This window comes from Streptomyces sp. BBFR25, assembly GCF_044590125.1.
In the GTDB taxonomy this organism is placed as follows: domain Bacteria; phylum Actinomycetota; class Actinomycetes; order Streptomycetales; family Streptomycetaceae; genus Streptomyces; species Streptomyces canus_D.
The window spans coordinates 2,396,550-2,453,945 of the sequence record NZ_CP172447.1 but is presented as its reverse complement, the minus strand read 5'-3'; the positions used below and the strand labels follow the sequence as shown (position 1 = coordinate 2,453,945).

Here is a 57,396-nt window from a genome sequence, read left to right as displayed (position 1 = left end):
CCCCCGGACATCCGGACGTGCACCTCCGGGCTGGCGCCCACCAGCGTCCGGTCCCCGGTGTGCACCACGAACGTCCAGTACGCGCCCCGCTCGCCCTCCAGGAGCCGCCGGAACAGCGCCAGCGCGTCGGCCCGCCCGAACCCGGGGATCCGCCCCTCGTAGGTCCGCCGGATCACGAAGTTGGCGCCCTCGCCCCGCCCGATCTCCTCGTCCAGGACCCGCCCGACGATCCGCGCGTACTCCTCGTCGCCGACGTCGAACCCGCCGCCCTCGACCCGGACCTCGTGCGCGGGCAGCCGGTCCAGTGCCTCGGCGAGCGGGATGCCGTACCGCTCCTCGGGGGTGAGCATCAGCAGCGGGGTGCCGTCGTCGCGGACGTCGAAGCCGCGCTCGCGGATCTGCCGGAAGGGGACGAGCGCCAGCCCCTCGTCGGGCAGATCGGCGAGGCGGTCGTACTCCGTGACCGGGCCGACCAGCAGCTCCACCAGGTCGTGGTCGTGGCCGGGGGCGCGGCGGCGCAGCAGGGCGAAGGGGCGGGGGTCGGTCAGGAGGCTGTCGAGCGGTGTCATGGGTCCGGGTCCTTCTCGGTTCGTCGGAGAGGAGGAACGGACCCGGGCTCGAAAACGCCGAAGGCCGCCCCTCGGGCGGCCTTCGCGGAGTCTTGTGTCGCGCGCAGTCAGTGGGCCGCCGGATGAGCGGTCCACCACCAGTTCTGGATCGAGTGCGCGAACATGCCGTCGACCCTAGCGCATCCGCGCCCGGGCCGACGGCGTTCACCTCAGATGATCATGCCGTACGTGTTCCAGCCGCCGCCGACCCTGGCGCGGGCCTTGAACGGCGCCGAGGCGCTGCCGGTGCCCTGGTAGAACCAGAGCACGCCGTCCTTGTCGCGGGCGATCAGGTCCGGCACTCCGTCGCGGTTCAGGTCGCTCGGACCGTTCAGCACGTCGTAGGCCGACCAGCCGCCGCCGACCCTGCCGCGGCCCTCGAACGGCGCCGCGGCGTTGCCGGTGCCCTTGTAGAGCCACAGGACACCGCTCTTGTCGCGGGCGATCAGGTCCGCCCTGCCGTCACCCGTGAGGTCGCCGGTGTCGGTCAGCGCGTTGTAGACGGACCAGCCGCCGCCGACCCTGGACTTGGTCTCGAAGGGCGCGGAGGTGTTGCCGGTGCCCTTGTAGAGCCAGAGCACGCCGCTCTTGTCGCGGGCGATCAGGTCCGGCCTGCCGTCACCCGTGAGGTCCCGGGCGCCGGTGATCGTGTCGTAGGCGGACCAGCCGCCGCCGACCCGGGCGCGGGCCGCGAAGGGCTCCGTCAGGTCGCCGCTGCCCTTGTAGTACCAGAGCACGCCGCTCTTGTCGCGGGCCACCACGTCGCCGGTGCCGTCGGCGCGCAGCGCCGTCATGGTCGTCACCGCGTTGTAGGTGTTCCAGCCGCCGCCGACGCGGAAACGGCTGTAGAACGGCGAGGACGCGCTGCCGGTGCCCTGGTACTGCCACAGCACGCCCGACGCGTCCCGGCCGAGGACGTCGTACCGGTCGGTGCCCGGGTCGGGCGCGGTGCCCTTGGCCAGCTGGACGTCGGTCGTGCGGACGTAGCCGACGCGGTGGTTGAAGCGGATCGGGTAGTACGTGGTGTTGCCCACGACCACCGTGCGCGAGCCCGCGCCCGAGCCGTCGATGTTGCCGCTGTTGTAGTACGAGCCCTTCATGGCGCCACCGGCCAGCGCGTACTGCTGCCCGGCCAGGACGCCGTACTTGGTCAGCGACTCGTTGTTCTTGCTCTGGACCGGCACTCCGGTGCCCGTGTACGCGCTGTCCTCGGGGTAGGCGCGCCCGTACACCGGGATCGAGCTGGCTCCCGCCTTGGGCGCGACCACGTCCGGGGTGCCGACGGGGGTGGCGAACTGGCCGCCGGGGTTGTGGAACCACGCCTTCTTGCCGCCGTACCAGACGGCCGTCCAGTCCTGCCGCGCCTCGGCGACCACGTACTCGCCGCCGGCCAGGACCTTGTTGCCCCAGTTCCAGCCCTCGGTCGAGGTCTGGCTGCCCAGGTACGGGTCGGTGAGGGTGGCCGAGGAGGTGGACGGCGAGGAGTACAGGTAGGTGAAGTTCGCCGGCTGCTTGGGGACCGAGGAGCCGCCGTTGGTGATCTTCGGCTGGTTGGCCGTGGTGAACGGCGGGACGACGCGGATCACCTGGCCGGCCTTGTACGGGCCGCCCGGGCCCTCGGCGCCGGTGGGGGCGCCCAGCAGGCCCATGTAGTGGTTCCAGTCCCAGAACGGGCCCGGGTCCCAGTGCTGGGTCTTCACGTTGCCGTCCAGGACGCCCGGGACCTCGTCGTGGCCGATGATGTGCTCACGGTCCAGCGGGATCTTGTACTTCCCGGCCAGGTACTTCACCAGCGCGGCCGAGGACTCGTACTGCGGCTCGGTGTACCAGCTGCCGTCCTTGATCGCGTAGCCCTCGTGCTCGATGCCGATCGAGTGCATGTTGAGGGTCTTGTTGGCCGCGTGCCACGCCTCGTTCTTGTTCTCGACCATCTGGCTGACCAGACCGTCGGAGGCACGGATGAGGTAGTGGGCGCTGGCGTACGACAGGGAGTTCTGGAAGACGCCCAGGGCGCTGCTGTAGCTGCCCTCGGTGTCGTGGATCACGATCGAGGTGATCTCGTGGCCGGCCGTGGGGCGGCTCGCGACGTTGTAGTTGCCCCAGTCGTCGATGGCGCCGTTCTGCTTGTAGGCGGCGGGACGGAAGTCGCAGTTCAGGCCGGACGGGCACTCGGGGGCCGGGGCGGCGGAGGCGGCGGCCAGCTCCAGGTCCGTCGTCTTCTGCGGCTTGACCGCCGGGTCGGCCGGGAGGCTGAGCGACTGGCCGTCGGCGGTGACGCGGCGCTCACCGGTCTTGATCGACTCGAACACGCGCTGGGCGAAGAGCTGCGCGCCCTTGGTGTCCGGGGCCTGGCTGGCGCGGGCCACCGCCGGGTACCAGGCGCCGGGGTCGGCGGGGAGCGAACCGGTCGCGTCCTCCTGGTACTTGGCCAGCAGCGCGGCGCCCGCCCGGATGCTCTCGCCGGTGTCGCTCCGCACCTTCTCGGCCGACGCGTCGATGAGGCCGGCCGCCTCGTCCAGGGTGTGCAGCCGCGGGTCGTCGGTGTCGACGGGCTCCTCGTCGAGGCTCTTGAGCGCCTTGTCGGCGTCGAAGTGCTTCTCGACGACCGGGTCGCCGCTGCGGTTCATGTGCTCGAGCCGGTGCTCGCGCTCCTCGGCGGCGCCGTCGTTCTCCAGGCTGTCCGCGTCGACGTCCGTCAGGCCCATGACGTTGTAGGCGCCGGTGGTGCTCGGCAGCCCGTCGTGGTCCTCCCAGCGCGTCTGCCGGTACGAGACCGCCATCAGCACGCTCTGCGGGACGTCGAACTCCTCGGCGGCCTGCTCGAACTCGCTCTGCAGCCGGGCCCCCGGGGCCGCGGCGGCCTGCGCCTGGTCCGAGCCGAGCAGGCCCGGCGAGGCCAGGGCCAGGCCACCGGCCGTGGCGGCGACGGCCACCGCCGAGGCGACGCCGTAGACGAGCAGTCTCTTCTTCTTGCGGTCTCTGCGGTGATCCGCGCTCAAAACCCCACCCCGGTGTGCGCTCGATATGAATATGTACGTGAGTTGTCGGTGATCCGAACTCAGGAGGCGCGTGAGGTTACCAACCCGACAGCGACGGCCCGCACCGGGGTCCCGTCTCACCTGTCGAGCCAGGCGAAGGCCGCGTGGCGTGACCCCGTAGGGTTGAGGGGTGACCGTGAACGCTAAGACCAGCCCGAGCGCTGGCAACACCTGGCGAGACCTGCCCGCGGCGCAGCAGCCCGAGTACCCCGACACCGAGGCTCTGCGCGCAGTGATCGCGGACCTCGAGTCGTATCCGCCGCTCGTCTTCGCGGGCGAGTGCGACCAGCTGCGCGCCCGGATGGCGGCCGTCGCCAAGGGAGAGGCGTTCCTCCTCCAGGGCGGCGACTGCGCCGAGGCCTTCGACGCGGTGTCCGCGGACCACATCCGCAACAAACTGAAGACCCTCCTCCAGATGGGCGCCGTTCTCACCTACGCCGCCTCCGTGCCCGTGGTGAAGGTCGGCCGGATCGCCGGGCAGTACTCCAAGCCGCGTTCCAAGCCGACCGAGACCCGTGACGGCGTGACCCTGCCGACCTACCGCGGCGACTCCGTCAACGGCTTCGACTTCACCGAGGCGGCCCGGATCCCGGACCCCGAGCGGCTCAAGCGCATGTACCACGCCTCGGCGTCCACGCTGAACCTGGTGCGCGCCTTCACCACCGGCGGTTACGCCGACCTGAGGCAGGTGCACGCCTGGAACCAGGACTTCGTGAAGTCGTCCCCCTCCGGCCAGCGCTACGAGCAGCTCGCCCGGGAGATCGACAACGCGCTGAACTTCATGCGGGCCTGCGGCACGGACCCGGCCGAGTTCCAGACCGTCGAGTTCTTCTCCTCGCACGAGGCGCTGCTGCTCGACTACGAGTCGGCCCTCACCCGCGTCGACTCGCGCACCGGGCAGCTGTACGACGTCTCCGGGCACATGGTGTGGATCGGTGAGCGCACCCGGCAGCTGGACCACGCGCACATCGAGTTCGCCTCGCGGATCCGCAACCCGATCGGCATCAAGCTCGGCCCGACGACGACGGCCGAGGAGGCGCTGCAGTACATCGAGCGTCTCGACCCCGAGCGCGAGCCCGGGCGGCTCACCTTCATCGTCCGGATGGGCGCGGACAAGATCCGCGACAGGCTCCCGGAGCTGGTGGAGAAGGTCACCGCGTCCGGCGCCACCGTCGCCTGGATCACCGACCCGATGCACGGCAACACCTACGAGGCGGCCTCCGGTCACAAGACCCGCCGCTTCGACGACGTGCTCGACGAGGTCAAGGGCTTCTTCGAGGTGCACAAGTCGCTCGGCACCCACCCGGGCGGCATCCACGTCGAGCTGACCGGCGACGACGTCACCGAGTGCGTGGGCGGCGGCGACGAGATCTTCGTCGACGACCTGCACCAGCGCTACGAGACGGCCTGCGACCCGCGGCTGAACCGCAGCCAGTCGCTCGACCTGGCGTTCCTGGTGGCGGAGATGTACCGGGACCAGTGACGGCCCGCCCCGGACGGGCGGTGGAAGTGAATGGGGCGCGGGTCACACACGATCCGCGCCCCCTCCACTTTTGCCGACCTTGCGCGATGGGTAAGGTTAGGTTTGCCTCACCGATCAGTCGGGCCCTCCGGTCGTCGGTACGGCACGACCTTGTATCCCGCCCGGGAGGTGAACCGCGTGTTCGTCTGCAGTTGCTTCGGTGTCACCGAGGAACAGGTGAAGTCTCACGCGGAGGCCGGCGCGTGCACGCCCCGGCAGATCGCCTCCGCCTGCAAGGCGGGCACCGACTGCGGTGGCTGCGTACGGCGCATCCAGGCCCTGCTCGGGCGCGGGGCCTGCCCCCGCCGGCAGCTGGCCGACCAGGGCGCCCCGGTCCTCGCGGAGCTTCCCGAGGCGGCCTGAGACCCGTGTCGGGTCAGAGCGAGCCCGGTCCGGACGGGTCCGGCTGGGTCTGCTCGATCACCGTCGACAGGTAGAGCGACTCGCCCAGCTTCTCGATCAGGTCGAGCTGGGTCTCCAGGTAGTCGATGTGGTGCTCCTCGTCGGCGAGGATCGCCTCGAAGACGTTGGCCGACGTGATGTCGTGCTTGGCCCGCATCACCTCGATGCCCCGGCGCAGCCGGTCGATCGCCTCCAGCTCGATCTCCCGGTCGGCCTGGAACATCTCGGTCACGCTCTGGCCGACCCGCACGTGGAAGAGCCGCTGGTAGTTCGGCAGGCCGTCCAGGAGCAGGATGCGGTCGGTGAGCACCTCGGCGTGGCGCATCTCGTCGAAGGACTCCGCGCGCGTGTACTTCGCGAGCTTGGTCCAGCCCTTGTGGTCCTGCAGCTTCGCGTGCAGGAAGTACTGGTTGATCGCCGTCAGCTCGGCGGTCAGCTGCTCATTGAGGAACTCGATGACTTCCGGGTCGCCCTGCATCGCTTGAGGCTCCTTCGAACGGGAACAGGCGTGTTGCGCGGCATGATTGCACCGGCGTCGAAGATCGTCCAGTAAGTGTTGACTTAGTAAGTAAGTACAGGCTTAGTCGGTTTGGTCGGTCTTGCTACGGTTTGCCCGAATGTAAGAGAGGTGGGTCCGGGGCATCGGTCCGGGTCTGTCAGGATGGAGGCATGGGTCAGCCGGTGGAAGACGGATCGGGAGAAGACGGTTCGCAAGGAGCGTCGCGGTTCGAGCTCCCGCCCGGGCAGCGGCTGCAGCGCGGCTGGCCCGTCACGCACTACGGACCGGTCCCCAAGTTCCGCCCCGAGCGCTGGGAGTTCCGGGTCTTCGGCGCCACCACCGGCGACGAGAAGCACGGCTGGACCCACGACGAGTTCACCGCCCTGCCCTACACCACGGTCGTCGCCGACCTGCACTGCGTCACGAAGTTCAGCATGCTCGGCGCCGAGTGGGGCGGCGTCCCGGCCGCCACGATCCTCCGGCTCGCCCCGCCCGCGCCCGACGTCACCCATGTGATGGTGTGGGCCGAGTACGGCTTCAGCTCCAACCTCCGGCTGTCCGACTTCGCCGCCGAGCGCACCCTCTTCGCCACCCACAAGGACGGCGAGCTGCTCACCGCCGAGCACGGCTTCCCGCTGCGGCTGGTCGTCCCGCACCTGTACGCCTGGAAGGGGCCGAAGTGGGTGCGCGGCATCGAGTACATGACCGCCGACCGGCGCGGCTTCTGGGAGGAGCGGGGCTACCACAACATCGGCGACCCCTGGCGGGAGCAGCGCTACTCCTACCAGGAGGAGCCCGGGGACGGCCCGGAGCTGTGACCCGCCGGGGACCGCTCGGTGCTCAGCCGTCGCGCAGCTTCTTCAGCCGCGCCACGTCCGCCGCGTGCCCCTCCTTGCCGCCCGGCGTCTCGATGACCAGCGGCACGCCCTCGGTCGCCGGGTGGGTCATCAGCGCGCGGAACGGGTCCTCGCCGATGTGACCGGCGCCGATGTTCTCGTGCCGGTCCTTGTGGGCTCCGGCCACGTCCTTGGAGTCGTTGGCGTGGATCAGCTTCAGCCGGCCCTCGCCGACGGTGTCCACCAGCAGGTCGAGGGTCTGGTGCATGCCGGAAGGACCGGTCAGGTCGTGCCCCGCCGCGAAGATGTGGCAGGTGTCCAGGCACACGCCCAGCTTCGGGTGGGCGTCCAGGGCCTCGAAGTACGGCCCGAAGTCCCAGGTCCGCGAGCACAGGGAGGCGCCCTGGCCCGCCGTCGACTCCAGCAGCAGGTACGGGTCGTCGTCGTGGGTCAGCTCGTCGAGCAGCGGCAGCAGGTGCTCGCGCACCTGCTTCAGCGCCACCGACCTCTCCCGTCCGCCGGTCGCGCTGCCGGTGTGCACCACCACGCCGAGCGCGCCGATCGCCCGTCCGCGCCGCAGCGAGTGCCGCAGCGAGTCCACCGAACGCTCCACGGTCGCCTCGGTGTGCGAGCCGAAGTTGATCAGGTACGGGGCGTGCACGTACGCCGGGACCGACCCGGCCGCGCAGGCCTCCCGGAAGGCCTCGTCCTGCTTCGGGTTGCCGGCCGGGGTGGCCCAGCCGCGCGGATTGGCGACGAAGACCTGCACGGTCTCCGCCTCCAGCTCACGGGCGTAGGACAGGCCGACGGAGTGCAGCCCGCCGGCCACGGGGACGTGGCCGCCGACGGGGTTGCGCGGCAGGGGGGAGGAGGATGCGGATGCGGTGCTCATGTCCGCACCAAGGATGCCAGGACGTGTGGGCGGACCCCGGATCAGGGTACGACTGCACCAGCGCACCGGCGCTGCCGAGCCAGGGGAGGGTGCACATGGGGGACGTCGTCAGCTTCGCGCTGCCGGACGGCGGCCGGGTCCTGGTCGAACCGGTCGACGAGGACGTCTACGGACTGCAGGAGATCTCGGTCAACGGAAGCACGGTCGTCCGGCGGGCCCAGGAGGGCCTCGGCGAGGCCCTCGACGGCATCCGGCGCATGGTCGCCGAGGCGCACACCCGCATGACGTCCCTCGACGTCGCCCCGCAACGGCTGGAGCTGGAGTTCGGGGTGAAGCTCAGCGGGGAAGCGGGGGCCGTCGTGGCCAAGGCGACGGGAGAGGCCCACCTGATCGTGCGTGCCGTGTGGGAAAGCTAGGCGGCGGTATGCCCGGAGGGCCGGGTGTCCGGATCCGGCCGCGGGGGAGCGAGGCCCTCTCCCGCACCGCACCCCGATCCGCCTACCATGCACGGGCGGCGGTGTGCCGCGGCGCGGGGCCGGATGCCGGACGTCCCGGACGCAGGAGGGGGCCGAGGCGTGGAAGAGACCACGGGGGTCGAGTGCGGACTGCCGGACATCGCCGCATGCACCGTCGACGAACTGCGCGCGCTTCCCGGTTCCGTACTCGCGGTGGCCCTGGAGCGGCTGCAGACGGAGGCCGCCCAGTCCCATGACGACGAATACACCAGCTGGCAGGCGAGCGCCTGACCCACCCGCGGTCGACGTCGCGGCCCTCCTCGACGAGGGCTGGCGGCCGGTCCCGCTGCGCCAGTTCGTCCTCAAGACCCGCAGCCGGTGCAACCTCGCCTGCGACTACTGCATCATCTACGAGCACGGCGACCGCACCTGGCGCCGCCAGCCCCGCGCCATGAGCCCCGCCACCCTGCGCCGCACCGCCGAGCGGATCGCGGAGCACGCGCGGCGCCACGGGCTGCGGCAGGTCCGGGTCGTGCTGCACGGGGGCGAGCCCCTGCTGGCCGGTCCCGAAGGGGTCGCCGAGGCCGTGCGCACCGTCCGGGAGACCGTCCGGGAGGCGGGCACCGAGACCGAGTTCACCGTCCAGACCAACGGCACGCTGCTCGACACCCGCATGCTGGACACGCTGGCCGAGCACCGGGTGCGGGTCGGCGTCAGCGTGGACGGCGACCGGGAGGCGCACGACGCCCACCGCCGCACCCGCGGGGGCCGGGGCTCCTACGACGACGTGATGGCGGGCCTGCGGCTGCTGTCCGGCTCCTACCCGCAGCTGTACGCGGGGCTGCTGTGCACCGTGGACGCGGCCAGGGAACCGGTCGCCGTCTACGAGTCGCTGCTGGCGACCCGGCCGCCGCTGATCGACTTCCTGCTGCCGCACGGCCACTGGGGCGCCCCGCCCCCGGCACCGGCCGGGACGTACGGGCGCTGGCTGGCCGCCGTCTTCGACCGCTGGGCCGACGCGCCGCGCAAGGAGACCTCCGTGCGGATCCTCGACGAGCTGCTGCACACCGTGCTCGGCGGGCACAGCAGGCTCGACTGGGTCGGCGTCACCAGCAGCGTCTCCGTGTTCGTCGAGGCCGACGGGTCCATCCACCAGAACGACACGCTGCGCACCGGACCCGACGGCGCCTCCGAGAGCGGCCTCGACGTCTTCCGGAACTCCTTCGACGAGGCCCTGCTGCACCCGGGATTCGCCGCCCGGCAGGCCGGGGAACGCGCCCTGTCCGCGCAGTGCCTGCGCTGCCCGGAGCTGTCCGTGTGCGGCGGCGGCGAGTACGGGCACCGCTACCGGCCGGGCTCCGGCTACCGCGCGCCCACCGTGTACTGCGCGGACCTGCTGCTGCTCATCGGGCACATCAGACGCCGGCTCGCAGCCACGGCGGCGCCGACGTGATCGGCCCGTACGTCCTGCCGGACGACGTCTTCGACGCCCTGGCCGCGGGGGAGGGCGGCCGGCCCGCGGTGCTCCTGCTGCGGCGCGCCCGGCGCAGCCGCAACCTCCTGCTGCTGCGCCGCGCCCTGGACGGACCGTGCGGCGGGGCCGCCGAAGCGGCCGCGGGCCTGCTGGCGGGTGTCGAACGCGTCGCCCCCGAGGCGGCCCGGTCGGTGATCGACGGCCCCGCCTTCGGCGCCTGGGCAGCCCGGACCCTGCGGGACTGCCCGGCGCACGGCCGGGGCGGATGCGCCGGGCGGGACCTCGCCGCCCTCACGGTCCTCGCGGCGGTACGGGCGGCCCACCCGGCCCGGATCACCGTGCCGGTGCGGGAAGGGCGGCTGGCGCTGCCCGGCCTCGGCACGGTCACCGGGCTCGGCGAGGCGCCCGAGGCCCTGGTCGTCGTCGAGGCGACGGCGGGTGCCGAGGGGACGCCGGGCACCTCGGCCGGGAACTGCCGCGTCCGGGTCCGTGTCCTGACCGCCGCCGGGGAACGCGTCCTGCCGCGCGACCCGTCCCGCCCGGGACACGGCTGGCAGCCCGTCGCCGTGCTCGACGCCCGGCACCGGGGGCTGACGCTCCGGCTGCCGCTGGAGACCGCCACGCCGGAGCTGCCCGCGCTGGAGACGGCCAGCGCCGGTCCCGCCGCCTGGCGGGAACTCCTGCGGCAGGCCTGGGAGCTGCTCGTCGAGAACCATCCGCGCCGGGCCGAGGAACTCGCGGCCGGGCTGAACGGCATCGTGCCCCTGCCCGCCCCGGCACGCGGCGTGGCCTCCGCCACCTCGCGGCACGCCTTCGGCACCGTGCTCACCTCCTGGCCGGCCGACCCCGAGCGGCTGGCGCTGACCCTGCTGCACGAGTTCCAGCACAGCAAACTCAGCGCCCTGACCGACCTGGTGACCCTGTACGAGCCCGGCGGCAGGCCGCGGCTGTACGCGCCCTGGCGGCCCGACCCGCGGCCCCCCGGCGGCCTGCTCCAGGGCATCTACGCCCACCTCGGCGACCTGGCGTTCTGGCAGGACCGCAGCGGCAGGCGGCACGGGCCCGCGCGGGCCGACGCGGCCTGGCGCCTGGCGCAGACCCGGGCGCACGTCGAGCGCGGCCTGACGGAGGCGGCGGCCCACGTCCGCCTCACCGACCTCGGTGCCCGCTTCCTCGAACGGCTCGCGCGGACCGTGCGGGACGCGGAAGGGGACGGTGGCGGGTGCGGTGGTGCGCGGCTCGCGCGGGCCGTCGCCCGGGTGCAGGCGGGCGACGAGGCCGTCTGGCGGCTGCGCTGGGCGGCTGCCGACGACGCCGGAACCGACCGGCTGGCCGCGCGGTGGCGGTCCGGCCGCCCGGCCGGACCCCTGCCCCCGCAGGACGTACGGGCGGCCACCGGCGCCGTGGCCGGGCCGGGACCGGAGTTCGGGCGGTGGGCGGCCCGGCAGCGGGGCGCCGAACGGGCCCGGTCCGCCCGGGAGGCCGCCGACGCGGTGCTCGCCGCGCCGCACCGGGCGCAGGGGTGGGCGGAACTCGCCGCGTCGGCCGCCGAGGAGGGACGGCCGGGCGCGGATCTGTTGCGCGCCCGCACCGAACTCGTCCGCGACCTCGTCCTACGGCTCACCGCACACCAAACGGCGACACCGCCCGGCACTCCATCGCCCCACCCACCCGACCCCCTGGCCCTGGCAGCCTGGCTGGCGGACACCGACCCCGATCCGGGTCCGCCTCCCGGTGACGGACTCGCGGTCCCGGCGGGGCCCGGCTCCGCGGAGGTGCCCAAGGGTCCCGCCGCCGGGGCCGGGACTGCGGCAGGCGGGGAGTCCGGAGCAGGCGGGGAGTCCGGTCAGAACACCGGTGTCTCGATGTCGCAGAACGCGCGCTCGCCCCTGGCGAAGACCTCGGCGACCGGGTAGTCCCGTCCCAGGGTCCCGGAGAAACGGGTCAGGACGTCGGCGAGGAGGGCCTCGGCCTCCTCGCCCCGTCCCAGCGCGCGCAGATCGTGCGCCAGGTTGCCGCCGCAGACCAGGGTCACCGGGTGATCCGGCCCGACGGTGGCCCGCAGCGCCTCCAGATGCCGGCCGTCCGCCTGCGCCGCCTCCTCGTGGCGGCCCGCCGCGTGCAGGTCGTTGGCGAGGTTGACGCCGCAGCGCAGCGTGCAGTTGTGCTCCGGACCGAAACGGGCCGCCAGCTTCTCGTACGCCGTCAGGTTCAGGGACAGCGCCCGCTCGTGCTCGCCCAGCGCGCTGAGGACCAGGGCGTGGTTCGTCTCGGTCATCGGCAGATAGGGATGGTCCGCGCCGAACAACTGCTCGTACCCGGCGACGGTCTGCGCGGCCAGCCGCTCGGCGTCCTCCAGTTCGCCGCGCAGCAGCAGGTCGATGGCGTAGTTGCCCACCGCCGCCAGCGTGTTGAGGTCGCCCTCGCCGTACCGCGCCCGGTAGCGCTCCACCGTCCGCGACGACCGGTCGTACGCCTCCTCGTAGGCGCCCATCGCGCGCAGCGAGACCGCGAGGTTCTTCGCCACGTCCAGGGTGGACGGGTGCTCGCGGCCCTGCCGGTCCCTCAGCTTCGGGTACAGCGTCCGCAGCGACTCGGTGGAGCCCCGGTAGTCGCCCAGCTCCCGCTGGTCGCGGGCGTAGTTGGCCGCCACCACGAGCGTCACGGGGTCGTCGGGGCCGAAGATGCGCACCCGCCGCTGGTAGGTGTCCGCGTCCAGCTCCAGCGCCTCCTGGAAACGGCCGAGCAGCCGCAGGTCCAGCGCGTGGTTGGCGGCCGACATCAGCGCCAGCGGGTAGTCCCGGCCGAAGCTCCTCGTCAGCCGCTCCAGGGTGTCGGCGTCCCGCTCCGTGGCCTGCTCGAAGTCGCCCAGCACCCGCAGGTCGGCCGCGTTGCTGTTGGCGATGGCCAAGGTCTCCTCGTGGTCCTCGCCGAACACGCGGCGGGCCCGCACCAGCAGTTGGGCGTTCAGCTCCCGGGCCTCGTCGAAACGGCCGAAGTTGCGGATCAGCGTGGCGTAGGAGCGGGTGGTGCGCATCGTCTGCGGATGGTCGTCGCCCAGCCGCTGCTGCCACTCCTTGCGGGCGAATTCGGCCAGTTCCGTGCCGCCGGTGTAGTCGCCGTGCAGGTACAGGTAGCGGATCTCGTTGATGACCAGGTCCCGCACCTCCCGGTGGTCGCACTCGACGGCCCGGGTGGGCCGGATGTGCGGCCGCAGCTCGGAGTAGCGGCGCCAGTTGTCGTTGTCCTCCGGCTCCTGCGGGTCGGCGGCGGCCAGCAGCACGTGGGTCAGGTGGTAGGTGTCCTCCTGCTCCTGCTCCGACATCTGGTTGAAGAGCACCGCCTGCACCAGCCGGTGCATCTGGAGGCTGTTGCTGCGGTGGTCGATCCGGGCGAGGGCGAGCCGGCCGATCTCCCGGGTGGCCAGGCCCAGTTCGACGGGATCGCGCAGCGCCTCCGCGAGCGGCGAGGGCAGCGGGGCGAACGCGGCACTGCGCAGCATGGCCCAGCTGATCGGCTCCGGGGCCATGCAGGAACACAGCCGCAGCAGTTGCACGGCCGCGGGACTGCGCCGCTCCAGGCGCTCCATCGCCAGGTTCCAGGTCGCCACCACGGAGTGCGGGTACCCCGAGGGCACGGAGGTGTCCAGCAGCCGGTCCGCGTGCTCGCGCAGCAGCTCCAGGTACTCGTCGACCGACATCGCCGTCTCCGCGTGCCAGGCACCGGCCTGCTCCACCGCGAGCGGCAGGTCGCCCAGCGCCTCCGCGAGGCGGGAGGCGTCCTGCGCGGGCATACCGGGCACCCGGCGCTGCAGGAAGCGGACCGACTCCTCGCGGGAGAAGACGTCCACCGAGACGGGGTGCGCGTGACCGGCCCAGCTCTGGTTGCGGGACGTGATCAGGATGTGCCCCTCGCCGGAGGGGAAGTACTCCTCCAGGTCCTCGGGCCGGTCGGCGTTGTCGAAGACCAAGAGATACCTGCGGTAGGGAGAGCCCCGGCGCAGCGCGTCGAGGACGAGCGGAAGCGCCTCGTCACCGCTGGGCCCGGCCTCCAGGCCCAGGTGCGGTGCGAGAGCGGCGATGGCGGAGCGGACCAGGGCGGGGTCCTCGGCGTTGATCCACCAGATCAGCTGGTACTGGGACTGGTAGCGGTAGATGTACTCCACGGCCAGCTGGGTCTTGCCCACGCCGCCGAGGCCGAAGAAGGCCTGCGGCACGATGGCCGCGCGACGGTCGGCCAGCCGGTCGTGCAACTGGGTGATCAGCTCGCTGCGCCCGGTGAAGTTGTGGTTGCGCGGCGGGATGCGCCGGCCCCACACCTGCGGCACGGTCTCCTCGAAACGCATCGGACGGGTGAGCGTCGGAAGCGCGCCCGTCGGAGCCGGCGCGGTCTTCGGAGGGCCGTTGACGCCGACCGGGTGAGAGGCGGACTCGGCCACGGATGGATCCCTTCCCGCTGCGTGCCGTGACTGTTCCCCCGTCGGCGCGGACGTCCCCCCGGCCCGGGTGCCGGGCCCGGCCGGACGGGGGCGGCCGGCGCCCGTTTCGATGGCTCCGCTGGTCGATGTGGTGTCAGTCACACCGTCATCGTATGGCGACTTTGCGTCACCATCGCCCCCGGGCCGCTGCTGCCGGGAGATGAGGTCCCGCAGCTCGCGCGCGCGGGCGGCGAAGCCGCCGCCCAGGGCGTCGGCGACCGCCGCGTCGACCTTGGCGAAGGGCAGGCTCTCGACGCTGATCCGGGAGGGCAGCCCGCGCGAGGGATCGGTCAGCGTCGCGTCGAACCGGTACGGCGCCGAGGAGTGCTCCGCCAGGTACCCCGACACGGCCGTCAGGACCCGGCGGCTCTCCTGCCGGTGCAGCGAGCCCAGCAGCAGCGACCGCACGGTCTCGGGAAAGTCGAACTCGGTCTGCTCGGCCGGGCGGGGCTGCGCCGGCACCGGGTGCAGCAGGCCGGACAGGAAGACCTCCGCCAGGTGCGAGGGGGTGGTGCGCGGCGCCATGACCTGCTGCACCAGGCGCATCACCGGCAGGAACAGCGGGGCGGCGGCGAGATATCCGGCCAGTTCGAAGGCCTGCGGCGAGGCCTCCGCGCGGAACGCCAGCACCCGGTCGAGGGGCGACAGCCGCTCGTCCCGCACCGAAGGCCCCGGACCACCCGGACCGGGGCCCTGCCCCTGCCCCTGCCCCTGCCCCTGCCCCTGCTCCGGACGCGGGACGGCGTCGGCCCGCACCGCGTACCCCTGGAACGGCGAGGACTCCGGGCGCGCGACCAGCCGCGCCCACATCTGCAGCGCCGCCGGGGCGAGTTCGACCACCGGCACCAGCAGCCCCGGTCGGTCGGCGTCCGCACGCAGGTCCGCGTTGGGGGCGCCGGGCCGGGAAGCCTTGAGCGCGACGGGGAGCGGCCGCAGCCCGGTGCGGTGCCACAGCCGCCGGTCGAGCGGCTGCACCAGCGCCGTCGGGCCGCCGCGCGCCCAGCGGGCCAGCAGCCGGTGCGCCGCGCCCGAGGCCCAGCCGGGGCCGATCGCGTCACTGAGGACCAGGACCGCGCCGCGCGGGGAGTGGTGCAGCCGCCCGTCCGCACCGGCGGAGCGCGGAGCGCCGCCGTCCGGCCACGGCGGCGGGGTGGTGCGCACCGTCACGGAGCCGCCCGGCAGGTGCTCGAGCCAGCGCACGGTGATCGAGCGGAAGGCCCCCACCCGGCGCAGCACCGCGCGCAGTTCGGCCACCGCGCCGTCCCACAGCACCATCGACTCGCCGGTGTCCACCACCAGGACGAGGTCCAGCCAGGGCTCCTCCGCCGGGACCAGCACCGGCTCCCAGACGTCGGTCTGGGCCGCCCGGTCGGCCGTCGCCTCCTCGTCCAGCCGGTGCCGGACGCTGGACGCGGCACGCCGCCGCAACGGCCGCAGGGCCTTGGCCAGCTCCGCCGTCCCGGCCAGCGGCCGCACCCCCGGTGAGCGCACCGGCAGCGCCGGTACGGGGGCGCCCGTACGACCCTCCGGCGCGCCCGTGCTCCGTACGTGCAGCCGGGGCGCCCCGGTACCCGGCGCGGCCCCATCGGCCCAGGAGTCGTCCGGCGCCGGGCCGGGCGGGTCCGCCGCCGGACGGGCACCGGGCCGGCGGCGCGGTGCGCCCGGCTCCAGCTGGCCCGCGATCCCGGACAGCCGGGGGGTGCCCGCCGCCGGACGAGCGGGCTCCGGGTCCTGGGGGGCGTGGGCCAGCCGCGCCGCGAGCCACAGGACCTCGGCGATCTCCCGGGCGTCCGGAGCGGGGCGCTCCGGCGGTTCGTACGGCATCAGGGCCCCGTCTCCAGGTGCCGCCACAGCGTGCGCAGCAGGTCCTGCCACTGCTCCGGGTCCTCGTCGGCGCCCGCCCGCGCCAGCTGGATGGCGCTCAGCAACTGGTCCACGGCGACGCTCCCGTTGCTCTGCTCCGCGAGGAACGCCTCCACCAGGGGCGCCGCCTCCTCCAACGCGTCGGCGCCCAGGTGCGCGGCGACGATCGCCGCCAGCCGGTCGGGTCCCGGCTGCTCGATGTCGTAGCGCAGGCAGCGCCGGGCGAAGGCGGCGGGGAACTCCCGCTCCTCGTTGGAGGTGATCACCACGAACGGGAAGGCCCAGCACTCCACCTCGCCGTCCGTCACCGGTGCGCTCTGCCCGTCCGCCGTCCGCACCGGCACGGTGCGCTGCTCCGGCGGCAGCCGCAGCAGCTCCTCCACGGTGAACCGGCCCTCCTCGAACACGGTGAGCAGGTCGTTGGGCAGGTCGATGTCGCTCTTGTCCAGTTCGTCGACGAGCAGGACCCGCGGCCGGCGGCGGGGCAGCAGCGCCGTGCCCAGCGGGCCGAGCCGCAGGAAGCGGCCGATGTCGCCGGTGCCGCCCCCGGTCTCCAGACCGGCCCGGCGCAGGTTGGCCTCGTGCAGCCGGCCGATGGCGTCATAGGCGTACAGGCCGTCCCGCAGCGTGCTGCGCGAGGTCACCGGCCAGTGCAGGACGGGGCCGAGGCCCAGCTCGTAGGCGACCGCGTGCGCGAGGGTGGACTTGCCGGTGCCCGGGCGCCCGGTCAGCAGCAGCGGGCGGCGCAGCAGCAGGGCCGCGTTCACCGCGTCGACCAGTCCGTGGTCCACCTGGAAGACCCGGCCCCGCCGGGTGTCCGCGGGCTGCGGGGGCACGGGCTCGTCCTGCGGCGGCATGCCCTGCTGCAGCGGGCGCCAGCTCGGCGGGTCGGGCAGCCGTTCGATGCCGTTGTGCGGGACACCGTCACCGCGGTAGATCCACCACGCCGGCGGCTGCGGGGCTGCGGGCTCGGTCACGACGAGGCACCTCCGGGAGCGGGAGCTGGTGGGGTCAGGGGCGTGTGCGGGGGCAGCCGGTCGAAGGGGTCCCACAGGAAGCCGAGCCGCAGACCGCCCCCGACCCGCGGCCGGGCCGCACCCGGCCGGGACGACCACTCCCCGCGGCGGGCCCGCAGCACCTCCCCGGGCAGCGCGCGTGCCCCGGCGGCCCGCAGCCGGTCGGGCAGGTCGGCGGCGACGGACGGCCCGTCCTGCTCGTCGTGCGCCCACACCAGGGCGGGCACCCCCGCGTCCAGGGCCGCGTCGAACTCGGCGTCGGGGGCGCGTCTGCGGGGCACCCGCGGCGGGAACCCGAGGATCAGGGCCAGTGGTCCGTCGTCCGCGTACAGGGCGGAGAACAGGGCCTCGTAGGACGAACCGTCCTGGTTCCGGGCGGGGACCACTGCGACCACGCCATCTCCGGAGAGTGCGGACAATGCCTTCATCCTGTCCCACTTCCGGGACCAGTTATGCCCCCAGTCGACCCATTCCGACGCGTTCTGGCGCTCGAGGCTGCGCACGGCGACGGGGTGTACGACCCCCAGACGCACCTCTGCGCCGCTCGGCGTCGTGATCGGCAGGCCGTCGACCGGCCGCCCCAGCAGCTCGCGGGGCAGGACGAACTCCACGAACAGGTCGGGGGAGTCGATGGCCTTCTCCCGGCGCATCCGGATGATCTCGTCCACCACGAGCCGCTCCAGCCGCCCCAGCCGCATGGCCTCGGTGTACTGCTGCACCGCCTCCCGCGGGGCGCCCTCGTGCTGCCGGAAGACATCGAGCAGGTAGTGCCGGCTCGGCGACGCGGGAGTGACGCGGAAGGTGGCGTACGTCCACCGGGTGCCCGCCCCGCCGGGGCGCACCCGGCGCTCCAGCAGCGGACCGGGGTCGACCGCCGGGGTGCAGTGCCCCGCCCGCCCGCGCACCCAGCGCGCCAGTTCCTGTCCGCGGGGCCCGGGGACCCGGCGGGACAGCGCGGCGACGAAGGTCAGCAGCGGCGGCACCGGCCGGCCCGCCTGGGCGATGTGCCGCAGGTCGTGCACGATGCCGAGGATGTCCTCGGGGGAGCCCTGCCAGGGGCGGCGCACCGGCCCGAGCGCGTCGTCGCGCAGCCCCACCAGACCGGGCATCGCGAGCCGGCCGTCGAGCAGCAGCCGGTAGAGGTCGTCCATGGCCTCGTCGTCGAACGGGCCGTCGTCCGGGTCCGGCGGCCCCGGCGCGGGCCCCGGCGCCGGACGGTCGCCGGACAGCGCCAGCGCCGCCCGTAACGGGGGCCAGTCGCGGGCCAGCCGCTCCAGCGGGATCATCCACGTCACGCCCGCCTCGGGCGACTTGTCGCGGAGCACGGCGAGCCCGGCGACGCGGGAGGTCACGGCGTCCCGGACCCCGCAGCCGCTGTAGCCGCGGGCCACCCGGCGGCCGGTGTCCGGCGCGTCGTTCAGCTGGATCAGCGCCGACTCCGGGCCGCCCCGACCGGCCATCAGGCAGTCCGCCCACACTCCGTGCGGCTGGCCCTGCGGATAGCCGTACACCTGCATGGGCCGCTTGGCGGCGTAGACGCCGGTGGAGAGATGGGCGTGCGAGGTGGGGAACCGGCCGCCCGCCTGCCCCAGGTCGCCGTGCAGGGTGAGCACCGCGACGTCCTCGTGGTGGCTGCCGCCCGTGTAGCGGTGCCCGCCGCCCGGGGAGCCGGTCAGTTTCAGCCCGCTGCTGAGGGTCACCGTGACGGTGGCGTGCGGGTCGTCCTCCAGGCGTCCGCCCATGGCCGACGTCACGACGTGGGCGCAGGTCAGCACATAGCGGGGCGGGACGATGACACCGCCGCCGACCGGGTTCCCGGCCGGGCCGAGGATGCTCACCTGCCAGTCGTCGGTGACGGCCGTCCGCACGACCGGTTCCGTCGCCAAGACGCCCTCCCCCCCGTCCGCCACCGCAGGCCCCGACCGTCTGCGGAGCCGCCATAGTAGCGGTCCGCGCCGGGGGAAGCAGAGGGGGCAACAACCCTTTGCGTACGGCCGGTTGGCCAGGTGTTCGGCCTGTTCGGCCGGTTCGGACGGCTGCCGTCAGCGGATCGTGATGGTGACGCTCGAGCCCTCGGGAGCCGTGTCCCCGCCGTCCACGGACTGCTTCTTGACGGTGTCGCCGAACAGTCCGAGCAGACCGCGGTCCTCGTCCACCTCGAAGCCCGCGTCCTCCAGCTTCCGCTTGGCGTCGTCCACGCTGTCCCCGACCACGTCCGGGACCTCGATCATCCGGGGGCCCTTGGACACCGTGAGCGTCACCGTGTCCCCCTCGGCCGCCCGGCCGCCCGGCTCCGGCGTCTGCCTGGCCACCTGGCCGCTGTCGTACTCCGAGTTCACCCGCTCGGCGGCGACCTTCACCTCAAGACCGGCCCGGGTCAGCTCCTCCCGCGCGTCGGCCAGGTCGTCGCCGGTGACGTCCGGGACGTCGATCGGGCTGCCCTTGCTGACGACCAGGGCGACGGCGGAGCCCGCGCGCACCGTGGTGCCCGACCCGGGCTTGGTGGAGATCACGAAGCCCTTGGCCGCCTCGTCGCTGAACGCCCGGGTCACCATGCCCGGCTCCAGCCCCTCGTCCTCGAGCAGCGTCCGGGCCTTGTCCAGCTTGTAGCCCGTCACGTCCGGCAGCTTCACGGTGTCGGGGCCGTCGGAGACGGTGAGCGACACGGAGTCGTTCTTGCGGATGCGGTCGCCCACCCCCGGGTCGGTGCTGATGACCTTGCCGCGCTCCACGGTGTCGCTGTAGGCGTGCCGCACCTTGCCGACGTCGAGACCGGCGTCGTCCAGCCGGTCCCGGGCCTGTGCCTCGGTCTTGGACAGCAGCGGCGGCACCTTGGTGAACTGGCCGGAGTTGATGTACCAGACGCCCGTGCCGACCCCGAGCACCAGCAGGACGGCCACCACGATCGCCAGCGGCCCGCGGCGCAGCCGGAGCCGCCGGGACGGGGCGGGGTCCGGCGGGGGAGCGGCGAGCCGGCTGGTGTGGTTGTCCTCGTTGACGGGCAGCGGCCGGGGCATCGTCAGCGCGCGCGGGATCACGCTGGTGCGGTCCTCGCCGTTGTCGTGCTCCCCGGCGAGCGCCTGCGGCGGGACGGCGTCCAGCTGGTCCGCGCTCAGCGCCTCACGCGCCTCGCGGGCCCGCGCGAGCAGCGCCACGGCGTCGTGCGGCCGGATCTCCGGGTTGCGCGCGGTGGCCGCGGCGACCAGCTCGTCCAGCTCGTACGCAAGCTCCGGCACGGCCGCCGACGGCGGCGGCACGTCCTCGTGGAGGTGCTTGTAGAGCACCGCGGCGGGCGAGTCCCCGTCGTGCGGCTTGGCGCCGGTCAGCATCTCGTACAGGACGACACCGCACGCGTACACGTCGACCCTGGGGTCGGCGGTGCCCTGCTCGATCTGCTCGGGCGCCAGATAGGAGACGGTGCCGAGGACGGCACCGGTGGTGCTGGTGACGGTGTCCACGGCGCGGACCAGGCCGAAGTCGGCGACCTTGACCCGGCCGTCGTCGCCTATCAGCACGTTCTCCGGCTTCATGTCCCGGTGCACGAACCCCGCCCGGTGCGCGGCGCCCAGTGCGGCGAGGACCGGCTCCAGGATGTCCAGCGCGGCCCGCGGCCTGAGCGCCCCGCGCTCGCGCAGCACGTCCCGCAGGGTGCAGCCCGCGATGTACTCCATCGCCAGGTAGACGTACGCCCCCTCGGCACCCTGGTCGAAGACCTGGACGACATTGGGGTGGTCGAGCCGGGCCACCGACTTGGCCTCGCGGATGAACCGCTCGACGAAGGTGGCGTCGGTCGCGAGCGTCGGGTGCATCACCTTCAGCGCGAGCACGCGGTCCAGGCGGGTGTCCACGGCCCGGTAGACCGTGGCCATCCCGCCGACCGCGATCCGCGCCTCGACGCGGTACCGGCCGTCGAGCACCTGCCCGACGAGGGGGTCCAGAAGGGTCGTGTCCACGCAGGTGAGTCTACGAGCCACCACAGACACCCCGCGTCGCCGACCGGAATCGGGGCGGGACTGTGACGCACTTAGCTGCGGGCAATCGTGCCGCTGGGGCGGCACGGGTGGGCGCAGCGGCATCCCGTCACGCCGGGCTGCGCCCTCCCGCCCAGCCTCAGCGCCGCTCCGCTAGAAAGCGGGCCGCTCCGGATCCAGTACCGCCAAGCCCTCCGCAGGAGACGACGCCTCGGCGAAGTGCCGCCGCGGAATCCGCCCGGCCCGCCGGGCCAGCCGCCCCGCCTCCACCGCGGAGCGCATCGCGGCAGCCATCAGCACCGGCTCCTGCGCCCGCGTCACCGCCGAGGCGAGCATCACACCCGCACACCCCAGCTCCATCGCCAGCGCCACGTCCGACGCCGTACCGGCCCCCGCGTCCAGGATCACCGGCACGCGCGCGTGCTCCACGATCAGCTGGAAGTTGTGCGGGTTGCGGATCCCGAGCCCGGACCCGATCGGCGAGCCCAGCGGCATGATCGCCGCGCACCCGACGTCCTCCAGCTTCCGCGCGAGCACCGGGTCGTCGTTGGTGTACGGCAGGACGGTGAAACCGTCGTCGACCAGCGTCTCCGCCGCGTCCAGCAGCTCGATCGGGTCCGGCAGCAGGGTGCGCTCGTCGGCGATGACCTCCAGCTTGACCAGGTCCGTGCCGAGCGCCTCGCGCGCCAGACGGGCGGTGAGCACCGCCTCCCCGGCGGTGAAGCAGCCGGCCGTGTTCGGCAGCACCCGGATGCCGAGCCGCTCCAGCACGGACAGCACCGAGCCGTGCACCGAGGCGTCCACCCGCCGCATCGCGACGGTCGTCAGCTCCGTACCGGAGGCCACCAGCGCGCGCTCCAGGACGTCCGGGCTGGGCGCCCCGCCCGTACCCATGATCAGGCGGGACGCGTACGTCGTGCCGCCGAGGACAAAGGGATCGTCGGCCATGGTCAGCCTCCTTGGACGGCGGTGAGGACCTCGACACGGTCGCCCTCGGACAGCGCGGTGGCGGACCACCGCGCGCGCGGGACGACGGTCTCGTTCAGGGCGGCGGCCACTCCGGACGGCGCCCGGGTGAGCGTGCCCACCAGCGCGTCCAGGGCGGTGCCGGGAGCCACCTCGCGCGGCTCGCCGTTGACGGAGATGTTCATGCGGGCTGCTCCGAGAGTGCGGGGGCGGTGGCGAAGCGCCGGGGGCTGAAGGGGCGGGCCTCCTCGGGCAGCTCCCCGCCGGTCAGGGCGTCCGCCATGACGTCGCCGGTGACGGGGGTGAGCAGGACGCCGTTGCGGTAGTGACCGGTGGCGAGCAGCAGGCCGTCCAGCGCGGTCGGGCCGAGCAGCGGGGCGTTGTCCGGTGAGCCGGGGCGCAGACCCGCGCGGGTCTCCGTCAGGGGCAGCTCAGTGATGCCGGGGACCAGCTCGTGCGCGTCGCGCAGCAGCTCGTAGACGCCGCCCGCGGTGACCGTCGTGTCCCAGCCCAGCTCCTCGCTGGTGGCGCCGACGACCAGCTCGCCGCTCTCCCGGGGCACCAGGTAGACGTGGTTGCCGCGCACCACGGCACGCACGGTCCGGTTCAGCAGCGGCCCCGGCGTCCGCGGCATGGCCAGCCGCAGCACCTGCCCCTTCACGGGCCGCACCGGCGGCAGTACGGCCTCCGGCACGCCCGTGAGCCGCCCGCTCAGGCTGCCCCCGGCCAGCACCACCTGTCCGGCCTCCAGCGCGGTGCCGTCGGCGGTGACGACGCCCGTGGCGCGGTCGCCGGGCCCGACGGTGAGCCGCTCGGCCCACACCCGGTGGAAGGCCACGCCCGCGTGTGCGCAGGCGGCCACCAGCGCCCGGGCGAGGCGGCGGGGATCGATCTGGTGGTCGCCGTCCACCCGGAGCCCTCCGCGCACGCCCGGCGCGAGCATCGGCTCCAGACGTCGGCACTCGCGCCCCGACAGCCACTCCGACTCCAGGCCGGAGCGCTGCTGGAGCGCGTGCAGTTCGCGCAGGTGGGCACGGTCGTCGGCGTCCAGCGCGACGGCGAGCGTGCCGCAGCGGCGGTAACCGAGGTCCTGGCCGGTCAGCTCGGTCAGCTCGGCCGCGAACTGAGGGTAACGGCGGGCCGAGGCGAGGTTCAGCGCGAGCAGCCTCTCCTCGCCGTAGTGCAGCTCCGTGACGGCGGCCAGCATCCCGGCCGCCACCTGGGCCGCCCCGCCGCCCGGCTCGGGGTCCACGAGGGCCGTGACCAGCCCGCGCTGCGCGGCCCGCCAGGCGGTGACGAGCCCGATGATCCCGCCGCCGAGGACGAGGACGTCGGGGGTACGTGACGTACGAGGCGTGTGTGGTGGAGACGACATGGGCGTCCAGCCCCTCCCTTCGCCGGCATGACCCGGATCAGGTTCGTACGGTCGGAGGCCGCCAGCCTCCCTCTCAGCCCGGTGCGTCCGGGCTCCCGCGAGTGCCTTACGTTGGCCACCCTAGCCCGCAGCGCAACTCACGTGTAAGGGAGCCTCCACCCGTGGCGCGTTCACTCGACGGCCTCGTCCTCGCCCCCGTCGCCGACCAGGCCCCCGGCCAGGTGGGCACCCGGACCCGGTTCACCTACCACGAGCAGGACGGCGCCGTGTGGGCCGAGTACGCGGGCGGTGACGTGGTCCGCGGGCACCTGGTGGGCACCAGGGAGGGCGACCGCCTCGACTTCCGGTACGTGCAGCTCAAGACCGACGGCAGCACGTCGTCGGGGCACTGCGTGTCCACCGTCGTCGAACTGCCGGACGGGCGCGTGCGACTGGACGAGAGCTGGGAGTGGGAGTCGCAGCCGGGCAGCGGGACCAGCGTGGTGGAGCAGCTCACCGCGCACGGGCACTGACCGGCCACACGCCGGGTGTCTATGGTGATCAGGTGAGCGAGCAGACGCGGGAACGGGGACAGGGACCGGCGGCGGACGCGGAGCGGCGCGCGGTCGTCGTGGGCGCCGGGATGGCGGGCGTGCAGACCGCGGTGGCCCTGCGCGAACAGGGCTTCACCGGCCCGGTGACCCTGATCGGCGCGGAACCGCACCAACCGTACGACCGCCCCCCGCTGTCCAAGGCCGTCCTGCTCGGCACCGCGGAGGGCTCCGCCTTCGACGTCGACTTCGAGGCGCTCGGCATTACCCTGCGGCTGGGCTGCGAGGCCCTGGGCGTCCGCCCCGGCGAGCACGTCCTGGACACCTCCGAGGGGCCCGTGCCCTACGACGTCCTCGTCCTGGCGACCGGCGCCGAACCGGTCCACCTCCCGGGCGCCGAGGGCGTGCCCGGCGTGCACCTGCTGCGCACCCTGGACGACGCCGAGCGGCTGCGGCCGGTGCTCACCCGGCAGCACGACATCGTGGTGGTCGGCGCGGGCTGGATCGGCGCCGAGTTCGCCACCGCCGCGCGCGAGGCGGGTTGCGCGGTGACCGTGGTGGAGGCCGCCGACCGCCCGCTGGCCGACGCGCTGCCCGCCGAGGTCGCCGCGCCGATGACCGCCTGGTACGCCGACGCGGGCGCCGAACTGCGCACCCGCGCGCGCGTGGAGCGCGTCGAGCCGGGCGGCCCCGGTGAGCCCGGCCGGGTCGTCCTCGACGACGGCACCCGGCTGGCCGCCGGCGCGGTCGTCGTCGGCATCGGCGCCCGCCCCGCCACCGGCTGGCTGGCCGGCTCCGGCATCGCCCTCGGCGCGCACGGCGAGGTCCTGGCCGACGACCGTCTGCGCACCTCCGCGCCGGACGTCCACGCGGTCGGCGACTGCGCCTCCTTCCCGTCCGCCCGCTACGGCGAGCGGCTCCTGGTGCACCACTGGGACAACGCCCTCCAGGGCCCGCGCACGGTCGCCGCCGACATCGTCGGCGCCCCGGCCGGTGAGACCCCGGCGGCCTACGACCCGGTGCCGTACTTCTGGTCCGAGCAGTTCGGCCGCTTCGTCCAGTACGCCGGTCATCACACGGCCGCCGACACCACCCTGTGGCGCGGCGACCCGGCGAGCCCGGCGTGGACGGTCTGCTGGCTGCGCGAGGGCCGCCTGGTCGCCCTGCTGGCGGTGGGCCGCCCCCGCGACCTGGCGCAGGGCAAGCGCCTGATCCAGGCGGGCACGCCGATGGACCCGGAGCTGCTGACCGACCCGGCGAAGCCGCTGAAGGCGGCGACGGCGGCGACGGCGTAGTCGGGTTTCCGACTGTCAGTGCCAGGTGGCAGGCTGGAGGCGTGACCGAGATTGACGCAAAGACCGATGCTCTCGTACCCGCCTGGCTCACCGTTCCCGACATCGCCGAGATGCTCGGTGTCGAGGTGACCCGGGTGCGCCAGCTGATCAGGGAAGGCCAGCTCATCGCCGTACGCCGCGGTGAGAACCGCGCGCTGCACATCCCCGCGGCCTTCATCGACGAGGACAAGGTCGTCAAGGGCCTGGCCGGGACCCTGACGCTGCTGCGGGACGACGGCTTCACGGCCGAGGAGATGCTCGAGTGGCTCTTCACGCCCGACCCGAGCCTGCCCGGCACCCCCGCCCAGGCCCTGACCGAGAATCGCGGTACGGAGGTGAAGCGCCGCGCCCAGGCGCTCGCCGTCTGACCGACCCCCCGCCGATCCGCCACACCGCCCGGCGTGCGGGCTCCGCACGCCGGGCGCCCGTGCCCGTACGCCACCATCGCGCGGCCCTTCACGGGCCCACGCCACCTGACCGGGGGGACACCCGCATGCCCGACACCGCCGCCACCACCGCCCGCGCCCGGCTCGCCGACGCCCGGCTCTACCTGTGCACGGACGCCCGCCGGAGCCAGGGCGACCTGCCCGAGTTCCTGGACGCCGTGCTCGCCGGCGGCGTCGACATCGTGCAGCTGCGGGACAAGGGCATGGAGGCGGCCGAGGAGCTGGAGCACCTGGAGGTCTTCGCCGACGCCTGCGCCCGCCACGGCAAGCTCCTCGCCGTCAACGACCGCGCGGACGTCGCCCACGCCGCCCGCGCCGACGTGCTGCACCTCGGCCAGGGCGACCTGCCGGTGCCCGCCGCCCGGGCGATCCTGGGCGCCGACGTCCTCGTCGGCCGCTCCACGCACGCCGAGTCCGAGGCCGCCGCAGCCGCCGCCCAGGAGGGCGTGGACTACTTCTGCACCGGTCCCTGCTGGCCGACCCCCACGAAGCCCGGCCGCCACGCACCCGGCCTCGACCTGGTCCGCCGCACGGCGGCGCTGGGCACCGACCGTCCCTGGTTCGCGATCGGCGGCATCGACCTCGGCAACCTCGACGAGGTGCTGGACGCGGGCGCCCGGCGCGTGGTCGTCGTCCGCGCGATCACCGCCGCCGACGACCCGGGCGCGGCGGCGGCCGAGTTCGCGAAGCGGCTGCGGCAGGCGGCCCCGGCCCCGGCGTAGCCGCACGCCGTCGCGGCGCGTCGTCCCTGACGGGCAGGTGTCCAAAGGGTGGACAGCAACTCGACAATGCGGACAAATATCCCGCATCCGGTTGGGTGACCGCCGCACCCTGGCTAACCTGCCCATATGGCCCTCGGAACCGCAAGCACGAGGACTGATCGCGCCCGCACGGTGCGTGACATCCTCGCCACCGGCAAGACGACGTACTCGTTCGAGTTCTCGGCGCCGAAGACGCCCAAGGGCGAGAAGAACCTGTGGAGCGCGCTGAGGCGGGTCGAGGCCGTGGCCCCGGACTTCGTCTCCGTGACCTACGGTGCCGGCGGCTCCACGCGCGCGGGCACGGTCCGCGAGACCCAGCAGATCGTCGCCGACACCACGCTGACCCCGGTGGCCCACCTCACCGCCGTCGACCACTCCATCGCCGAGCTGCGCAACATCATCGGCCAGTACGCCGACGCCGGGATCCGCAACATGCTGGCCGTGCGCGGCGACCCGCCCGGCGACCCCGGCGCCGACTGGATCGCGCACCCCGAAGGCCTGACGTACGCGGCCGAACTGGTCAGACTCATCAAGGAGTCGGGCGACTTCTGCGTCGGTGTCGCCGCCTTCCCGGAGATGCACCCGCGCTCCGCCGACTGGGACACGGACGTGGCGCACTTCGTCGACAAGTGCCGGGCCGGCGCCGACTACGCCATCACCCAGATGTTCTTCCAGCCCGAGTCCTACCTGCGGCTGCGCGACCGGGTCGCCGCGGCGGGCTGCGCGACCCCGGTCATCCCCGAGGTCATGCCGGTGACCAGTGTGAAGATGCTGGAGAGGTTGCCGAAGCTCAGCAACGCCTCGTTCCCGCCGGAGCTGAAAGAGCGGATCCTCACAGCCAAGGACGATCCGGCGGCTGTACGCTCGATCGGCATCGAGTTCGCCACGGAGTTCTGCGCGCGGCTGCTGGCCGAAGGTGTGCCCGGACTGCACTTCATCACGCTCAACAACTCCACGGCGACCCTGGAAATCTACGAGAACCTGGGCCTGCACCACCCACCGCGGGCCTAGACCGGCCGCACGTATTTGCGACACACTGCGTAACGGTCACTGGGAGAGGGGCGTACATGGGCTGGACGGTCCTCTACATCGCGTTCGGCGTCGTCGCGCTGTGGCTGCTCGGCGAGGTGCTGCTGCAGTACAAGGCGCGGCTGCGCTGGCGGTTGCTCGCCTTCGGCGGCTTCGTCGGCGTCGTCGCCGGCGTGCTGATGTCGAACGTGCTCGTCATCGGTCTGGGTGCCGCCGCCTTCGCGGTCGGCCAGACCTACGTCACGCTGTCGTTCCGCCGCGGCTTCGAGGCGGGCTGGGCGGTCAACGCCCCGGCGAGCCTCGTCGGCAAGCGCGGGCGTCCCGAACGGGGCCGCCAGGAGCCGACGTCGGAGGTCTCCGGGCTCGGACCCGCCGAGGGCGACCGGGGCCCCCACGACGGCTACGACGAGCGCGCCCAGGCGCACGCCCAGGGTCAGGGTCAGGACGTCCCGCCGTACGGGCACGACGACTACGACCGCGACGACGTCTTCACCCCGGCCCGGCCCACCGCCGATCCCTCGGCCGCGGAGACCACCGCCGTCTACGAACCGCAGCCCATGCCGGACGACACCAACTCGTACGGCGTGTACACCGACGCCGGTTACGGCACCGGCCAGCAGCAGGCGGCCACCGCGCCGGGCGCCGACCAGGCCTACGCCTACGACTACTCCGGCTACGGCCAGCAGCAGGACTACGGCTACGACACCGGCGCCCAGCAGCAGTACGCCGCCTACTCCGACCCGTACATCGGCACCCCCACCTACGGCGGCGGGACGTACGACACCGGCGGCTACGACACGACCGGTGCGCAGAACTACGGCCAGCAGGGCTACGGGCAGGACCAGTACGCCACCGGCACGCCCGGCGGCTACGGCGGCGAGACCCCGGCCGGCGGGGTGTGGGTGCCGCAGCAGCGCAGCACCGACGAGCCCTACGGCGGCGAACTCCCGCCCGAGCAGCAGCCGTACCCCTACCAGGGCGACGGCCAGCCGCAGGGGCAGGGCCAGGGCTACGACGAGCAGTACCGCTACTGAGGAGCCTTCCTGAGGTCCCGGTCCGCCGCCGGGGCCTTCGGCGCCCGGTGACCGGCCCGGCGGCCGCTCACTGGGAGCCGCGGAACTCCGGCCCCTCCACCACGAGTCCGGCCACCAGCGCGCCCGACATCCCCGCGTGCGGCAGACCGCCGCCGGGGTGCGACCAGCCGCCGACGGTGAACAGGCCCTCCGTGCGCGTGCCGTTCGCCGGGTGCAGCAGCCGTCCGCCGGCGCCCGCGAGCGCGGGCGCCGGAACCGCGCCGTCCGCCACGCCGGTGTCCGCCGCGACCTCGGCCGGGGTGCGCACCTCGTGCCACAGGAGGCGGTCGCGCAGGTCCGGCACCGCCCGCGCGGCGACGTCGATCAGGCGCTCGGCCTGATGGCCGAACACCTCCCTGGTGGCCCGGTCCGACTCGCCGCCCAGGGCGGGCACCGTCGCGCTGAGCGTCACCGCCTCGTGGTCCGCGTCCGGGACCAACGCCGGGTCGTCGGGCCGCAGGACGGTGACGGTGGGCCGCGCGGCCATCGCGGGAGCGGCGCCGAACAGGCAGTCCAACTCGGCCTCACGGTCCGCCGCGTGCACCACCGTCCGGTGCGCCGTGCCCCCGGGGCGGCAGCCCCGCAGCGCCAGCAGCACCGTCAGCCGGCTCGACCCGCCGCGCCGCGCCGGCACGTCGTCCTCGCCGCGCACCGTCGATCCGCCGCACAGGCGGTCCAGTACCTCCGGCGCCACGCCGGAGACCACGAACTCGGCCTCCGCCAAAGCCCCTTCGGCCAGCTCCACGCCCGCCACCCGGCCGTCCTTCTCGACGATCCCGGTGACCTCCGCCTCGAAGCGGAACTCGACCCGGCGGGCCAGACACCGCTCGTACACCGCCCGGGCCAGCTCCCGCAGCCCGCCGCCGCGCACGTACCAGACGCCGAACGCGTACTCCATGTACGGCAGGACCGCGGCGTTCGCCGGGGCGGTGCGCGGGTCCAGGCCGTGGGCGAGCGCGTGGCCCTCCAGCAGGGCGGCGAGCCGGGCGTCGCGCAGCTCCCAGGCACCGACCTCGGCGAGCGTGCCCGCCCGCCGGGTGCGCAGCAGCCGCTTGTGCGGGACCGCCGGATAGGGCTCGCGCTCGGCCAGCACCCGCCAGTTCGGCCACAGCGGCTCTTCCAGCAGGGGGCGGCGCGTGCGGTCCCAGGTCTCCCTGGCCCGCACCAGGAAGTCGCCCCAGCGCCGCCCGGCGTCCGCACCGAGTGCCGCGTCCAGGGCGGCGACGACACCCGCGCGGGAGGCGTTCGGCAGCGAGACCTCCGTGCCGTCGGCGAACACGTGCCGGGACGACGGGTCGACCTGGACCAGCTCGACGCACGACTCCAGCGGCTCCTTGCCGGTCTTCACGAACAGATCGCGCCAGACCGCGGGCAGCGGGAGCAGACCGGGGCCGGTGTCGAAGGAGAACCCGTCCCGCTCGAACCGGCCCAGGGCCCCGCCGTACGTCCGTGTCCGCTCGTACACCACCACCCGGTGGCCCGCGACGGCCAGCCGGGCGGCCGCCGCCATGGCGCCCATCCCGGCGCCGATCACCGCAATCCGTGCCATGCCAGGGACTTTATCCGCCGCCACCGACACCGCCGTGCGAGGGCTGAGTACCGGAACGGGCGTCCAGATGACCGGTCGGCGGCGCCGCGCCGTGGGGCGGGGTGCCCAGGGCTGAGTAGCTGTACCTAGTACGGCAGATGAGTACGCGGGCGGATGGGCTGCGACCAGCGGGAACGAGAGAGTGGAGACACGGAGAGGGGCACGGCTCCGGAACCGGCGGCACGGGGCGCCGGAACGGAGCCGGGCCCGCGATCCGCTCCTTCCGCCGACCGTGGTCGGCGGGAGCGAGGCACGGGGGAGCCCGGAGGGACGACCGGCGACGGGAGCTCCGACGGGGGGACGTACGGGGGAGCAGGAGAAGGCGCCGGTCCGACGGCGGCCCGCGGGGGACGCGGCCACCACGGACCGGCGTTCTTCGTGCGCGGCCCGCGCGACCCGCGCGGGCCCGCCCCTTCCCGGTCAGCCCCGGCCGCTCACGCGCCCCTGGAGCAGCCGCGACAGCGCGGCGTGCACGTCGTCCAGGGAGCGCTCCGGCTGGAACGCCTTCCAGTCCAGCGCGGCCACCAGGACCATGCCGACGAGCGCGGCCGCGGTCAGCGGCACGTCGATCTCCTCGCTGAACTCACCGCTCGCCACACCCGCGCGCAGCACCCCCTCCACCACCGCCACGGCCTCCTGCCGGACCACCAGCAGCGTGGACTGCCAGGCCCGGTTGGTGCGCCACAGCTCGGCCACGTACAGCTGGGTGAAGGCCGGATAGCGGTCGATGAAGACGAGCCCCGCGCGGATCATCGCGTCCAGCGCGTCGACCCGGTCGCGGCCCTCCCGGGCGGTCTGTTCCGCGGCCTGGCGCAGCGAGGCGGTCAGCAGGCCGACACCGTGCCGCAGCAGCTCCTCGAAGAGGACGGACTTGCTGGCGAAGTTGTAGTAGACCGTGCCCTTCGCGACCCCGGCCCGCTCGGCGATCTCGTCCACGGTGGTGGCGGAGAAGCCCTGCTCGGCGATGAGGGTGACCGCCGCCTCGTAGAGCTTCTGCCGGGTGGCCTCGCGACGGCTGCCGCGCTGCGAGGCGGTGCTGCTGCTTTCCATGGTCCCGATTCTCACAGCACCCTGCACGGCGCGTTCACCGCAGGCCCGCCCACGACCCGAACCGAACTGTCGATCGAAACAAAAGTCCAGGTCAGAACGGATTGTCAGTGCCATACCTCACGATGGGCACATACGGCACCTCCTGCCAGGAGTGTGCCGTCACGGAGACGACAGGAGGATCGTCATGGCCCACTCGTCCGCAGCCGCCGCCCGGCGGCGCCGCGCAGCCGGCCCTGCACCCTCACTGACCGGACCGGCGAGCGACGTGCACCCCGTGCTCCGCCGGACGACCGCCCCGCCCGCCGCCCTCGACCTGCTCGCCCAGGCCCGGGCCGGACTGGAGGAGGCCACCGCCCTCGAGACGCCGAACGAGCGGTACGCGACGGCCCACCTCGCCGCCCTGCGCACCGCCGCCGCCGTGCTGGCCGCGCGCGGCCGCCCGGAGACCAGCCCGCGGGCCAGGGCCCGCATCCGCAGTGCCTGGGAGGTGCTGCCCGAGATCGCGCCCGAGCTGTCCGACTGGAGCGCGCTGTTCGCCTCCGGCGCACGGCGCCGGGCCCGCGCCGAGGCGGGCATCCAGGGCGCCGCGGGCACCCGGGACGCCGACGACCTCATACGCGACGTGGCGATGTTCCTGCGCCTGGTGGAGCGGATGCTGGTCCTCCAGCCGGTCCTGCCCCAGCCCCGGCCCGACGCGGACCCACCGGGCCCCGAGCGGCCCGCCCGCTCCGACGCCGGTCGTCCGGGCCGTGACCTGCCGGACGCCGGATGAGCGGGTGACGAAACGGGTGCCCGGCCGGCGCGGCGTAGGCAATAGGGTGGGAGGCGCCTGAAGCCTCCCCCGCCCCGCACCGGGCCGGGGGCGGCAGCCCGTTCCGCTCCGCCCGTGTCCGAGGCGGTGCCGCGCCGAGGAGTCAACTGCCGTGTCGGACCCGATGCGCCCGCCCGCCTCCCAGCCCCGACCGCACCCGGCGGCTCCCCGCTCCGAGCCCTCCCGTTCCCGGGCCGCCCTGCGCACCGCCGTGGTCTGGGACGTCCTCCAGGACGCTCTGGACCGCCGGGTCAAGGCCACCGGCCGCCAGACGCTGGACGTCCTCGACACCGGCGGCGGCAGCGGCAACTTCGCGGTGCCCGTGGCGGGCCTCGGCCACCGCGTCACCGTCGTGGACCCGAGCCCCAACGCCCTGTTCGCGCTGGAGCGCCGGGCCGCCGAGGCCGGTGTCGCCGAGCGCGTGAAGGGCGTGCAGGGCGACGCCCGCGGCCTCTTCGACGTGGTCGAGCGCGGCGGCTACGACGCGGTGCTGTGCCACGGCGTCCTGGAGTACGTGGACGACCCCGCGGAGGGCGTGCGCAACGCGGTGGCGGCGCTGCGCGAGGACGGCGTCCTCAGCCTGCTCGCCGCGGGGCTGGGCGGGGCCGTGCTCGCGCGTGCCCTCGCCGGTCACTTCACGGAGGCCCGGCAGGCCCTGGACGACCCGGACGGCCGCTGGGGCACGGGTGACCCGGTGCCGCGCCGGTTCACCGCCGAGCAGCTCACCGGGCTGGTCGAGGCCGCGGGGCTGCGGATCGGCGCCGTGCACGGCGTACGCGTCTTCGCCGACCTCGTCCCCGGCGTGCTGGTGGACACCGAGCCCGGCGCCATGGACGCCCTGCTGAAGCTGGAGGCCGCGGCGGCCGAACTCGCCGCGTTCCACTCCGTGGCCACTCAGCTCCATGTGCTCGGTGAGACGCGAGGGGCCGACGGGGCCTGAGCCGACCGGTGGGGTGAGGCCCTGATCAGGGACGCGACTGCAGATGGAGTACGCCACAGGCCCCCCGAACGGGGGGCAGTCGCCGTATGATCGAAGGAGACCGCCCGGCATGACGGGTCGGCCGCTGGGGAATGGGAACTTCAGCGAGCCGGTACGGCCATGACGGAGTCCGGTTGGTCAATTGGCGCAGAGGGGCGGGTTTCACGGGGGCGATTCCCTGCCTATCCTGAAGGGACCCCCCGGGTCGCCCCGGCGACTGCACGATGAGGAGGACTCCGTGCCGCTCTCGGAGCACGAGCAGCGCATGCTCGAGCAGATGGAGCGAGCGCTGTACGCCGAAGATCCCAAGTTCGCGACAGCGCTCGAGGGAAGCGGGCTGCGTACGTACACCCGGCGACGGGTCTACCAGGCGGTCGCGGGCTTCCTCGTAGGTATTGCGCTCCTCATGGCCGGTATGGTCGCCCAGCAGGTGTGGCTCAGTGTGGTGGGCTTCCTCGTCATGCTGGGTTGCGCGGTGCTCGCCGTGACCGGCTGGCGCAAGGCCCCCAAGCCGGGCGAGCAGCAGCAGGCGGCCGGTGCCGGTCCGCAGGCAGCGCGCCGCCAAGGACGACAGAAACGCTCCATGATGGACCGCATCGACGAGCGTTGGCAGCGCCGCAGGGATGAGCAGCAGGGCGGCCAGTAGCGCCGCCGGAGCAGCCGCTCACCAGGACATCCGCGTGAGGGGGTGACCACCGTCCGGGTGGTCACCCCCTCACGCACACCCAGGAGCCCCTGAGAATGCCCAGGGGCCACCTTCTCAGCCCCTCGACGTGCTCAGTCACCCGACCGGCGGGCTGTGCCTCCCCGCGCTGAGTTCTGCCCGGCCGTCCGACGGGCTCAGGCACCAGATCAGAGAGCTGCGCCTACCGGCCGGCGGGCTCGCCCCGGCAAACGACGGGCTCAGCCCACCCCGCCGACGGGCTCAGCCTCACCGGCCGACGGGGTCAGCCCGCCCGGGGCAGCGGCTCAGCCCCACCGCCGATGGGCTCCGTCCCGGCAAACGACGGGCTCAGCCGCCCGAGTGGCGGGCTTCGCCTACCCGCCGATGGGCTCAGCTCAGCCGTCGACGGGCTCAGCTCACCCCGCCGACGGGGTGGGCCCCGTCGGCCGACGGTCTTGGCCGTCCGGTCGGTGGGGCTCAGCCCTGTTGGTCCGACGTTTTTCGCCATACCGGTCGGGTCGCCGCGGCTCGGCGTTTCAGGGCCGTCCAGCGGGCCGACATCGCCCAGGTCACCCGAATGGCGGAACGTGGGGCGAACCGTGCACGCAGCCGGGTGCCGCGGCCGACCGCGTCGCGCAGACCGGCGGTCGCAAGGCGGACGTCCTCCGTCAGCCCCGCCGTCAGGCGCGGATGGGGCGCGTAGAGGACCTGCTCCACGGCGTCCGCCACCCGGTGCACCGCCTGCGCGGCCGTCGGCTCCAGCCGGCCCAGCCGGACGACGCGGGCCGCCGCCTTGCGCGGCGTCTGCGACTCCTGGGGCGGAATGCCGAGGTCCCACGCCGTGTCGGTCAGCTCCTGCCACACCGCGAGGGTGTGCGGGCCGACGTCCGCCGCACCGCGGCCGTGCGACCCGAGCCGTACCGCCCGGACGCGCAGCCGCCACAGCATCGGCGCGAGCGGGATCAGCAGCACCGCGAGCCCGCCCAGGGCCCAGGCCAGCAGCGCGTACCACTTCGGTCCGTCGCCGCCGGTGACGGGCAGGGCCGCCGCGGTCTCGGTGGAGCATGCGTCCAGCTTCTTGTCCTGCGGGGAACAGGCGTCGCTCGACGAGGGCTCCGCCGACGGCTCCGCCTCCGTGTTCTGCGACGGCAGGGCCGGGTCCGGCACCGAGCTGCCCGGCCGGTCCGTGATGGTGTACGCCGGGGTCGAGCCACGCGTCGGCGTCGGCTCGAAGCGGGTCCAGCCCACGCCCTCGAAGTACACCTCGGGCCACGCGTGCGCGTCCCGCAGCCCCACGGACACCGAGCCGTCCGCCTGCGGAGAGCCCGGCGCGAAGCCGACCGCGACCCTGGCCGGAATGCCCAGGGAGCGGGCCATCGCCGCCATGGCGAAGGAGAAGTGGACGCAGAAGCCCTCCTTGTCCTTCAGGAACCGGGCGATCGCCTCCGAGCCGCTGCCGACCTTGACCTGGGTGTCGTACTCGAAGCCGCCGTTGACCGCGAAGTACTCCTGGAGCCTGACCGCCTGCTGGTAGGGGTTGGCGGCGCCCGCGGTGACGTCGCGGGCGGTCTGGGAGACCACCGCGGGCAGCGAGTCCGGCAGCTGCGTGTACTCGCGCAGGAGCGTCGCCGACGGCGGGGGCGCCGCGGCGAGCTGCTCCGCCGTCGGCTGCACGTTCAGGCTGCGCACCTCGTACCGCAGCCCGCGGGTGTTCTGTCCGTGATCGCCGACCAGGGTCATGCCGACGGGTTCGTAGCGCCAGTTGCCCGCGACGCGCACGCCGCTGGGCGGGTAGGGCATGGGCAGCCAGTCCTGGGCGTACCAGTCGGCGGCCGACACCAGGGTCCGGGACTCCGTGCGCTTGATCTCGGGACCGAGCCCGGCCGGGGTGGGGAACGTGCCGTCCGGCACGGCGGTGATGTGCCGCTTGGACGGCTTCCAGGTGGTGCCGTCGAAGTCGTCCAGGGACACGATGCGCAAGTACAGGCCGGACAGGTCCTCGGAATCCGTCTGGACGGAGAGGACCTGGCGGTCCTCGTCGACGTTGAGGCTGTCCCGCAGGGAGACCAGCGGGTTCACCGCGGAGATCGTGCCGCCGCCCCCGGTGCCGGAGCCCACACCGCTGCGGGCGCTGTCCAGCAGCCCGCCGTCCATCGCGGGCAGCGCCAGCGGCACCACCAGGGCGATGCCCAGCGCGAAGGCGCCGATGCGCCGCCCGGTGCGGACCGGGGCGAGGGCACGCCCCTGCTCCGAGCCCGGGACGCGCGCCGAGCCGCCGAAGACCCGGCCCCACTGCGAGAGCCGGTCACGCCCCTCGGCCAGCAGCAGCACCAGATAGCCGACCGCCGCGACCAGGAACCACAGCCAGTCGGCGCCGCCCTCGGACAGCCCCGCGGCCACCGAGTAGAGGGCGAGCAGCGGCAGTCCGGCCGGGGCGGCACTGCGGAAGGTCACCGCGAGGGCGTCCACCAGCAGCCCGATCACCAGGACGCCGCCGACCAGCATCAGCCGGATGCCGTCGGACTCCAACGGCGCCGGGATCGCGTACCGGGCGATGTCGTCGCCGCCCTGCTGGAACAGGTCGGCGAAGCGCTGGAAGGCCTGCGGGCCGGGGACCAGTCCGGCGAACGCCTGCTGCCGGGCGAAGACCAGGGTCAGCAGCAGCAGCGTCACCAGGGCCTGCACCGCGATGGTCAGCGGCCGGGCCAGCGGCACCCGCCGCGCCACCGCGCCCACGCCCGACTGCACCGCCAGCAGGACCGCCGCCTGCAGGATCCACGTGGCCGGCTCGACCAACGGCAACAACGCACAGGACGCCGCCAAGGTGGCCGCCCAGGCACACACGGCCAACCGCGCCCGCCCGCTCATCGCGTCCCCTTTCCGCCGGTCGGCGTGGTGAGGGTGGTGCGTTCGTGGTCGGCCAGGCGCCACAGCTCCTCCACGGTGGCGCCCCGCGGGACGGTCACGGCGGTCCAGCCCGACTCGCGGAGCAACCGCAGCCGCTCCGCACCCTCGTCCAACGGGCCGGGCACCCCGCCCGGTTCCCGTGCCCACGTCCCGCTGTCCAGGACGAAGGCGACGGCGCCGCCGCTGCGCTGCCGCATCTTGGCCGCCACCTGGACCTGCTCCTCGTCCAGGTCGCCGAAGAACGCCACCAGCAGCCCCTCGTTCCCGCCGCGCAGCACGTCGTACGCCCGCGACAGACTCGTGTCGTCGGAGTGGTCGATCACGGCGAGGGTGTCCATCATCAGCCCGGCCGCGTCGGCCGTGCCCTGGCTCGCTCCCGCGAAGCCGTCCGCGCCCTCGCCCGGCACCGAGTTGCCGCTGTCGGTGAGCAGCCGGACGGAGAAGCCCCGCTCCAGCATGTGCACCAGCACGGACGCCGCGCCCGACACCGCCCACTCGAAGGCCGAGTCGGGGCCCCCGCCCTCGAAGGCCACGACCCGGGTGTCGAGCAGCACCGTGCAGCGGGCCCGCTGGGGCTGCTCCTCGCGGCGCACCATCAGCTCGCCGTAGCGCGCGGTGGAGCGCCAGTGCACGCGGCGCAGGTCGTCGCCGTACCGGTACCCGCGCGGGATCACGTCGTCGTCGCCGGCCAGGGCGAGCGAGCGCTGTCGGCCCTCGCCGTACCCCTTCGCCTCGCCGCTCAGCCGCACCGGCGGCAGCGCCTCCACGCGCGGGATCACGGTCAGCGTGTCGTACGACGAGAAGTCCCGGGTCAGCTCGCACAGGCCGAACGGGTCGGTCAGGCGCAGCTGCAGCGGGCCCAGCGGGTAACGGCCGCGCAGGTCGGAGCGGACCCGGTAGGACACCTCGCGGCGACCGCCGGGCTCCACCCGGTCGAGTACGAAGCGGGGGCGCGGACCGAGCACGTAGGGCACCCGGTCCTGGAGCATCAGCAGACCGGTGGGCAGCCGGGAGACGTTGTCCACGCGCAGATGGACCCGGGCCTCGCTGCCCGCGGGCACCCGCCCGGGGGAGAGCCGGCGACTGCCCGCGACCCGGTACCGCGTGCGGTAGAGCACGGCCGCGCAGACCAGCGGCAGGGCGCCCAGGAGCAGCCCGACCCGCAGCAGATCGCTCTGCCCCAGGACGTACGCGCAGACCGCGGCCGCGATGCCGGCGGCCAGGAAGGAGCGCCCGCGGGTGGTCAGACCGGCCAGGGCGGTCCGGACGCCGCCGCCCTCGCCCCGGTCGGCCTCGGACCGGTCCGTCCCCCCGGCGTCCATCACAGCCTCCGCGGCGGCTGCTGACCGTACGCCGGCGTGCCGCGGCCCACGCCGAAGCCCGTCTGCTGCTGGGGCGCCGCGGGCACCGGGGTGCGCTGCAGGATCTCCTCGACGACCTGCTCGGCGGTGCGGCGGTTGAGCTGGGCCTGCGCGGTCGGCAGCAGCCGGTGGGCCAGGACGGCGACCGCGAGGGCCTGCACGTCGTCCGGCAGCGCGTACTCCCGGCCGCTCAGGGCGGCGGACGCCTTCGCCGCGCGCAGCAGATGCAGCGTGGCACGCGGCGAGGCGCCGAGTCTGAGGTCCGGGTGGGAGCGGGTGGCGGCGACCAGGTCCACCGCGTACCGCCGGACCGGGTCCGCCACGTGGACGCCGCGGACCGCCTCGATCAGCTTCAGGATCTCGTGCGCGTGGGCCACCGGCTGCAGGTCGTCCAGCGGGTTGACCCCGCCGTGCACGTCGAGCATCTGCAGCTCGGCCTCCGGGCTCGGATAGCCGATGGAGACCCGGGCCATGAAGCGGTCCCGCTGGGCCTCCGGGAGCGGGTAGGTGCCCTCCATCTCGACCGGGTTCTGCGTCGCCACCACCATGAAGGGGGCGGGCAGCTCGTAGGTCTGGCCGTCGATGGTGACCTGGCGCTCCTCCATCGACTCCAGCAGCGCCGACTGCGTCTTCGGCGAGGCGCGGTTGATCTCGTCGCCGATCACCACCTGCGCGAAGATCGCGCCCGGCTTGAACTCGAAGTCCCGGCGCTGCTGGTCCCAGATGGACACCCCGGTGATGTCCGAGGGCAACAGGTCCGGAGTGAACTGGATCCGGCGCACCGAACAGTCGATGGACCGCGCCAGCGCCTTGGCCAGCATGGTCTTGCCGACCCCCGGCACATCCTCGATCAGCAGGTGCCCCTCGGCCAGCAGCACGGTCAGCGAGAGCCGTACGACCTCGGGCTTGCCCTCGATCACGTCCTCCACCGAACCGCGTACCCGCTCCACCACCGCGGTCAAATCAGTGAGGCTCGCTCGATCGTCATAGGTCGTCACCCGGCCCTCCTCGGCCTTTCCCCGCACTCCCTGGGAAGTGGAGGTTCCCCAACTTGCCGGGCCGGCCCCGCACCGAGGACCGGCCCACCCCGAATCACGGACGCCGCGCGGAAAAAGTTCCGTGCGACACCACTTCCCGCATTCTTGCCGCCGTTACCGATTCGTGTCACTCGCCTGTGGACAACTGACCGCGATATGTCGGCCCTTACGGCCTTTGCGGCGCTCGCACGGCGGGATCGTCGGGGCGGCCACCCGATCAGGCGGGGTCGACCTCGCGCAGCAGGCCCGTCTTCACGTCGAAGACGAAACCGCGCACGTCCTCGGTGTGCAGCAGGAACGGCGAGGTGCGCACCCGCTCGATCGACTGCCGCACGTCCTGGTCGGCGTCCCGGAAGGCCTCCACCGCCCACGCCGGACGCTGGCCGACCTCCAGCTCCAGATCGTGCCGGAACTCCTCGGTGATGGTCTCCATGCCGCAGCCCGTGTGGTGGATGAGGGCCACGCTGCGGGTGCCGAGCGCCCGCTGGCTGATGGTCAGGGAGCGGATCACGTCGTCGGTCACGACACCGCCCGCGTTGCGGATGGTGTGGCAGTCGCCGAGCTTCAGGCCGAGCGCGGCGTGCAGGTCCAGGCGCGCGTCCATGCAGGCGACGACCGCGACACGCTGTACGGGGCGGGCGTCCATGCCGGGGTCGGTGAACGCGGCGGCGTAGCGCTCGTTCGCCTCGACGAGCCGGTCGGTCACGGTGTGGTCGGCCACTACGGCGGATTCGGGGCCTGCGGGTACCGATGCAGAAGTCGTCATATCCATGACGTTACTGGCCGCCCCCGCCCGTGGCCCGCTGTGAAGCGGGACAAAGAACGTCATCGCGGCTTGTTGTGAGCAGGCCCACAGGGCGGTGCGGATGCGGCCGTCCGAGTGAAAAGCCGCGCGATGCCGGTTTGCGGACGCCGGGGCCGCGACGCGCAGGCCGGTTGATTGACCGGGCGACACGGTGGACTAAAGTGACGCGAAGCGGGAGGCGAGGTCCTCCCTGCTGGACTGAATTCCCCGGAGACCTGGGCGACGTCCCGCCAGATCTCCCCACGTGCGCGGCGCGTACGTACGGCTCGGCCTCCTCCCGCTCCCGGCCGGCCGACGCTCTTGGCGCCGGCAGGCCTCCCCTTCAGATGCGAGCGGGAGGGGACCCGGCAGTGCGTGACGCCGCGCCGGACCTGAGAGGCCGCCTCACTTGAGCCAGAGTCGACACGTCCCGGTGATGCTCCAGCGGTGTCTGGACCTGCTGGCGCCCGCCCTCCAGGAGCCGGGAGCCGTGGTCGTCGACTGCACGCTGGGACTCGGCGGGCACAGCGAGGCGCTCCTCGCCCGCTTCCCCGAGGCCCGGCTCGTCGCGCTCGACCGCGACAAGGAGGCCCTGCGCCTGTCCGGCGAACGGCTCGCTCCGTACGCCGAGCGCGCCACCCTCGTGCACGCCGTCTACGACGAGCTGCCCGAGGTGCTCGACCGGCTCGGCGTCCCCCGCGTCCAGGGCGTGCTGTTCGACCTCGGCGTCTCCTCCATGCAGCTCGACGAGGCCGACCGCGGCTTCGCCTACGCCCAGGACGCCCCGCTCGACATGCGGATGGACCAGACGACCGGCATGAGTGCCGCCGAGGTCCTCAACACCTACCCGCCCGGCGAACTCGTCCGCATCCTGCGGGCGTACGGCGAGGAGAAGCAGGCCAAGCGGATCGTGTCCGCGGTCGTGCGCGAGCGCGAGAAGGAGCCGTTCACCAACAGCGCCCGCCTCGTGGAGCTGATCCGCGCGGCGCTGCCGCAGGCCGCCAAGCGCACCGGCGGCAACCCGGCCAAGCGCACCTTCCAGGCCCTGCGCATCGAGGTCAACGGCGAGCTGGCCGTCCTGGAGCGGGCGATCCCGGCGGCCGTCGAGTCCCTCGCGGTCGGCGGGCGGATCGCCGTGCTGTCGTACCACTCGCTGGAGGACCGGCTGGTCAAGCAGGTCTTCGCGGCCGGCGCCGCCAACACCGCCCCGCCCGGCCTGCCCGTCGTCCCGGAGCAGTACGCGCCGCGACTCAAGCTGCTCACGCGCGGAGCCGAACTCCCCACCGAGGAGGAGATCGCCGAGAACCGGCGGGCGGCACCCGCACGGCTGCGCGGCGCCGAGCGCATCAGGGAGTCCCTCGGGTGAGGGCGGTCCGTCGGGTGGAACGAGCGAGGCAGGCCAGGCGAGGGTGTGGACGGCCCACCCGGGGCCGAGGGGAGGGCGAGTGAGCAGGAAACCCGAACTGAAGGGCCGGGCGGCCCGGCTCGCCCGGCTCCTGCCCACCGGCGGCGGCCGCGGCCAGGCGGCCCGGGCGCCCTTCGTCCTCCTGGTCGTCCTCCTCCTCGGCGGCGGCCTCATCGGGCTCCTCGTGCTGAACTCCGCCCTGAGCGAGGGCTCCTTCCAACTGGACGACCTCAAGCAGCGCACCAAGGAACTCACCGACGAGGAACAGGCGCTCCAGCGGGACATCGACGCCTACTCCGCCCCCAGCGCCCTCCAGCGCCGCGCCCGCGAACTGGGCATGGTGCCCGGCGGCGACCCCGCCTTCCTCGACCCCGACGGCACCGTCAAGGGCGTCCCCAGCCCCGCGCCCGCCGCGGCCACCCCGCTCGTGCTCGCCCCCGAGGCGCTGGCCTCCACGTCCGCCGGCGCGGTCACGGGCACGCCGTCCCCCTACACCCCTCCGTCGGCACCGGCCCCCACGCCCACCACCGCAGCCCCACCCAGCACGGCCGCCACCCCCACCACAGCGGCGACGCCCACCCCGACCCCGACTCCCGGCAGGTGACGGAAGTGTCCGACAGGGAACCGCCGCGCCGCCGGGTGCCCGGACCCGCGAGGCCCGTCCGCCCCGGCGGCGGGCGCCGCCCGGGACCGGGTGCCCGGCCGGCCCGCAGGCCAGGACCGCCCCGGCCGGCGCCCCGCGCCTTCCGGCTGGGCAGCCCGCGCCCCCGGCTGCGCATGATCGGCCTCGCGCTGACCCTGGTGCTGGCCGCCTTCGTCGTACGGCTCCTCCAGGTGCAGGCCGTCGACGCCGGCACGTACTCCGCCAAGGCCGAGCAGAACCGCTACGTCGTGCACACCCTGCCCGCCGAACGCGGCGGGATCACCGACCGCAACGGCGTCGCCCTCGCGAGCACCGTGGACTCCTACGACATCACCGCCGACCCCACGATGTTCACCCGCGAGCAGCTGAAGGTCGACGACGGACCCGAGCAGGCGGCGGCGCTCCTCGCGCCGATCCTCGGCCAGGACCAGGAGCAGCTGGCCAAGGTGCTCCGCCCGAAGAACAAGGAACTGCGCTACGTCCGCCTCGCGCGCCGCCAGACCCCCCAGGTCTGGAACCAGATCAAGGACCTGAAGACCGCGCTCACCACCAAGGCGGAGACCGACAGGTCGACGGTCAACGCGCTCGCGGGCGTCTTCGCCGACCCCAGCAGCAAGCGCGTGTACCCGGGCGGCGACCTCGCCGCCGGCATCCTCGGCTGGGTCGGCGCCGACGGCAAGGGCGGCGGCGGCCTGGAGCGGAAGCTGGACAAGACGCTGGCCGGCGAGGACGGCAAGATCCGCTACGCCCAGTCCGGCGGGCGCCAGGTGCCCACCGCCGGTTCCACCGAAACGCCCGCCGTGCCCGGCAGCGACGTCGAGCTGACCATCGACCGCGACATCCAGTGGGCCGCGCAGCACGCCATCAGCGAGCAGGTGGAGAAGTCCAAGGCGGACGGCGGCTACGTCATCGTCCAGGACACGCAGACCGGCGAGATCCTCGCCATGGCCAACTCGCCGAGCTTCGATCCGGGCGACCTCGCGCACGCCGACCCGGGCGCGCTGGGCAACGCCGCGCTCCAGGACGCCTTCGAACCGGGCTCCACCGCCAAGGTGCTGTCGATGGCGGCCGTGCTGGAGGAGAACGCCGCCACCCCGGACACCCACATCACCGTCCCCAACCGGCTCAAGCGCGGCGACCGGCTCTTCAAGGACGACATCGACCACCCGACCTGGTACCTCACGCTCAACGGCGTGCTCGCCAAGTCCAGCAACATCGGCACGATCATGGCCACCGGCGAACTGGGCAAGACCCAGGCCGAGGCCAACAAGGTGCTCTACTCCTACCTGCGCAAGTTCGGCCTCGGCGACTACAGCGGCCTCGGCTTCCCGGGGGAGACCAAGGGCATCCTCGCGCCGCCCGGCCAGTGGTCGACCTCGCAGCAGTACACGATTCCTTTCGGCCAGGGCGTCTCCGTGAACGCGCTCCAGGCGGCCTCGATCTACTCGACCATCGCCAACGGCGGCGTCCGGATCGAACCCACGCTCGTCCGCGGCACCAAGGACGCCGACGGACGCTTCACCCCGGCCCCCGAACCGCAGAAGACCCGCGTGACCAGCGAGAAGACCGCCAAGACCCTCTCGCAGATGCTGGAGTCCGTCGTCGACGACGAGGAGGGCACCGGCACCAAGGCCCGCATCCCCGGCTACCGGGTGGCGGGCAAGACGGGCACGGCCAACCGAGTGGATCCGGCCACCGGCAAGTACCACGGCTACACCTCGTCCTTCGCCGGGTTCGCCCCCGCCGACAAGCCCCGCGTCACCGTCTACTGCGCCATCCAGAACGCCACCCAGGGCAGCTACTTCGGCGGCCAGATCTGCGGTCCCATCTACAAGCAGGTCATGGAGTTCGCCCTGAAGACCCTCCAGGTCCCGCCGACCGGGGCCGCCCCCGCGAGGCTCCCGGTCACCTTCAAACCCTGAGCCGTACCGCCCCGCCCCCGCCCCGTATCGAGCCCGTACCGAGCCAGCGCCGTTTCAGTACCGAGCCCCCAGGAACCACCCGTGACAACGATCACCCCCGACCCCGGGAACCGGAGCGCCCCCCAGGCCTCCCCCCAGCCCTCGCTTCGCCGGGAAGCGGGTACGCCCGGTACGCTCACCGCCGTGCCACACCCTGATCAGTCCCAAACCACCCAGAAGGGCCACCCCGTGACATACCCGGGACCGCCCCGGCCGGTGCGGATCTCCGCCACACCCCTCGCGGAACTCGCCGATCAGCTGGGTGTCACCGCGCCGGACGGCTCCGCCGAGGTCACGGGCATCACCCACGACTCGCGTGCCGTCCGCCCCGGTGACCTGTACGCCGCCCTCCCCGGAGCCCGCCTGCACGGCGCCGACTTCGTCACCCAGGCCGCCGGCCTCGGCGCCACCGCCGTGCTGACCGACCCGGCCGGCGCGGAGCGTGCCGCGGCCGCCGGACTGCCGGCGCTCGTCGTCGACGACCCGCGCGCGCGGATGGGCGAACTGGCCGCGACGATCTACGGCCACCCCGGCCGCGAACTCCTCCAGATCGGCATCACCGGCACCTCCGGCAAGACCACCACCGCCTACCTCGTCGAGGGCGGTCTGCGCACGGCGAAGTCCACCGGACTGATCGGCACGGTCGAGATGCGCATCGGCGACGAGCGCATCAAGTCCGAGCGGACCACGCCCGAGGCCACCGACCTCCAGGCGCTGTTCGCGGTGATGCGCGAGCGCGGCACCGAGGCGGTCGCCATGGAGGTCTCCAGCCACGCCCTGGTGCTCGGCCGCGTCGACGCCTGCGTCTTCGACATCGCGGTCTTCACCAACCTCAGCCCGGAGCACATGGAGTTCCACTCCGGCATGGAGGACTACTTCCAGGCCAAGGCGCAGCTCTTCACGCCGAAGCGCAGCAAACTCGGCGTGGTCAACGTCGACGACGAGTACGGGCGGCGCCTCGCCAACGAGGCCACCGTCCCGGTCGTCACCTACTCCGCCGAGGGCCACCCGGACGCCGACTGGCGCGCCGACGAGGTCGAGGTCGGCCCGCTGGACTCCACGTTCACCGTGCTCGGGCCGAAGGGCGAGCGGATCGCCGCCAGGTCGCCGCTGGCCGGACCGTTCAACGTGGCGAACACCCTCGCCGCGATCGTCGCCCTGGCCGCCGCCGGACTCGATCCGCAGAGCGCCGCCGACGGTGTCGCCGCCGTACCGGGCGTGCCGGGCCGTCTGGAGCGGGTGGACGAGGGCCAGCCGTACTTCGCGGTGGTCGACTACGCCCACAAGACCGACGCCGTCGAGTCCGTGCTGCGCGCCCTGCGCAAGGTGACCGAGGGCAAGCTGCACGCCGTGCTCGGCTGCGGCGGCGACCGGGACACCACCAAGCGGGAGCCGATGGGCGCCGCCGTGGCCCGGTTCGCCGACACCGCCGTACTGACCTCCGACAACCCCCGCTCCGAGGACCCCCTCGCGATCCTCGCCACCATGCTCCAGGGTGCCGCCTCCGTGCCCGCGCACGAGCGCGGCGAGGTGCAGGTCTTCGAGGACCGGGCCGCCGCGATCGCCGCCGCCGTGGCCCGGGCCGAGCCCGGCGACACGGTGCTGGTGGCCGGCAAGGGCCACGAGCAGGGCCAGGACATCGCCGGGGTCGTCCGACCCTTCGACGACCGCCAGGTGCTGCGCGAAGCCATCCAGAAGACCCAGGGACGAGATCCCGAATGATCCAGCCGATCCTGATCCTGATCCAGGGGACGAACTTGTGATCACCCTCTCACTCGCCGAGATCGCAGAAGTCGTCGGCGGGCGGATGCACGACATACCGGACGCCTCCGCCGCGGTCACCGGGCCGGTCGTCCGGGACTCCCGGGAAGCGGGGCCGGGCAGCCTCTTCGTCGCCTTCGTGGGCGAACGGGTGGACGGCCACGACTTCGCCGCGCAGGTCGTCGAAGCGGGTGCGGTGGCCGTCCTCGGCTCCCGCCCCGTCGGCGTGCCCGCGATCGTCGTGGACGACGTCCAGAGCGCCCTGGGCGCCCTCGCCCGGCACGTCGTGCGACGCCTCGGCACCACCCTCGTGGCCCTCACCGGGTCGGCCGGCAAGACCAGCACCAAGGACCTGATCGCCCAGGTCCTGCGCCGCAAGGCGCCCACGGTGTTCACGCCCGGTTCCATGAACAACGAGGTCGGACTGCCGCTCACCGCGCTCACCGCCACCGACGAGACGAAGTTCCTCGTCCTGGAGATGGGCGCCCGCGGCATCGGCCACATCCGGTACCTGTGCGAACTGACCCCGCCCAGGATCGGCCTCGTCCTCAACGTCGGCTCCGCGCACATCGGCGAGTTCGGCGGCAGGGAGCAGATCGCCCAGGCCAAGGGCGAACTCGTCGAGGCGCTGCCGGCGGCCGAGGAGGGGGGCACCGCGGTCCTCAACGCGGACGACCCCCTCGTACGGGCCATGGCCTCCCGAACGAAGGCGAAGGTGATCCTTTTCGGAGAGTCCGGCGAAGCGGACGTTCGCGCCGAGAACGTGCGACTCACGGACACCGGACAGCCTTCCTTCAGCCTTCACACACCCTCCGGTGCAAGCGATGTGACCATGCGCCTGTACGGTGAGCACCACGTGTCGAACGCGCTCGCCGCGGCCGCCGTCGCCCACGAGTTGGGCATGTCCGCAGACGAGATCGCCACCGCGCTCTCCGAGGCGGGCTCCCTCTCCCGCTGGCGGATGGAGGTCACCGAGCGCCCGGACGGCGTGACGGTCGTCAACGACGCCTACAACGCGAACCCCGAGTCCACGAAAGCCGCGCTGCGTGCGCTGGTGGCCATGGGCAAGGGGCGCCGTACGTGGGCGGTGCTCGGCAAGATGGCCGAGCTCGGGGACGAGGCGCTCGCCGAGCACGACGCGGTCGGACGGCTCGCCGTCCGGCTCAACGTCAGCAAGCTCGTCGCGGTCGGGGGCAGGGAAGCCCAATGGCTGCAACTGGGCGCATATAACGAGGGTTCGTGGGGTGAGGAGTCGGTGCACGTGTCCGACGCACAGGCGGCGGTCGACCTGTTGCGCAGCGAGTTGCGCCCGGGGGACGTCGTGCTCGTGAAGGCGTCCCGTTCGGTGGGTCTGGAGAGCGTCGCCACGGCGCTGCTGGAGACCGGCACCGAGGGTGAGGTTGCCGCCCGATGATGAAGCAGATCCTGTTCGCAGGAGTCATTGGCCTCTTCCTGACGCTGGTCGGCACCCCGCTGCTGATCAAGCTTCTGGCCCGCAAGGGCTACGGCCAGTACATCCGCGACGACGGACCGCGCGAGCACGCCAGCAAGCGCGGTACGCCGACCATGGGTGGTATCGCCTTCATCCTGGCGACGGTCGCCGCGTACTTCCTCGCCAAGGGCATCACCAGCTATCTGGACCCCGACATCGACGCGGGGCCGACCTTCTCCGGTCTGCTGGTGCTCGGCCTGATGGTGGGCATGGGCCTGGTCGGCTTCCTCGACGACTACATCAAGATCGTCAAGCGGCGGTCGCTGGGCCTGCGGGCCAAGGCGAAGATGGCCGGCCAGCTGATCGTCGGCATCGGCTTCGCCGTGCTCTCGCTGCAGTTCGCGGACAACCGGGGCAACACCCCGGCGTCCACGAAGCTGTCGTTCATCACCGACTTCGGCTGGACCATCGGCCCGGTGCTGTTCGTCATCTGGGCGCTGTTCATGATCCTCGCGATGTCGAACGGCGTGAACCTCACCGACGGCCTGGACGGCCTGGCCACCGGCGCCTCCGTCCTGGTCTTCGGCGCCTACACCTTCATCGGCGTCTGGCAGTTCCAGGAGTCCTGCGCCAACGCGCTGACCCTGACCAACCCGGGCGCCTGCTACGAGGTGAGAGACCCGCTCGACCTCGCGGTGGTCGCCTCCGCGCTGATGGGTTCCTGCCTCGGCTTCCTGTGGTGGAACACCTCGCCGGCCAAGATCTTCATGGGCGACACCGGTTCGCTCGCGCTCGGCGGTGTGCTCGCGGGTCTGGCGATCTGCTCGCGCACCGAGCTGCTGATGGCCATCCTCGGCGGCCTGTTCGTCCTGATCACCATGTCGGTGGTCATCCAGGTCGGCTCCTTCCGCCTCACCGGCAAGCGGGTCTTCCGGATGGCGCCACTCCAGCACCACTTCGAACTCAAAGGCTGGTCCGAGGTCCTTGTCGTGGTCCGCTTCTGGATCATCCAGGGCATCTGTGTGATCGTCGGACTCGGCCTCTTCTACGCGGGATGGGCAGCGGACAAGTGACCTCCTCGGTGCCTTCGGAATTCACCGGCAAGCACGTCACCGTCGCCGGACTCGGCGTCTCCGGCGTCCCGGCGGCCAAGGTCCTGCACGGGCTCGGCGCGCGCGTCACCGTCGTCAACGACGGCGACGACGAGCGGTCGCGCGCGCAGGCGGCTCAGCTGGAGGCGCTCGGCGTCACCGTGCGCCTGGGCGACGGCACAGCATCCGACAGCGGCTCCGCCGCGGGGCTCCCCGAGGGCACCGAGCTGATCGTCACCGCACCCGGCTGGAAGCCGACCCATCCCCTGTTCACGGCGGCCGAACAGGCCGGTGTCCCGGTCTGGGGCGACGTGGAACTGGCCTGGCGGCTGCGCGGCCTGGACGGCAGGAAGCCCGCGCCCTGGCTGGCGGTCACCGGAACCAACGGCAAGACCACCACCGTCCAGATGCTCGCCTCGATCCTGAAGGCGGCCGGGCTGCGCACCGCCGCCGTCGGCAACATCGGCATCTCCCTGCTGGACGCGGTCACCGGCGAGGAGGAGTACGACGTCCTCGCCGTGGAGCTGTCCAGCTACCAGCTCCACTGGGCACCCTCCCTGCGCGCCCACTCCGCCACCGTGCTCAACCTCGCCCCGGACCACCTCGACTGGCACGGCTCGATGGAGGCCTACGCCGCCGACAAGGGCCGTATCTACGAGGGCAACCGGGTCGCCTGCGTCTACAACGTCGCCGACAAGGCCACCGAGGACCTGGTCCGCGCCGCCGACGTCGAGGAGGGCTGCCGGGCGGTCGGCTTCACGCTGGGCACGCCCGGCCCCTCCCAACTCGGCGTCGTGGAGGGCCTCCTGGTCGACCGCGCCTTCGTCGAGGACCGGCACAAGAACGCCCAGGAACTCGCCGAGGTCTCCGACGTCAACCCGCCGGCCCCGCACAACATCGCCAACGCCCTTGCCGCCGCGGGCCTCGCCCGCGCCTTCGGCGTCTCCGCCGCCGCCGTACGGGACGGGCTGCGCGCCTTCACGCCGGACGCCCACCGCATCGCGCACGTCGCCGACGTGGACGGGGTGTCCTACGTGGACGACTCCAAGGCCACCAACACCCATGCCACCGAAGCCTCCTTGGCGGCCTACGAGTCGATCGTGTGGATCGCCGGCGGCCTCGCCAAGGGCGCGACCTTCGACGAACTGGTCGCGGGGGCGGCGAAGCGGCTGCGCGGCGCCGTCCTCATCGGCGCCGACCGCGCCCTGATCCGCGAAGCCCTGGCGCGACACGCGCCCGAGGTACCCGTGGTCGACCTCGACCGGACCGACACTGGGGCGATGCTCCAGGCCGTCCAGGAGGCGCGGCGACTCGCCCGGCCCGGCGACACGGTGCTGCTGGCACCGGCCTGTGCCTCCATGGACATGTTCACCAACTACAACCAGCGCGGTGACGCGTTCGCGCAGGCCGTTCGCGAACTCGGCGCCTGACCCGGCCGCCTCCTGCCGCCGGGTGAACTCGGGAGGACGCGTGGGACGGTCCACGCCGACGGACAGCGGAGGCCGCGATGCCCGGTAGTCCCCAGAGCCGCACCGGACGTCCGCCCGTACAGCGGTCCGTCGGGCGACCCGCCACACCGGGGCCGCCGCACGAGAACCCCGTGCTCCGCCTCTACCACCGGCTGCGCCGCGCCTGGGACCGGCCGCTGACCGCCTACTACCTGATTTTCGGCGGCAGTCTGCTGATCACCGTGCTCGGCCTGGTGATGGTCTACTCGGCGTCGCAGATCACCGCGCTCCAGCTGTCGCTGCCCGGCTCGTACTTCTTCCGCAAGCAGGCGCTCGCGGCGCTCATCGGCGCCGGTCTCCTGGTCGCCGCCATGAGGATGCCGGTCAAACTGCACCGGGCACTGGCCTATCCGATCCTCGCCGGTGCCGTCTTCCTGATGATCCTGGTCCAGGTGCCGGGGATAGGAGTCGCGGTCAACGGCAACCAGAACTGGATCTCGCTGGGCGGCTCCTTCCAGATCCAGCCCAGCGAGTTCGGCAAGCTGGCCCTGGTGCTGTGGGGCGCGGACCTGCTCGCGCGCAAGCACGACAAGAAGCTGCTGACCCAGTGGAAGCACATGCTGGTGCCGCTGGTGCCGGCCGCGTTCATGCTGCTGGGGCTGATCATGATCGGCGGCGACATGGGAACCGCGATCATCCTCACGGCGATCCTCTTCGGTCTGCTGTGGCTGGCCGGCGCGCCCACCCGGCTGTTCGCGGGTGTGCTCTCCATCGCCGTGCTGCTCGGCTTCATCCTCATCAAGACCAGCGCGAACCGCATGGCCCGGCTCAACTGCCTCGGTGCCACCGACCCCGGCCCCGGCGACTCCTGCTGGCAGGCCGTGCACGGCATCTACGCCCTGGCCTCGGGCGGACTGTTCGGATCCGGGCTCGGTGCCAGTGTGGAGAAATGGGGCCAACTCCCCGAAGCGCACACCGACTTCATCTTCGCCGTCACCGGTGAGGAACTGGGCCTGGCGGGGACGCTGTCGGTGCTCGCCCTCTTCGCGGCTCTAGGCTATGCGGGTATCCGCGTGGCCGGACGCACGGAGGACCCCTTCGTGAGGTATGCCGCGGGAGGCGTGACCACCTGGATCACGGCCCAGGCCGTGATCAACATCGGTGCGGTCCTCGGGCTGCTGCCGATCGCCGGTGTCCCGCTCCCGCTGTTCTCCTACGGGGGTTCCGCCCTGCTGCCGACCATGTTCGCCATCGGTCTGCTGATCGCCTTCGCGCGTGACGAACCCGGTGCGCGGGCGGCGCTTGCGTTGCGGCAACCTCGCTTTGGTAGAAAGCGGGGAGCCAGGGGACCCGCGGCCAAGCGGAGCCCTGGGAGTTGGAACACGATGCGACGGCGCGCCTCGGCGGCGCGTTCGTCCGGAGAGCGGTGAATTTCGGTGCATGTCGTACTCGCCGGCGGAGGAACCGCGGGCCACATCGAGCCCGCGCTCGCCCTCGCGGACGCCCTGCGCAGGCAGGATCCGACCGTGGGGATCACGGCCCTGGGCACGGAACGCGGCCTGGAGACCCGACTGGTGCCCGAGCGGGGTTACGAGCTGGCGCTGATCCCGGCCGTACCGCTGCCGCGCAAGCCCACCCCCGAGCTGATCACCGTCCCGGGCCGGCTGCGCGGCACCATCAAGGCGACCGAGCAGATCCTGGAGCGCACCAAGGCGGACGCCGTGGCCGGCTTCGGCGGTTACGTGGCGCTGCCCGCCTACCTCGCGGCCAAGCGGCTCGGCGTGCCGATCGTCGTCCACGAGGCCAACGCCCGCCCCGGCCTGGCCAACAAGATCGGCTCGCGCTACGCGGCCCAGGTCGCCGTCTCCACTCCCGACAGCAAGCTGCGCAACTCCCGCTACATCGGCATCCCGCTGCGCCGTTCCATCGCCACCCTCGACCGGGCCGCCGCCCGTCCCGAGGCCCGCGCGATGTTCGGGCTCGACCCCAACCTGCCGACGCTGCTGGTCACCGGCGGTTCGCAGGGCGCCCGCCGCCTCAACGAGGTGATCCAGCAGGTCGCGCCCTGGCTCCAGCAGGCCGGGATCCAGATCCTGCACGCGGTCGGCCCCAAGAACGAACTGCCGCAGGTCCACCAGATGCCGGGGATGCCCCCGTACATCCCGGTAAGTTATCTGGACCGGATGGACCTCGCGTACGCCGCCGCCGACATGATGCTCTGCCGCGCGGGCGCGATGACCGTCGCCGAACTCTCCGCCGTCGGACTCCCGGCCGCCTACGTCCCGCTGCCCATCGGCAACGGCGAACAGCGGCTGAACGCCCAGCCGGTGGTGAAGGCCGGCGGCGGGCTGCTGGTCGACGACGCGGAACTCACGCCCGAGTGGCTCCAGCAGAACGTCCTGCCCGTGCTCGCCGACCCGCACCGGCTGTACGAGATGTCCCGCGCCGCCGCCGAGTTCGGCCGCCGGGACGCCGACGACCTCCTCGTCGGCATGGTGTACGAGGCGATCGCCGCCCGTGCGCACCGCTAGACACTGACGGAAGGCAGGGGAGCGTGGCCGGACCGAGCACCGCCGAGCGGGGTGCGCGCCAGCAGGAGTCGTCCGGCCCGCCCCGGGCACGCCGCTTCCGGCCGCCCCGCCTTCGTACGATCATCATCCTCGCCGTCGCGCTCGTGCTCGTCGCGGGCGGAACCGTCTGGGTGCTCTACGGCTCGAACTGGACCCGTCTCGAAGACGTGTCCGTCTCGGGTACGCGTGTTCTGACGCCCGCTCAGGTGCGCGAGGCCGCCGACGTGCCGGTCGGGGACCCGCTGGTCTCGGTCGACACGGAGGCGGTCGAGGCCCGGCTGCGCCGGACATTGCCCCGCATCGACGAGGTCCAGGTGGAGCGTTCCTGGCCGCACGGAATCGGGCTGAAAGTGACCGAGCGTACTCCGGTCCTGATTGCCCAAAAGGGCCGAAACTTCGTGGAAGTGGACGAGGAAGGCGTCCGTTTCGCCACGGTTTCCAAGGCCCCGAAAGGCGTGCCCGCGCTGGAATTGGAACCCGCCCGTTCCGGCTCCGCCGCGGCGAGTCTGCGCCGTTTCGACGACGACCGCCTGGTGCGCGAGGCGGTGCGGGTGGCCGGCCGGCTCCCGGCCAGGGTCGCCCGGGACACACGGGTCGTCAAGGTCCGTTCCTACGACGACATCTCGCTGGAGCTGAGCGGCGAGAGGACCGTGTCGTGGGGCAGCGGTGAGCAGGGCGTACGCAAAGCCCGCGCGCTCACCGCGCTCATGAAAGCGACGCCCGACGCGCGGCACTTCGACGTGAGTGTTCCCACCGCCCCCGCGTCATCGGGGAGTTGACGGGTATACGCGCAGGCCAGCACCCTGGTTGGGCAGCGCTACGGCTGATCACATAGGGTGAAAAGAAAAACGGGAGGTTCGGCGTGTTCGTTGAACGTGCGCCACTTGTCGACTTAGTGTCCTGTTCGGAAGAGTCCAAGGAACAGACACACTGGTAACCCTAAACTTCAGCGTTAGGGTTCGGGTCGGCGCTACGGACCGTCCCAATCGGCATCAGTCGTCGGGTCGCGGGGGCATTGAGCTTCGGCGGTCGGGCGACACGTAACTCGAGGCGAGAGGCCTTCGACGTGGCAGCACCGCAGAACTACCTCGCAGTCATCAAAGTCATCGGTGTCGGCGGCGGTGGTGTCAATGCCATCAACCGGATGATCGAGGTCGGTCTCAAGGGCGTCGAGTTCATCGCCATCAACACCGACGCGCAGGCGCTGTTGATGAGCGACGCCGACGTCAAGCTCGACGTCGGCCGCGAACTCACCCGCGGACTCGGCGCCGGAGCCAACCCGGCCGTCGGCCGCAAGGCCGCCGAGGACCACCGCGAGGAGATCGAGGAGGTCCTCAAGGGGGCCGACATGGTCTTCGTGACAGCCGGTGAAGGCGGCGGCACCGGCACCGGCGGCGCGCCCGTCGTGGCCAACATCGCCCGCTCGCTGGGCGCCCTGACCATCGGCGTGGTCACCCGCCCGTTCACCTTCGAGGGACGGCGCCGGGCCAACCAGGCCGAGGACGGCATCGCCGAGCTGCGCGAAGAGGTCGACACCCTCATCGTCATCCCCAACGACCGGCTGCTGTCCATCTCGGACCGCCAGGTCAGCGTGCTCGACGCGTTCAAGTCCGCCGACCAGGTGCTCCTGTCCGGTGTGCAGGGCATCACCGACCTCATCACCACCCCCGGCCTGATCAACCTCGACTTCGCCGACGTGAAGTCGGTCATGTCCGAGGCCGGTTCGGCGCTCATGGGCATCGGCTCGGCCCGCGGCGACGACCGCGCGGTGGCCGCCGCCGAGATGGCGATCTCCTCGCCGCTCCTGGAGGCGTCCATCGACGGCGCCCGGGGCGTGCTGCTGTCCATCTCCGGCGGCTCCGACCTCGGCCTGTTCGAGATCAACGAGGCCGCCCAGCTGGTCAGCGAGGCCGCCCACCCCGAGGCCAACATCATCTTCGGCGCGGTCATCGACGACGCCCTCGGCGACGAGGTGCGGGTCACCGTGATCGCGGCCGGCTTCGACGGGGGCCAGCCGCCGTCCAAGCGGGACAACGTCCTCGGGTCCTCCTCGGCCAAGCGCGAGGAGCCCACCCCGGCCCGGCAGTCCGAGAGCCGTCCGTCCTTCGGCTCGCTCGGCAGCGTCAAGCCGAAGGAGGAGCCCGAGCAGGCGCCCGCGCCGGAGCCGGTCGCCGACCTGCCGCCGGTCTCGCCGCCGCCGGTTCCGCCGTCGCGGACCTACTCGGACAGCGCGGCCGAGGAACTGGACGTGCCGGACTTCCTGAAGTGATAGGACAGCGCGACACCGTGAACGGCGCGCACTTCGGCTTCACCGACCGGTGGGGCGGAGTGAGCGCCGTTCCGTACGAGGAGCTCAACCTCGGCGGCGCGGTCGGTGACGACCCCGCCGCCGTCACGGCCAACCGGGAGCTGGCGGCCAAGTCGCTGGGCGTCGACCCGGCCCGGGTGGTCTGGATGAACCAGGTGCACGGCGCCGACGTAGCCGTGGTCGACGCGCCCTGGGGGGACCGCCCGGTCCCGCGGGTCGACGCGGTCGTCACCGCCGAACGCGGTCTCGCCCTCGCCGTCCTCACCGCCGACTGCGTGCCCGTCCTGCTCGCCGACCCGGTCTCCGGCGTCGCCGCCGCGGCGCACGCGGGCCGGCCCGGCCTGGTCGCCGGGGTCGTCCCGGCCGCCGTACGGGCCATGACCGAACTCGGCGCGGACCCCGCCAGGATCGTCGCCCGCACCGGCCCCGCCGTGTGCGGCCGGTGCTACGAGGTGCCCGAGGAGATGCGCGCCGAGGTGGCCGCCGTCGAACCGGCCGCGTACGCCGACACCGCTTGGGGCACTCCGGCGCTCGACGTGGGCGCCGGGGTGCACGCGCAGCTGGAGCGGCTCGGGGTGCGCGACCGGGCGCAGTCGCCGGTGTGCACCCGGGAGTCGGCGGACCACTTCTCGTACCGACGCGACCGCACCACCGGGCGGCTCGCGGGCTATGTGTGGCTGGACTGATGGGGCATGACGGACCGTAAGCACGAACTCGCCGCGAATCTGGCGAAAGTGGAAGAGCGCATCACCGCAGCCTGCGCGGCCGCGGGCCGCCCGCGCGAGGACGTGACCCTCATCGTGGTCACCAAGACCTACCCCGCGGACGATGTGCGCATTCTCTCGGAACTCGGGGTGCGCCACGTCGCGGAGAACCGCGACCAGGACGCGGCCCCCAAGGCCGGCGCCTGCTCCGACCTGCCGCTTTCGTGGCATTTCGTCGGTCAGTTGCAGACCAACAAAGTGCGTTCCGTGGTCGGTTACGCCGACGTCGTGCAGTCGGTCGACCGGGCCAGGCTGGTCACGGCCCTGTCCCGGGAGGCGGTACGGGCCGGTCGCGAGGTGGGCTGCCTCCTCCAGGTGGCGCTCGACGCGGGGGAGAGCGGGCGCGGGGAGCGCGGTGGCGTCGCGCCCGCCGGAATCGAAGAGTTGGCCGACCTGGTCGCCGGATCGGACGGGCTGCGGTTCGACGGCCTGATGACCGTCGCCCCGCTCACCGGCGAGTACGCGGGACGCCAACAGGCGGCGTTCGAGCACCTCATGGATTTGTCGACCTACGTGCGCCGAACCCATCCGGCTGCGAACATGGTCTCCGCAGGGATGAGTGCGGACCTCGAACAGGCCGTGGCCGCCGGAGCGACACATGTACGCGTCGGCACTGCGGTACTCGGAGTCCGACCCAGGCTCGGGTAACGTCGCCAAGAAGTCGGACCACAGCAGAAAATATGGTCATTACCGCCGAAAGGCGGACGCAACGACCTCGTGGATCGCAGGCACTTGGAGTCGTCGGCAGATCCACCACAGAGCGGAGGACTCAGAGCATGGCCGGCGCGATGCGCAAGATGGCGGTCTACCTCGGCCTCGTGGAGGACGATGGGTACGACGGCCGGGGGTTCGACCCCGACGACGACTTCGAACCAGAACTGGACCCGGAACCCGAGCGGGATCACCGGCGCCACGAACCGGCGCACCAGTCACATGGTGCGCATCAGCCCCAAAGGGACGAAGAGGTACGAGTCGTACAACCGCCCGCGCAGCGCGAGCCGATGCCCCGTTCCGCTTCGCTCGCGGCGGAATCCGGCCGTCCGGCGCGGATCGCGCCCGTGGCGTCCATCACACAAGAGCGCGCAAGCCTGGAAAAGAGCGCACCGGTCATCATGCCCAAGGTCGTGTCCGAACGAGAGCCCTACCGGATCACCACACTTCACCCCCGGACCTACAACGAGGCCCGTACCATCGGGGAACACTTCCGTGAGGGCACTCCGGTGATCATGAATCTCACTGAGATGGATGACACAGATGCGAAGCGACTTGTCGACTTTGCGGCCGGTTTGGTGTTTGGTCTTCACGGCAGTATCGAGCGGGTGACGCAGAAGGTGTTCCTGCTGTCTCCTGCTAACGTCGATGTCACGGCGGAGGACAAGGCCCGCATCGCAGAGGGCGGGTTCTTCAACCAGAGCTGAGACGCACCACCGGTACAGAGCAAGAACACGGGCCCGAAGAAGGGTCCGAGAGATGGTTCAGGGGAGAGGGAAGCACAGGTCATGAGCGTGGTCCTGGATGTCGTCTACATCGCGCTGATGTGCTTCCTCATCGTGCTCATCTTCCGGTTGGTCATGGACTACGTCTTCCAGTTCGCCCGCTCGTGGCAACCCGGCAAGGCGATGGTGGTCGTTCTGGAGGCCACCTACACTGTCACCGATCCACCGTTGAAGCTTCTGCGGCGGTTCATCCCGCCGCTGCGTCTCGGGGGCGTGGCGCTCGACCTGTCCTTCTTCGTACTGATGATCATCGTCTACATCCTGATCTCGATCGTGAGCCGGCTGTGATCGATGAGAGAGATACGGGCTTGCCGAATGCCGACGACAACGTTGAGGTGAAGAGATGCCGTTGACCCCCGAGGACGTGCGGAACAAGCAGTTCACGACCGTCCGCCTCCGAGAAGGCTATGACGAGGACGAGGTCGATGCCTTCCTCGACGAGGTCGAAGCCGAACTGACCCGGCTGCTGCGCGAGAACGAGGACCTGCGCGCCAAGCTGGCCGCTGCGACGCGCGCGGCCGCGCAGAACCAGCAGAACATGCGCAAGCCTCCGGAACCTCCGCAGGATCAGCAGCAGCCGCAGCACCAGCAGGGGCATCCCCCGCAGCAGGGCGGTATGCCGCAGCAGGGCATGCGAGGTCCCGGCGCTCCGGTGCCCGCCGGCATATCGGGCCCGCCGCAGCAGCAGATGGGTGGCCCCATGGGTGGCCCGCCCCAGCTGCCGAGCGGTGCTCCGCAACTGCCCGCCGGCCCCGGCGGACAGGGTGGC

50 protein-coding genes and 1 riboswitch (2 of these 51 running past the window's edge) are annotated in these 57,396 nt (G+C 72.9%); of the genes, 32 read left to right on the top strand and 18 right to left on the bottom strand.

All coding sequences use genetic code 11. The features are described 5' to 3' along the window. The 3 genes from ACGH52_RS11130 to ACGH52_RS11120 all read right to left on the bottom strand — a co-directional run. Window positions 1-569, bottom strand: partial view of an anthranilate synthase family protein gene (locus ACGH52_RS11130; protein ID WP_399938804.1) — the 5' portion only. It extends 1,345 nt beyond the left edge of the window; the window shows 569 of its 1,914 coding nt (coding positions 1-569); it begins with the start codon at window positions 567-569; its stop codon lies beyond the left edge, outside the window. Between the two features lie 107 nt (window positions 570-676). After that, on the bottom strand, window positions 677-733 hold the full coding sequence (locus tag ACGH52_RS11125; protein WP_076973970.1) for a trp operon leader peptide: 57 nt from the start codon (window positions 731-733) through the stop codon (window positions 677-679). Window positions 734-778: 45 nt separating this feature from the next. Then, on the bottom strand, window positions 779-3,607 hold the full coding sequence (locus ACGH52_RS11120; RefSeq protein ID WP_399938802.1) for an N-acetylmuramoyl-L-alanine amidase: 2,829 nt from the start codon (window positions 3,605-3,607) through the stop codon (window positions 779-781). Between the two features lie 169 nt (window positions 3,608-3,776). On the opposite strand from ACGH52_RS11120, the gene ACGH52_RS11115 reads away from it, so the two are divergent. Together ACGH52_RS11115 and ACGH52_RS11110 are read left to right on the top strand one after the other, a co-directional pair. Continuing rightward, window positions 3,777-5,129, top strand: a complete 1,353-nt coding sequence (locus ACGH52_RS11115; protein WP_059299039.1) for a class II 3-deoxy-7-phosphoheptulonate synthase — start codon at window positions 3,777-3,779, stop codon at window positions 5,127-5,129. Window positions 5,130-5,297: 168 nt separating this feature from the next. After that, window positions 5,298-5,531: a bacterioferritin-associated ferredoxin gene (locus ACGH52_RS11110; protein ID WP_030869393.1), complete on the top strand. Its 234-nt coding sequence runs from the start codon at window positions 5,298-5,300 to the stop codon at window positions 5,529-5,531. A 13-nt stretch (window positions 5,532-5,544) separates the two neighbouring features. Here the strand turns inward: ACGH52_RS11110 and bfr are convergent, their stop codons facing one another. Further along, on the bottom strand, window positions 5,545-6,048 hold the full coding sequence (gene bfr / locus ACGH52_RS11105; protein WP_007448529.1) for a bacterioferritin: 504 nt from the start codon (window positions 6,046-6,048) through the stop codon (window positions 5,545-5,547). Between the two features lie 191 nt (window positions 6,049-6,239). Between bfr and ACGH52_RS11100 the strand changes: the two genes are divergently transcribed. After that, window positions 6,240-6,887 carry a sulfite oxidase-like oxidoreductase gene (locus ACGH52_RS11100; RefSeq protein WP_059299040.1) on the top strand — a complete coding sequence of 216 codons (648 nt, stop codon included), beginning with the start codon at window positions 6,240-6,242 and terminating at the stop codon, window positions 6,885-6,887. A 22-nt stretch (window positions 6,888-6,909) separates the two neighbouring features. On the opposite strand, the gene ACGH52_RS11095 is transcribed toward ACGH52_RS11100, so the two are convergent. Further along, entirely contained in the window at window positions 6,910-7,797 is an 888-nt protein-coding gene (locus ACGH52_RS11095) for a deoxyribonuclease IV (RefSeq protein ID WP_121703876.1), read from the bottom strand. Between the two features lie 95 nt (window positions 7,798-7,892). Here ACGH52_RS11095 and ACGH52_RS11090 point away from each other — a divergent pair, with 95 nt between their 5' ends. From ACGH52_RS11090 to ACGH52_RS11075, 4 genes are all read left to right on the top strand, one after another. Continuing rightward, window positions 7,893-8,213 (top strand): CU044_2847 family protein, encoded by a 321-nt coding sequence (locus ACGH52_RS11090; RefSeq protein ID WP_059299042.1) that lies wholly within the window; start codon window positions 7,893-7,895, stop codon window positions 8,211-8,213. A gap of 159 nt (window positions 8,214-8,372) precedes the next feature. Beyond that, window positions 8,373-8,543: a hypothetical protein gene (locus ACGH52_RS11085; RefSeq protein ID WP_157901362.1), complete on the top strand. Its 171-nt coding sequence runs from the start codon at window positions 8,373-8,375 to the stop codon at window positions 8,541-8,543. Next, complete coding sequence (locus tag ACGH52_RS11080; protein ID WP_399938799.1) at window positions 8,506-9,705, top strand: FxsB family cyclophane-forming radical SAM/SPASM peptide maturase; 1,200 nt, start codon at window positions 8,506-8,508, stop codon at window positions 9,703-9,705. Before ACGH52_RS11085 ends, ACGH52_RS11080 begins: the two co-directional genes overlap by 38 nt. After that, entirely contained in the window at window positions 9,702-11,642 is a 1,941-nt protein-coding gene (locus tag ACGH52_RS11075; protein ID WP_399938797.1) for an aKG-HExxH-type peptide beta-hydroxylase, read from the top strand. The genes ACGH52_RS11080 and ACGH52_RS11075 overlap by 4 nt, the downstream gene beginning before the upstream one ends. Here ACGH52_RS11075 and fxsT read toward each other — a convergent pair. The 7 genes from fxsT to thiO all read right to left on the bottom strand — a co-directional run bounded on the left by fxsT (window position 11,573) and on the right by thiO (window position 23,394). Next, the gene (gene fxsT / locus ACGH52_RS11070; protein ID WP_399938795.1) at window positions 11,573-16,027 is read right to left on the bottom strand and encodes an FxSxx-COOH system tetratricopeptide repeat protein; all 4,455 of its coding nucleotides are present in this window, start codon (window positions 16,025-16,027) and stop codon (window positions 11,573-11,575) included. The two genes, ACGH52_RS11075 and fxsT, sit on opposite strands and share 70 nt — an antisense overlap. After that, a complete protein-coding gene (locus tag ACGH52_RS11065) occupies window positions 16,027-17,043 on the bottom strand; it encodes a MoxR family ATPase (protein WP_076973925.1) in 1,017 nt (338 codons plus the stop codon). The genes fxsT and ACGH52_RS11065 overlap by 1 nt, the downstream gene beginning before the upstream one ends. Next, a complete protein-coding gene (locus ACGH52_RS11060; protein WP_399938794.1) occupies window positions 17,040-18,968 on the bottom strand; it encodes a trypsin-like serine protease in 1,929 nt (642 codons plus the stop codon). The genes ACGH52_RS11065 and ACGH52_RS11060 overlap by 4 nt, the downstream gene beginning before the upstream one ends. 156 nt (window positions 18,969-19,124) lie before the next feature. Further along, window positions 19,125-21,035 carry a Stk1 family PASTA domain-containing Ser/Thr kinase gene (pknB, locus tag ACGH52_RS11055; protein ID WP_399938792.1) on the bottom strand — a complete coding sequence of 637 codons (1,911 nt, stop codon included), beginning with the start codon at window positions 21,033-21,035 and terminating at the stop codon, window positions 19,125-19,127. A 171-nt stretch (window positions 21,036-21,206) separates the two neighbouring features. Further along, on the bottom strand, window positions 21,207-22,001 hold the full coding sequence (locus ACGH52_RS11050) for a thiazole synthase (protein WP_210975520.1): 795 nt from the start codon (window positions 21,999-22,001) through the stop codon (window positions 21,207-21,209). Between the two features lie 2 nt (window positions 22,002-22,003). After that, window positions 22,004-22,204 carry a sulfur carrier protein ThiS gene (gene thiS, locus ACGH52_RS11045; protein WP_052841451.1) on the bottom strand — a complete coding sequence of 67 codons (201 nt, stop codon included), beginning with the start codon at window positions 22,202-22,204 and terminating at the stop codon, window positions 22,004-22,006. Further along, window positions 22,201-23,394 (bottom strand): glycine oxidase ThiO, encoded by a 1,194-nt coding sequence (thiO, locus tag ACGH52_RS11040; protein WP_399938790.1) that lies wholly within the window; start codon window positions 23,392-23,394, stop codon window positions 22,201-22,203. Before thiO ends, thiS begins: the two co-directional genes overlap by 4 nt. Continuing rightward, window positions 23,392-23,503, bottom strand: a riboswitch (TPP riboswitch). It overlaps the preceding gene by 3 nt. A 52-nt stretch (window positions 23,504-23,555) precedes the next feature. Between thiO and ACGH52_RS11035 the strand changes: the two genes are divergently transcribed. The 6 genes from ACGH52_RS11035 (at window position 23,556) to ACGH52_RS11010 (ending at window position 28,528) form a co-directional block, all read left to right on the top strand. After that, window positions 23,556-23,906 carry a hypothetical protein gene (locus ACGH52_RS11035; protein WP_121703870.1) on the top strand — a complete coding sequence of 117 codons (351 nt, stop codon included), beginning with the start codon at window positions 23,556-23,558 and terminating at the stop codon, window positions 23,904-23,906. Between the two features lie 32 nt (window positions 23,907-23,938). Next, complete coding sequence (locus ACGH52_RS11030; protein ID WP_210975521.1) at window positions 23,939-25,219, top strand: NAD(P)/FAD-dependent oxidoreductase; 1,281 nt, start codon at window positions 23,939-23,941, stop codon at window positions 25,217-25,219. 41 nt (window positions 25,220-25,260) lie between these two features. Beyond that, window positions 25,261-25,626: an Rv2175c family DNA-binding protein gene (locus ACGH52_RS11025; protein WP_059299052.1), complete on the top strand. Its 366-nt coding sequence runs from the start codon at window positions 25,261-25,263 to the stop codon at window positions 25,624-25,626. A gap of 125 nt (window positions 25,627-25,751) precedes the next feature. After that, window positions 25,752-26,426 carry a thiamine phosphate synthase gene (thiE, locus tag ACGH52_RS11020; protein ID WP_210975522.1) on the top strand — a complete coding sequence of 225 codons (675 nt, stop codon included), beginning with the start codon at window positions 25,752-25,754 and terminating at the stop codon, window positions 26,424-26,426. A 126-nt stretch (window positions 26,427-26,552) separates the two neighbouring features. Then, on the top strand, window positions 26,553-27,476 hold the full coding sequence (gene metF, locus ACGH52_RS11015; RefSeq protein WP_076973917.1) for a methylenetetrahydrofolate reductase [NAD(P)H]: 924 nt from the start codon (window positions 26,553-26,555) through the stop codon (window positions 27,474-27,476). Between the two features lie 56 nt (window positions 27,477-27,532). Next, window positions 27,533-28,528: a hypothetical protein gene (locus tag ACGH52_RS11010; protein ID WP_399938787.1), complete on the top strand. Its 996-nt coding sequence runs from the start codon at window positions 27,533-27,535 to the stop codon at window positions 28,526-28,528. Window positions 28,529-28,595: 67 nt separating this feature from the next. On the opposite strand, the gene ACGH52_RS11005 is transcribed toward ACGH52_RS11010, so the two are convergent. Next, window positions 28,596-30,116 carry a phytoene desaturase family protein gene (locus ACGH52_RS11005; protein WP_399938785.1) on the bottom strand — a complete coding sequence of 507 codons (1,521 nt, stop codon included), beginning with the start codon at window positions 30,114-30,116 and terminating at the stop codon, window positions 28,596-28,598. Between the two features lie 459 nt (window positions 30,117-30,575). Then, window positions 30,576-31,205: a TetR/AcrR family transcriptional regulator gene (locus ACGH52_RS11000; RefSeq protein ID WP_059299057.1), complete on the bottom strand. Its 630-nt coding sequence runs from the start codon at window positions 31,203-31,205 to the stop codon at window positions 30,576-30,578. A 184-nt stretch (window positions 31,206-31,389) separates the two neighbouring features. Here ACGH52_RS11000 and ACGH52_RS10995 point away from each other — a divergent pair, with 184 nt between their 5' ends. The 3 genes from ACGH52_RS10995 to ACGH52_RS10985 all read left to right on the top strand — a co-directional run bounded on the left by ACGH52_RS10995 (window position 31,390) and on the right by ACGH52_RS10985 (window position 33,641). Further along, window positions 31,390-31,977 (top strand): SAV_6107 family HEPN domain-containing protein, encoded by a 588-nt coding sequence (locus ACGH52_RS10995; protein WP_171987116.1) that lies wholly within the window; start codon window positions 31,390-31,392, stop codon window positions 31,975-31,977. A 151-nt stretch (window positions 31,978-32,128) separates the two neighbouring features. Beyond that, window positions 32,129-32,956: a methyltransferase gene (locus ACGH52_RS10990; protein ID WP_059299059.1), complete on the top strand. Its 828-nt coding sequence runs from the start codon at window positions 32,129-32,131 to the stop codon at window positions 32,954-32,956. Between the two features lie 277 nt (window positions 32,957-33,233). Then, window positions 33,234-33,641, top strand: a complete 408-nt coding sequence (locus tag ACGH52_RS10985; protein ID WP_011028137.1) for a spore wall synthesis complex protein — start codon at window positions 33,234-33,236, stop codon at window positions 33,639-33,641. Between the two features lie 495 nt (window positions 33,642-34,136). Here the strand turns inward: ACGH52_RS10985 and ACGH52_RS10980 are convergent, their stop codons facing one another. From ACGH52_RS10980 to ACGH52_RS10965, 4 genes are all read right to left on the bottom strand, one after another. Further along, entirely contained in the window at window positions 34,137-36,527 is a 2,391-nt protein-coding gene (locus ACGH52_RS10980; protein ID WP_399938782.1) for a DUF3488 and DUF4129 domain-containing transglutaminase family protein, read from the bottom strand. Beyond that, window positions 36,524-37,888: a DUF58 domain-containing protein gene (locus tag ACGH52_RS10975; RefSeq protein ID WP_399938780.1), complete on the bottom strand. Its 1,365-nt coding sequence runs from the start codon at window positions 37,886-37,888 to the stop codon at window positions 36,524-36,526. The genes ACGH52_RS10980 and ACGH52_RS10975 overlap by 4 nt, the downstream gene beginning before the upstream one ends. Next, the gene (locus ACGH52_RS10970; RefSeq protein WP_059299062.1) at window positions 37,888-38,925 is read right to left on the bottom strand and encodes a MoxR family ATPase; all 1,038 of its coding nucleotides are present in this window, start codon (window positions 38,923-38,925) and stop codon (window positions 37,888-37,890) included. The genes ACGH52_RS10975 and ACGH52_RS10970 overlap by 1 nt, the downstream gene beginning before the upstream one ends. A 256-nt stretch (window positions 38,926-39,181) precedes the next feature. Then, window positions 39,182-39,730: a carbonic anhydrase gene (locus ACGH52_RS10965; protein ID WP_059299063.1), complete on the bottom strand. Its 549-nt coding sequence runs from the start codon at window positions 39,728-39,730 to the stop codon at window positions 39,182-39,184. 427 nt (window positions 39,731-40,157) lie between these two features. On the opposite strand from ACGH52_RS10965, the gene rsmH reads away from it, so the two are divergent. The 16 genes from rsmH to divIVA all read left to right on the top strand — a co-directional run. Further along, the gene (rsmH, locus tag ACGH52_RS10960; protein ID WP_399938778.1) at window positions 40,158-41,114 is read left to right on the top strand and encodes a 16S rRNA (cytosine(1402)-N(4))-methyltransferase RsmH; all 957 of its coding nucleotides are present in this window, start codon (window positions 40,158-40,160) and stop codon (window positions 41,112-41,114) included. A gap of 79 nt (window positions 41,115-41,193) precedes the next feature. Next, window positions 41,194-41,757 (top strand): hypothetical protein, encoded by a 564-nt coding sequence (locus ACGH52_RS10955; RefSeq protein WP_059299065.1) that lies wholly within the window; start codon window positions 41,194-41,196, stop codon window positions 41,755-41,757. Beyond that, window positions 41,754-43,718, top strand: a complete 1,965-nt coding sequence (gene ftsI, locus ACGH52_RS10950; protein WP_076973908.1) for a cell division protein FtsI — start codon at window positions 41,754-41,756, stop codon at window positions 43,716-43,718. Before ACGH52_RS10955 ends, ftsI begins: the two co-directional genes overlap by 4 nt. Before the next feature lie 228 nt (window positions 43,719-43,946). Further along, complete coding sequence (locus tag ACGH52_RS10945; RefSeq protein WP_399938775.1) at window positions 43,947-45,479, top strand: UDP-N-acetylmuramoyl-L-alanyl-D-glutamate--2,6-diaminopimelate ligase; 1,533 nt, start codon at window positions 43,947-43,949, stop codon at window positions 45,477-45,479. A gap of 37 nt (window positions 45,480-45,516) precedes the next feature. Beyond that, entirely contained in the window at window positions 45,517-46,932 is a 1,416-nt protein-coding gene (gene murF, locus ACGH52_RS10940) for a UDP-N-acetylmuramoyl-tripeptide--D-alanyl-D-alanine ligase (protein ID WP_076973906.1), read from the top strand. After that, complete coding sequence (gene mraY / locus ACGH52_RS10935) at window positions 46,932-48,023, top strand: phospho-N-acetylmuramoyl-pentapeptide-transferase (RefSeq protein WP_059299069.1); 1,092 nt, start codon at window positions 46,932-46,934, stop codon at window positions 48,021-48,023. The genes murF and mraY overlap by 1 nt, the downstream gene beginning before the upstream one ends. Window positions 48,024-48,031: 8 nt before the next feature. Then, entirely contained in the window at window positions 48,032-49,471 is a 1,440-nt protein-coding gene (murD, locus tag ACGH52_RS10930; RefSeq protein ID WP_399938773.1) for a UDP-N-acetylmuramoyl-L-alanine--D-glutamate ligase, read from the top strand. Between the two features lie 77 nt (window positions 49,472-49,548). After that, window positions 49,549-50,919: a putative lipid II flippase FtsW gene (gene ftsW / locus ACGH52_RS10925; RefSeq protein ID WP_059299071.1), complete on the top strand. Its 1,371-nt coding sequence runs from the start codon at window positions 49,549-49,551 to the stop codon at window positions 50,917-50,919. Window positions 50,920-50,925: 6 nt separating this feature from the next. Beyond that, the gene (gene murG / locus ACGH52_RS10920) at window positions 50,926-52,020 is read left to right on the top strand and encodes an undecaprenyldiphospho-muramoylpentapeptide beta-N-acetylglucosaminyltransferase (protein ID WP_059299072.1); all 1,095 of its coding nucleotides are present in this window, start codon (window positions 50,926-50,928) and stop codon (window positions 52,018-52,020) included. Between the two features lie 23 nt (window positions 52,021-52,043). Continuing rightward, window positions 52,044-52,838, top strand: a complete 795-nt coding sequence (ftsQ, locus tag ACGH52_RS10915) for a cell division protein FtsQ (RefSeq protein ID WP_399938771.1) — start codon at window positions 52,044-52,046, stop codon at window positions 52,836-52,838. Between the two features lie 287 nt (window positions 52,839-53,125). Then, complete coding sequence (ftsZ, locus tag ACGH52_RS10910; RefSeq protein ID WP_030186508.1) at window positions 53,126-54,328, top strand: cell division protein FtsZ; 1,203 nt, start codon at window positions 53,126-53,128, stop codon at window positions 54,326-54,328. Then, entirely contained in the window at window positions 54,325-55,053 is a 729-nt protein-coding gene (gene pgeF, locus ACGH52_RS10905) for a peptidoglycan editing factor PgeF (protein WP_121703444.1), read from the top strand. Before ftsZ ends, pgeF begins: the two co-directional genes overlap by 4 nt. A 6-nt stretch (window positions 55,054-55,059) precedes the next feature. Beyond that, window positions 55,060-55,779: a YggS family pyridoxal phosphate-dependent enzyme gene (locus tag ACGH52_RS10900; protein WP_121703443.1), complete on the top strand. Its 720-nt coding sequence runs from the start codon at window positions 55,060-55,062 to the stop codon at window positions 55,777-55,779. Between the two features lie 128 nt (window positions 55,780-55,907). Further along, on the top strand, window positions 55,908-56,549 hold the full coding sequence (locus ACGH52_RS10895; RefSeq protein ID WP_059299077.1) for a cell division protein SepF: 642 nt from the start codon (window positions 55,908-55,910) through the stop codon (window positions 56,547-56,549). A gap of 81 nt (window positions 56,550-56,630) precedes the next feature. Next, window positions 56,631-56,915, top strand: a complete 285-nt coding sequence (locus tag ACGH52_RS10890; protein WP_007448661.1) for a YggT family protein — start codon at window positions 56,631-56,633, stop codon at window positions 56,913-56,915. Between the two features lie 55 nt (window positions 56,916-56,970). Further along, on the top strand, window positions 56,971-57,396 hold the start of the coding sequence (gene divIVA, locus ACGH52_RS10885) for an apical growth/hyphal branching protein DivIVA (protein ID WP_076973901.1). It continues 765 nt past the right edge of the window; only the first 426 of its 1,191 coding nucleotides appear in the window; it begins with the start codon at window positions 56,971-56,973; its stop codon lies off the right edge, out of view.

Bases quoted from the DNA above. Each gene is read 5' to 3' on its own strand.
- bfr (WP_007448529.1), bottom strand. From the start codon at position 6,048: ATGCAGGGCGACCCGGAAGTCATCGAGTTCCTCAATGAGCAGCTGACC.
- ACGH52_RS11100 (WP_059299040.1), top strand. From the start codon at position 6,240: ATGGGTCAGCCGGTGGAAGACGGATCGGGAGAAGACGGTTCGCAAGGA.
- ACGH52_RS11095 (WP_121703876.1), bottom strand. From the start codon at position 7,797: ATGAGCACCGCATCCGCATCCTCCTCCCCCCTGCCGCGCAACCCCGTC.
- ACGH52_RS11090 (WP_059299042.1), top strand. From the start codon at position 7,893: ATGGGGGACGTCGTCAGCTTCGCGCTGCCGGACGGCGGCCGGGTCCTG.
- ACGH52_RS11080 (WP_399938799.1), top strand. From the start codon at position 8,506: ATGACGACGAATACACCAGCTGGCAGGCGAGCGCCTGACCCACCCGCG.
- fxsT (WP_399938795.1), bottom strand. From the start codon at position 16,027: ATGCCGTACGAACCGCCGGAGCGCCCCGCTCCGGACGCCCGGGAGATC.
- ACGH52_RS11050 (WP_210975520.1), bottom strand. From the start codon at position 22,001: ATGGCCGACGATCCCTTTGTCCTCGGCGGCACGACGTACGCGTCCCGC.
- thiS (WP_052841451.1), bottom strand. From the start codon at position 22,204: ATGAACATCTCCGTCAACGGCGAGCCGCGCGAGGTGGCTCCCGGCACC.
- thiO (WP_399938790.1), bottom strand. From the start codon at position 23,394: ATGTCGTCTCCACCACACACGCCTCGTACGTCACGTACCCCCGACGTC.
- thiE (WP_210975522.1), top strand. From the start codon at position 25,752: ATGCCCGACACCGCCGCCACCACCGCCCGCGCCCGGCTCGCCGACGCC.
- metF (WP_076973917.1), top strand. From the start codon at position 26,553: ATGGCCCTCGGAACCGCAAGCACGAGGACTGATCGCGCCCGCACGGTG.
- ACGH52_RS11010 (WP_399938787.1), top strand. From the start codon at position 27,533: ATGGGCTGGACGGTCCTCTACATCGCGTTCGGCGTCGTCGCGCTGTGG.
- ACGH52_RS11005 (WP_399938785.1), bottom strand. From the start codon at position 30,116: ATGGCACGGATTGCGGTGATCGGCGCCGGGATGGGCGCCATGGCGGCG.
- ACGH52_RS11000 (WP_059299057.1), bottom strand. From the start codon at position 31,205: ATGGAAAGCAGCAGCACCGCCTCGCAGCGCGGCAGCCGTCGCGAGGCC.
- ACGH52_RS10995 (WP_171987116.1), top strand. From the start codon at position 31,390: ATGGCCCACTCGTCCGCAGCCGCCGCCCGGCGGCGCCGCGCAGCCGGC.
- ACGH52_RS10980 (WP_399938782.1), bottom strand. From the start codon at position 36,527: ATGAGCGGGCGGGCGCGGTTGGCCGTGTGTGCCTGGGCGGCCACCTTG.
- ACGH52_RS10975 (WP_399938780.1), bottom strand. From the start codon at position 37,888: ATGGACGCCGGGGGGACGGACCGGTCCGAGGCCGACCGGGGCGAGGGC.
- ACGH52_RS10965 (WP_059299063.1), bottom strand. From the start codon at position 39,730: ATGACGACTTCTGCATCGGTACCCGCAGGCCCCGAATCCGCCGTAGTG.
- mraY (WP_059299069.1), top strand. From the start codon at position 46,932: ATGAAGCAGATCCTGTTCGCAGGAGTCATTGGCCTCTTCCTGACGCTG.
- ftsW (WP_059299071.1), top strand. From the start codon at position 49,549: ATGCCCGGTAGTCCCCAGAGCCGCACCGGACGTCCGCCCGTACAGCGG.
- ACGH52_RS10900 (WP_121703443.1), top strand. From the start codon at position 55,060: ATGACGGACCGTAAGCACGAACTCGCCGCGAATCTGGCGAAAGTGGAA.
- ACGH52_RS10895 (WP_059299077.1), top strand. From the start codon at position 55,908: ATGGCCGGCGCGATGCGCAAGATGGCGGTCTACCTCGGCCTCGTGGAG.
- ACGH52_RS10890 (WP_007448661.1), top strand. From the start codon at position 56,631: ATGAGCGTGGTCCTGGATGTCGTCTACATCGCGCTGATGTGCTTCCTC.